This is a genomic window from Pseudalkalibacillus sp. JSM 102089, from assembly GCF_041366475.1.
GTDB lineage: Bacteria > Bacillota > Bacilli > Bacillales > Guptibacillaceae > Guptibacillus > Guptibacillus hwajinpoensis_B.
On the sequence record NZ_JBEWYW010000001.1, the window covers coordinates 460,815 to 518,485 of the forward strand.

Here is a 57,671-nt window from a genome sequence, read left to right on the forward strand (position 1 = left end):
CTAATGAATCGTTCTTTAACTAAATAGCGGGACTGTTATTTCTTGTTTATTTTAAGGAACTAGGAATTTCTCATTCCTTTTCGATCACCGTTAAACAGAAATAGAAAAAAGACTGCGCGCATACACGCCACAATCAGATTTACTCAAGCTTCCACTTCTTCATACGGACATATTTTAATTATTTTTCTTCTAGCAACTCGATAATCTTATCGAGCTTCTCTTCAACATTTTTCGTTCGCTTATGATTAACTTTTGAATTAATAAGCAGCCGTCTTATAAATAATACGAAAGATCCTACAGTGATGCCCAACAATATGATTGTCATCAAATAGATCAACAAGGAAGGTCCATTATCCAAACTACCACTACTCCATTCTTTGATATTCTTAGATGAGATACAATGTGCTTCTACCTTATCTTCCAATTCTAATCTTTATCCTACTTACTTACCCAATATTTAAAGCTAGGCTCTCATCAACTTCTTCAAGAGGAAGAGCTTTCACGCTCATTTAGGTACTTTTGATAAGCTTCTTTTACTTTATCTCTTTCTGGGGTAATCTTAGAAACTCTGTGATGGATGTCATGGAGGAGATACAGTCCACGAAAAAGGCAACCAGCAACGATGCCAAACGCTACAATTCCACCTACTAGTGGCCCAGTCATCATCAAAATGAACCCTAAAAATAGAGGCTAAAAAGATCGATAATAGTAAATACAAAAAAACCCTCCAATAACTTTTTTGGAATCACTTTCATAATCCCATTCATCTACTATTAAACAATACCATATTTTTACCAATAAACTGCGTCCTTCAAGCATTTTCTTATCAAAATCGCATAAAAAAAGCGGTTCATCAATGTGCCCAAACGATTTTTGGACAATTTGATTGAACGGCTTTTTCAATATCTTACATTATCCTTTTTTCACTAAGTAATGAAGCTGTGCAAACTGACCATACTGGCGCACATCGGTTAACTCCAGGTCATGCTTGATCTCACTGTGTTGAAATAATGGAATTCCTTTTCCAATTAACGCTGGTGCAAGCGAGATAATGAATTCATCAATCAAATTCTTCTCAAGAAATTCATGAACCAATACACTGCCACCGATCAGCCATACTGTCTCTCCACCCTGCTCATTTAATCTACTCAATAATGAAGAAGGGTCTTCCGATGTAAATGTAACATCGTCTGTGTTTTCTCGTGATTGAGTCGTATACACATAGGAAGCTTTTCCCTCATACGGGTTAACCCCGTTCTCTTGTTCCATTATCCAGTCATATGTACGTCGCCCCATGATGAGTGTGTCAACATCTTTCATGAACTCCCCATAACCCGCGTCACCTTCTGGATCAACTTTAAAAAGCCAGTCGAGTGAGTCATCTTCTGTTGCAACGTAGCCGTCAACGCTAGTTGCGATGTATACGGATACTTTCCGCTTTGGCATTGAATTCCCTCCTATATACTCGTTGAAGTGATTTGTTGGAAGATCACTATATCAAATAATGAAAAGACGGCGAATCTCTCTTACTATCTCACATTTAACCTCTAATATGTTGCCTTACTTGAATCATTTCTATTACCCAATGATAGGCTGCTCCTTACCACTTACAAGATCATTAATCATAAGTCTGTGCTCACTGAAGAGGTTTTCCGGAAGATCAGCTAGTGAAAAGAATGCTGTCTCCAACGACTCGTCACTTCCTCGTAGCTTACCTTCAAAATCATGACAGCGGAAAAGAATTTGAACCGGTGACACCTGATCGCCATTACCAAACGTTTTTTCTTTATCGGGGCCAGAATAGATCCCGAACAGCGACATGCCTTTCAACACAAGTCCCGCCTCTTCAAATACTTCTCGTCTTGCCGTTTCCTGAACCGATTCATTCAAATCCATAAACCCACCTGGCAGTCCCCATGACTCGCTATCAGTGCAAAGCTGTAACAGCAATCGATTCTCATCATCAAAAACCATCGCCCCCGCTACGACCATAATGACTTTCTCGTGACCTACCATAGAACGTAGGTGCTGTATGTAATCCATAACTAACCTCCATAGTTGTTTATGATTATTCTACTGATCTTTTAACTAAGACGGAAAATAGTTATTCAAGTTTAGAATAAAAATGAGAACTAGAATTCCAAAACATATGAAAGGGATCGTCCAATTTACTTTTATGTATTTCATGAAAAAGCGATCCAATAAGAAAAACGAAACAGCGATAGCCATGGTCCCAAGGCCAAAGAGTGCTCCAGCCCCGATATGAAAGAACGCTGATCCATACACCTCTCGTAATCTAGTTCGATCCGATAGAATCGAGGCTAAGACGTCACTTAACAAAGAAGCCCAAATGCCATAAATGTAGATAGCTAAAAATATTTCAAAGAATAGATGGTTCACACCATGGAAGTATGACATTTCCGGATAAAATAGCATTGACGTAAGAAGGGACACCAACACAATATAAGCAACGCTTACCGCTAACTTTCTTTGATAGATGTTTTGTAGTGCGTGATGTTTTGACATGATTGAATCTCACTTTCATTACACAAGATATCTTTTCTCAATATCTATGATATCCATACAGATGACGATTGTAAATAAATGAGAAGATTTCATGCAGCGCTCAATGAACTGCAAAAAAAGATGCTAATCATCTTATGAAATGATTAGCATCCCTCTTGAAGTAGCCACGCGATTATTTATAAATCACGCTGGCCTTATATGATGGTTATTTGAATGATTTAACGCCTAAATAATGGTCTTGCCAAAAGTCGTAGCTAAGATCAGTGACTTCTACACCGCCGCTACCAGCATGGATGATTTTATTGTCGCCGATATAGATTCCGCTATGTGAAGCTCCTTCTACATCATAAGTCCCTTCAAAAAAGACAACATCTCCGATTGCTGGAGAATCTACTTCTGTCCCGTCATATTTCCACATATCACGTTCCGTTCGTGATATGTCGACTCCAGCTTCGTTAAACACATATTGGATGAAGCCACTGCTGTCAAACCCGTCTGGTGTCGTGCCGCCCCATACATATGGCGTTCCAATTAAGCTTTCCGCAATGGAAACCACTTCGGATTCGGAAACGGATTCAGTAGGAGCGTCATCTGACGTTTCAGTCGCTTCGGATTCACTTGAGGATAGCGCACCCATAACCTCAGGTCCAGCTATACCGTCTACAGTAAGTCCCTCGTCTTCTTGAAATTCTTCAACGGCGTCTTCTGTAATCTGACCATAAATACCATCCAAGTTATATGAATAATAACCGAGAGATTCCAGTTCTGTTTGTAGTGCCGTAACAGCCTCGCCACGATCCCCGCTCAGAACGTTAAGTGATGATGAACTAACTGAATCACTTTGCTTCACGTCATTTGAGTCGACCTTAGCAAATGCCCCTTCACTTAAGACCGGAGAAAAGACCATCGCGGCCACCAAAGTAGATGAAGCAATATATTTTCGTGCGGTTAATCTAGATTTATTCATGTAAATTCCTCCTACCGATTCTAGCTGAAGTTTAGCAACTTGATAGATAAATAAAAATTAAAGATATGTAACTACTAGCAACCTATATGCCGTGTGATTGTCACACTTCTTCGAGCCGATTCACCTAGTCTAACAGAAAAGTTCGATCATGAGGTTTCACTGTGATTAAGCCTGAATGATAACTTTTACAAAAAGCATTTTCAGTGTTACTAGATGTGTCATTATTCAATTAAATGTGAGAACCATCACATTTTTCCCCACAATAATGAAATATAATAAAAGAGTCAAATACCCCTATAGGTAATTAAAAAGGAGACGATCGTATGAGTAAGAAAATTGTAATTGTTGGTGGCGTAGCTGGTGGCTCAACAGCGGCAGCTCGTTTGAGGAGATTAGATGAAACCGCAGAAATTGTTATGTTTGATAAAGGTGAGTATATTTCTTACGCCAACTGTGGGCTCCCTTACTATATAGGTGGAACGATTGAAGACCGCAAGAAACTACTCGTCCAAACACCAGAAGGCATGACAGCAAGATATAACTTTGATATTCGTACATTGAGCGAAGTTACACGAATTGATCGTGCAAAAAAATCCATCTTTGTGCACGATTTAAAATCCGGTCAAACTTACGAGGAAACGTATGATCAACTAATTCTTTCACCAGGAGCACGTCCGATTGTGCCACCGATCCCTGGGCTCAATGAAGCAAAGGCACTCTTTACTCTTCGAAATATTCCTGATACCGATCGGATCAAATCATATGTTGATGAAGAGAAACCATCAAAAGCTGTTGTTATAGGCGGTGGCTTTATCGGTGTTGAAATGGCTGAAAACTTGAGGGACCTCGGCATGAACGTCACACTGATTGAAATGGCAAATCAAATTATGGCACCGCTCGACTATGAAATGGCCGCGATCGTTCACAAGCATCTTAGGAATAAAGGCATTAATTTGATTTTAAATGACGGAGTAAAGGCGTTCGAAAGCAATGGAACGAAAGTGCTCAGCATAAGCGGAAAAGAAATCGCTACGGACCTGATTATTTTGTCAATCGGCGTCCGCCCTGAAAATGAACTCGCTGTCCATGCCGGGTTATCTGTAGGCACACGAGGTGGCATTCAAGTAGACGAATACCTCCAAACGAGCGATTCTTCCATTTATGCGATTGGTGATGCCATTGAAGTAACATGTTACATTAACAAGCAACCAACCATGATTCCTCTAGCATGGCCAGCAAACAGACAGGGACGACTCGTTGCTGATAACATTTACGGCAAAAAAACGCCGTATAAAGGGACACTCGGTACATCCATTGCCAAGGTGTTTGACTATGCTGTTGCTACGACTGGTAATAATGAAAAAACCTTAAAAAGCCTTGGCATTGCTTATGAAGTCGTGCACGTTCATCCAGGTTCACACGCCGGATATTATCCAGACGCCTCCCCTATTGCATTGAAGCTGATTTTCGACAAAGAAACCGGAAAGATCTTCGGTGCTCAAGCAGTTGGTAAGGATGGCGTAGATAAGCGAATCGATGTGATCGCCACCGCGATTAAGGGCGGCTTAACCGTTCTCGACCTCCCTGACTTAGAATTAGCCTACGCTCCTCCCTATTCTTCAGCGAAAGATCCAGTGAATATGGCGGGATATGTAGCAAGTAACATCGTTGAAGGGATGATGGAAACCGTTCAGTGGCATGAGATTGATGCGATCGTGGAAAACGGCGGTACACTTATTGATGTGCGAAGCCATCGAGAATTTAAGAATGGTTTTATAAAAGGAGCTATTAATCTTCCAGTTGACGAATTACGGAGTAAGCTTCATGAACTGCCGCAGGATAAGACGATTTATGTGCACTGTCAGGTTGGGTTACGGGGGTATATTGCAACGCGTATTCTTCGAGAGAATGGGTTTGAGGCGGTTAATCTTGATGGTGGGTATCGGACTTATGAGCTAGTTAGAGGAGAGATTGCATCAAGAATAGTAATTTAGTTCATTTCTTGAGATTAAAACAAGCAAACTTCTATTGCATCTGTCATCAATAGTACTGTTCTTATGATACAGACTACTCATACACTCTTCTAATAAAAATATGATCATTATAAAAAAGCGGCATTTCCTATTCAATTTTGATGGGGTATGCTGCTTTAAATATATTTCAATTACTATTCAGTTCTTATATTCTAGTATGAATTACGAAAACCTTCGCAGCTATTCTGAAAAACTCAAAAATAAAACCCCTCAACACAACCGTGTCGAGGGGTCATTCTTATATCTTAATAAGTCGTCATATACTGCTCACGTTCCCAAGGGTGTACTTGCGTACGGAACATATCCCATTCGATCTCTTTTGCTTCGATGAAGTGCTCGGCTGCGTGCTCGCCTAGTGCTTTCATCATCACTTCGTCTTTCTTAAGAAGTTCAAGCGCATCGTGTAGTGTTGCTGGAAGGTCTGTGATGCCTTCTTCAACGCGTTCTTGCTTATCCATCACGTAGATGTTGCGCTCTGTTGGAGCTGGTGGCGTCATTTTGTTCTTGATGCCGTCAAGTCCAGCTGCAAGTAGTGCTGCCATTGCAAGGTACGGGTTCGCAGATGGATCTACGCTACGTACTTCGATACGGGTGCTGATTCCGCGGGAAGCAGGAACACGGATAAGCGGGCTACGGTTACGAAGAGACCATGCTACGTAGCAAGGAGCTTCGTATCCAGGAACAAGACGCTTGTAAGAGTTGATCGTCGGGTTCGTGATTGCTGTGAACGCTTCAGCGTGCTTCATAGTTCCAGCGATGAATTGACGTGCTGTTTCGCTTAAGCCAAGCTCATCTTTCGGCTCGTAGAATGCATTTACTCCGTCTTTGAAGAGGGACATGTTGGCATGCATACCCGATCCGTTAACACCGAATAGTGGCTTCGGCATGAACGTTGCGTGTAGGCCGTGCTGACGAGCGATCGTTTTAACCGCTAGCTTGAACGTCTGGATGTTGTCACACGTTGTTAGTGCATCAGCATATTTAAAGTCGATTTCGTGCTGTCCAGGAGCTACTTCATGGTGAGATGCTTCGATTTCAAAGCCCATGTCTTCAAGCTCAAGAACGATATCACGACGGCAGTTTTCACCAAGGTCTGTTGGCGCTAGGTCGAAGTATCCGCCTTTGTCGTTTAGTTCAAGCGTTGGTTCACCGTTTTCGTCCATTTTGAATAGGAAGAATTCTGGCTCTGGTCCAATGTTGAAGTCAGAGAAACCAAGCTCTTCCATTTCTTTTAGAACGCGTTTTAGAACTGAACGAGGATCCCCTTCGAATGGCGTACCATCCGGGCTGTAGATGTCACAAATAAGACGAGCTACTCTTCCTTTTTCAGATGACCATGGGAAGACTACCCATGAATCTAGATCCGGGTAAAGATACATATCAGACTCTTCAATACGTACAAAGCCTTCGATTGAAGAACCGTCAAACATCATTTTATTATCAAGAGCTTTCTCAAGCTGATCAACCGGAATTTCAACGTTCTTAATAATTCCTAGTAGGTCAGTAAACTGCAAGCGAATGAACTTAACGTTCTCGTCCTGCGCCATTTTCTTAATATCGTCTGCTGTAAATTTGTTCGACATGTAAAATGAATCCTCCTTAAGAAATAAAAAGATTTTAGTGAATCCGCTAGAATACCTGTACGAGTTTATGTGTGCTTTCCTTATGCTCGACTCGTCAAATGAGTACATTTCGAAGCAATTCAAAAATTCAGAATCGCATTAACATTCGAAATTGCCACTCCCTTCTTCACTTACACTCATCATACACGAACATTCACGTTATCGTGTTAAAGTGCGTGAGGTAATCTCACATGCTTTTTAGAACAAAAAAAGGCAGGGAATAAATCCCTACCTAAATAACCTATGAGACAGTAATCAAACCTTTATTCAATAAATCATCTACGGCACGAAGCACGCTAATTTTCACATGTTCAAAGGTGAGCCCACCTTGAACGTACGCAACGTACGGAGCTCTGAGTGGTCCGTCAGCTGACAATTCAAGACTAGCCCCTTGAATAAACGTACCCGCTGCCATAATCACGTCATCCTCATACCCTGGCATATAAGCGGGTTCCGGACGAACGTGCGCATTCACCGGAGAAGCCGCCTGAATCGCCTGACAAAATGCGATCATTCGCTCTCTATCATCAAACTGAACCGATTGAATGAGGTCCGTTCGCTTGCTGTTCCAGTGTGGCGTTGTATTAAATCCAGCTTCTTCAAGTAGGGCTGAGCTATACACAGCGCCTTTTACCGCTTGCCCAACCGTGTGCGGAGCAAGGAATATCCCCTGGTACATTTCTTGTAGAGAATAAAGCGAAGCGCCAACTTCTCGTCCGATCCCAGGGGACGTTAAGCGATAGCCGCAAAGCTCTATCAAGTCTTCTCTCCCTACAAGGTAACCACCAGTTTTGACGATACCTGCGCCAGGGTTTTTAATTAATGATCCTGCAATGAGATCTGCCCCAATGTGACAAGGCTCCTGCTCTTCCACAAACTCGCCGTAGCAGTTATCAACGAAAACGATGACGTCTTCCTTGATTGATTTTACAAAACCAATCATCTCTTCGATTTCAGAGATCGTAAACGATGGACGGTTCGCATAGCCTTTCGAACGCTGAATGCCAATCATTTTTGTTTGGGCTGTGATCGCATTTCGAACAGCTTCAAAATCCACTGCTTCATCCAATAAAGGAATCGCTTGATAGCCAATGTGAAAGTCCTTCAATGAACCATTACCTACTCCACGAGTACCAACGATTTCTTCTAACGTATCGTACGGTGCACCTGTTATATAGAGAAGCTCATCGTTTGGACGCAGTACGCCAAATAAGGCAGTTGAAATCGCATGCGTACCAGAGACGATTTGCGGGCGAACGAGCCCGGCTTCTCCTCCGAAAACATCGGCATAAAGCTTTTCAAGCGTATCTCTGCCATCATCGTCATAGCCGTAGCCTGTAGATGGAGTAAAATGAAAGTCGCTAATGCGATTTTTGTGAAAGGCCTCGAGAACGCGGTACTGGTTCGCTTCAACGCGCTCATCGATTTCTTTTAATGCTGGCTGGATTTTCTCTTCCGCTTTCTGTGATAGCGATTTTAGTTCTTCTTGATGTGTAAAATTCATAAACATAGTCTTCTACTCCTAATCGTTGTTCCACTCGTTAATGATTCGTTCGTATAAATGGGCTGGGGCATATCCCTTACATCTGTAATGATCTTTCTCTTCATCCCACTCTCGTTCGATTAAAACGGTGTTTCGCTGCAAGTAAGCTAGCTTGTCACCTTGATCGGCGTTAATCGAAATCGAGAAGTATTCCATTTGCTTTAATACTTCGCTTTGCAAACGGTCGTTTAATCGCTTCAAATCAGTTTGCTTTAGGGCTGAGATGAGAATTTGCTCATTGACGCTGCTTTGAACAGACGGATCGGCGCGATCAATTTTATTAAATACGGTGAGCACTGGAATGTGAGATGCTTTCAGATCCTTTAATAGCTTTAACACGATTTCTTCATGACGCTCCCTGTCAGGAAGCGAGGCATCAATGACGTGAAGAATCAAATCCGCTTCTGTTGCTTCTTCAAGCGTTGATTTAAACGAAGCGACAAGCGTTGTCGGAAGATCCTGAATAAATCCTACCGTGTCTGTTAGAAGGACGTTGTAGCCATTCGGAAGCTTCAGCTGCCTCGTCATCGGATCAAGCGTTGCGAAAAGCTTGTCCTCTTCATATGAATCGGCATTTGTTAGGCGATTGAAAATGGTCGATTTCCCTGCGTTCGTATATCCAACTAGCGCCACTTGTAGCGTTTCATTGCGCTTTCGTCGCGCACGGTATTGATCACGGTGTTTAACTGTATTGTCGAGCTGACGCTTCAGATCCGTGATGCGGTTCCGGATGTAACGACGATCTGTCTCAAGCTTCGTTTCACCTGGACCTCTTGTCCCGATACCGCCTCCAAGCCTTGATAAGGACGTTCCCTGTCCTGCAAGGCGCGGCAGCATGTATTGAAGCTGAGCGAGCTCAACCTGAAGCATACCTTCTCGTGATCTCGCTCGCTGTGCGAAAATATCTAAGATGAGCTGTGTTCGATCAATCACACGTGCATCCAACGCTTCTGATAAATTCCGAAGCTGACTTGGTGAGAGCTCACTATTGAAAATAACGATGGTTGCTTCTTTTTCTTCAATTAGGGAAGCTAGCTCCTCGACTTTCCCTTTCCCTATAAAGGTCGCCGAATGAATGCGCTCCCGCTTTTGTGAGAGCGTGCCTTCCACGACACCGCCTGCGGTTTTAGTTAGTGCCGCCAGTTCATCCATCGTATATGCAAACTGTTCATCTGTTTGGTTTGGAAGCTGAATCCCGATTAGAATCGCTGGTTCAGCTGCTTCAATTCTTTCTTTATTCAAATGTACGTTCCCTGCCTTTATCAATCAGTCTGTTCTCATCATACCAGATGCGCATTTAATCTTCTATAGGGATGTCTTCTGGTAAAAGAAGCTCAAGTGCCGATCGATCAATGACGTCTGCTTGTAGCAAACGAACCGCCTGTTTTCGAATCGCTTTTTCAATGATATTTCGAACAAACCGACCGTTGCTAAACGCATTTGTTTCCCGCTCACGCTTTTTGATAAAGCTCTGCTTTAATTTCCACTCTGTCTCTCTTGAGAACCGATACTGTCTTTCTGCCGCCATCTTCTTTGCGATCTCAAGAAGTTGTTCATTTGAATAATCTGGAAAATCAATCACAAGTGGAAAACGAGACGGAAGCCCTGGGTTTAGCGAAAGGAAGTGCTCCATTTCATCTGAATAGCCAGCAAGAATGAGGATAAAATCTTTATGATGATCTTCCATTGCCTTCACAAGCGTATCAATGGCTTCTTTTCCAAAGTCCTTTTCGCCCCCACGGGCAAGCGAATACGCTTCATCAATAAAAAGAATGCCGCCTTTTGCTTTCTTGACAAGCTCTCTCGTTTTTTGAGCGGTATGGCCAATATATTCTCCGACAAGATCCGCTCGCTCGACTTCGATCAGGTGCCCCTTTGAAAGAACGTTCATCTCAAGGAAAAGCGTTCCTAACAGGCGGGCAACCGTTGTTTTCCCAGTCCCCGGGTTTCCTTTGAACATCATGTGAAGGGCCTGCGTATTTTGTTTTAACCCGTTTTCCTCTCTACACTTGTTTACATAGAGCCACGCGTAGACTTCTTTTAATAAATACTTCATTTCCTTTAACCCGATTAACTGTTCCATCTCCTGTTGAATCCGTTCAAGCGGCATATGCTTTTTCGTTGCTTCACTAAGCGCGGCATCCGCCGTCTCCTGAAGAACTTCCGTTTGACGGAGGACGATATTAATTTGACCTTTACGCTGCGTTACGGATTGCTGCACGATGCTCACCTCGCTTTAATCTCACACGATAGTATACGCACTGAGCCCAAATCCGTGACAAACGCCCAAAAGAAAAACACTCTTTTCGAGTGTTTAACTATTCCCGATCCGTTCAACAAAGGATTCAGGAATATTAATTTTCGGTTCGCCCTTCTTCGCGTCATAGGACCTGTAGTGTGTAAGGACTTCACCGCTCTCGACGACATCGATTTCAAGCACGTGGCGATCTGAGCGTTCGAGCATCTTCATGAATATATCGCCTTCACTTAGCGTATATAAAACAAAACGACTTCGTAAATAAGTGATCTCCTTCTTCTGCACTTCCGGAAGATCAGTAAAGACTTCATAAAAGCGCTGCATGGGAGCAACGTGTTTTCCTTTTCCTGCCGCTTTCGTCACACTAACAATCTGCTCTGCTTTATCCATGATTTTCTCGACAATTTTATTCATGTGTTGCCTCCATTATCATTTGATTTCTGGGAGGTTTCGTACTTCACTCATCATTTCAGCGCCACATAACGGACATGCTGGTGTATCAGAGAACGAGTAATCAGCTCGCATCCAGCCAGCACAATCTCCACCCGAACAAGACCAGACGTCTGTATCTACTTCTGGAATAGGCTCTTGCTGCTGTTTTGAAAAAAAGGCCATGTCTAACCGCTCCTTTTCGATTTGGTTATCAATAGTATTTCCAATAATCCCAAAAACATGTAACCCTTTGTAAAACAGAATGTTCAAAGATTTTGTTATAATGGAACAAAATGAGAGGTGATTATCGAATGGAGCTTTTCAACCAGCCACTTCCAGACTTCTTGGAAGAGTATCTTCAGTCACTCGAACGGAAGGGACGCAAGGCGTCTACGCTAAAGCGCTATCGCTATGACCTTGTCGATTTCACCATCTGGTATCGCACCATCCATCGCAAGGTAGATTTCGAAAACTTTCGCAATCTGACGACGGAACAGCTACAGGAATACATTCGCTACCTGCATCTGGAACGCCACTATTCCGAACGAACGTTAAAAAGAATCATGACTGTATTGAATCAAGTATATCGCTATTATATGTCATTAAATCGAACTAAGACCAATCCTATGAAAGAAGTCGTCCTGCCAACAAATGGTGACGCAGGCTATATCGAGACCGACTTTCTTCAGGAGGAAGAATCACAAAAGCTCCTTGATACGATTGTATCTCTCACTGATTTAACGGACAATCAGCTTAGAGCACGTGAATTTCTGATCGACCGAAACTTAATCATCGCACGCCTCTTTCTAAACTATGGCCTCACGCTTCAAGAGCTATGCGCGCTATCGATGAAAGACATCTCTTTTGAGCAAAATGAACTCGGTGTCACTTCCGCTTCAGGAAAAAGAACGGTCCACCTTACTCCGGAGCATAAGAAAATTTTATTCGATTACTATCACACGATTCCAGCGCCTGTGAGACCGAGGCTTCATAGCGATGATCCGCTCTTCGTCTCATTTGACTTTCAGCGACAAACGTACCGCTGGAGTTATGAAGTCGACCGTCCTAAACGGTTAACGGAAATCGCCGTTCAGAAAATGATTCGCCTTGAAGTACAGAGAGCCGGACTTCGAAAAGGCGTATCCGCACAGCATATGCGACGAACGTGCGTCATTAAAGCTATTGAAAATGATCTTTCAGTTGATCAGCTTCGCATGCAGTTTGGGTTAAAGGCAGATCTAACACTGAAGCGGTACTTCGATTATATCGAGAAAAAGCAAATCTCATCTTAACGAAAGGCTCTGTTAGCTCAATTAACAGAGCCTTTAAATATGAAAAAGTCCCCCATCCTGCATCAATCAGAACGAGGGCCTTTGTGTTTACTTGTCAGATTCAAAATTTATTTCAACTGATCGCTGTGGAGCGAAAGTAGAAATCGCATGTTTGTAAATCAATTGTTGCTTGCCATCGGACTCAAGGATAATCGTAAAATTATCAAATCCTTTGATCGTCCCTTTCAGCTGGAATCCGTTAAGCAGGTACACCGTTACAAAAACGTTGTCTTTTCTTAATTGGTTTAGAAATTGATCCTGGATGTTAATTTGCTGCTTCATTGTCAGTCCTCCTCTTTTTCTCTAAAGGCATTCCCTAACTACATTTCTAGCTATCTGCTAACTTTCCTGCAACAACTTTCAAGATTTCTTGAATTTTTTCTTCGCGGTGTTCTGTCATATCGTACCAGTCCATCGCCATTTGGTGACGAAACCACGTTAGTTGACGCTTCGCATACCTTCTTGAATTCTGTTTTAACTCCATGATCGCATCTTCTAACGAAACGCGATCTTCCAAATAACGATAGATTTCTTTGTAACCAATCGCCTGCACAGATTGACAGTTCCGTACACCTTCATCATAGAGACGTTGCGCTTCTTCAAGCAGCCCTGCTTCTACCATCAGATCGACACGTTGATTAATGCGTTCATATAGGACATCCCGATCCATCGTAAGACCCACATTCACAAGATTGTAAGGAGACTGTTCTGGTAACGCATCTTTAGAAGCAGAGACTGGTTCACCCGTCACGTGATAGACTTCTAATGCTCGAACCACTCTTCTCACATTGTTTGGATGAATCGTTTCATAGCTAACAGGATCAACGTCTTTTAAGCGCTCATGAAATGCGATAGGTCCTTCTTTATCAGCCATCTGTTCAAGCTGCTCGCGATACTCAGAGTCTTCTTTAGCTTCGGAAAAAGCATACTGATGAGTAACGGATTTCACGTAAAGGCCTGTACCACCAGCGATAATCGGCACCTTCCCCCGACGATTAATATCCGTCACAAGCTCCGTTGCAAGCTTCTGAAATTCCGCTGCCGAAAAGCTTTCTGTAGGCTGCTTGATATCAATGAGATAATGAGGGATGCCCTCCATTTCATCTTCTGTTACTTTCGCCGTTCCGATATCCATACCGCGGTAAATTTGCATCGAGTCGCCGCTAATGATTTCACCGTCGAGCACTTTCGCAAGCTCAATGCTCGTCTTTGTTTTCCCTACGGCTGTCGGACCGAGAACGGTCACTAGTTTTTCTTTATTCATGATTCTCACGCACTTTCCTGCATACTTTTCTCATTGTGCTCGTTACATTACTCTCTTAAACATCTTCTCCATCTCATACGTGGAGTAATGAATGATAATCGGACGACCGTGTGGACACGTGTACGGATCAATGGACTGCCTAAGCGTTTCAAGAAGCGTGAACACTTCATCATCACGTAAATGACGGTTCGCTTTAATGGATTTCTTACACGACATCATAATCGCCGCTTCCTCACGCAGCTTCTTCACGTCGATCCGACGATTATCAACGACCTCCTGAATCAATTCTTCAATCGTATTTTGTTCAGCTCCTTTGGGGAACCAAACGGGATGAGCGCTGACCATATAGCTATTCGGTCCAAATGATTCTAAGAAAACGCCAACCTTCGCAAGGTCATCAATTCGACTATCAATAATCGCCGACTCGGATGTGTTGTATTCTAGTGTAATCGGAACGAGAAGCTCCTGTACAACCGGATCAATCTCGCCGACTTTCTCACGATAAAATTCATACTTTATACGCTCCTGTGCCGCATGCTGATCAATAATATACAGCCCATTCTCATTCTGAGCAAGGATATACGTTCCGTGCATTTGACCAATCGGATAAAGCGGAGGAATACGTGAATCACTGTTCGTTTCCTTCACGTAGTCCATCGCCATCTCTAGCTCGTCCCGCGTTTCTGGTTCTCTAGAATGTGTTGAAGCGTCACTTGGTCTCGGCTCATAATGCTCTGCTTGAATCTCTTCCTTCACGCTAAAAGGTTGAGGAAATGATTCGGTCTGTTCATCCGAATGCTCCACTTTTCTTTCAGGAGTCCATTCACGTCTAATCGGCACTTCCTCAGGCTCTTTATTACGAACCTCATGTTGAAAATGAAATGCTGGCTGCTCAGTCTCGGGCTCCTTTTGCTTCGGTGGAGTTTGCTCCGGGATGAGTTCAATCTTCTTGAAGATGCCTTTAATCGCATTTTCAATCGCGAGTGCGAGATCCTGTTCCTTACTAATGCGCGCTTCCAATTTAGATGGATGGACGTTCACATCAATAAGCGTAGGATTCATTTTAATATGAAGAACGACAATCGGATAACGACCGATCGGAAGAAGCGTATGGTATCCCTGCTGAATCCCTTTTGTAATCGTAAAGTTCTTGATGTAGCGCCCGTTGATGACAAGCGAGATATACTGCCTTGACGCACGTGTTAACTCTGGCTTCGCTGCATAGCCACTGACAGAAAAATCAATTGTTTCTGCCTGTAGTGGAAGCATTTTGCGTGCTGTATTATACCCATATATCGCTGCGATTACTTGAAGCAGATCACCATTTCCTGTCGTGGACAGAAGCTTCTTCCCGTTATGAAAGAAGCGAAACGCAATATCCGGATGAGCCATTGCCTGACGGTTAATCACGTCAGCCACATTCGCAAGCTCCGTATGAACGGTTTTCATGTGTTTTAAGCGAGCTGGTGTATTGTAGAATAAGCCCGTGATGGTCATTTCCGTTCCTTTTCGACTATCCGTTGCTTTAAATTCCGCTACTTTACCCGCTTCAATTTTGACATACGTTCCAGCCGCTTCTCCTGTTGAGGTTTTTAACTCTAAGTGAGACACCGCTGCAATACTCGGAAGAGCTTCCCCGCGGAAGCCGAGCGTTTCAATCTGAAACAAGTCCCGTTCATTTTTGATTTTACTCGTCGCATGACGGAAGAAAGCGAGCTTGCAATCTTCCTCATCCATTCCACTTCCGTTATCAACGATGCGAATTTTGGAAAGACCGCCCTCTTCAATTTCAATTGTGATTTCACTGCTTTCTGCATCAATTGCATTCTCCACTAGTTCCTTCACAACAGAGGCCGGTCTTTCCACCACTTCACCGGCAGCTATTTTGTTTGAAAGCTGATCATCAAGCTGTACGATCTTTCCCATCTTCCTCACCCTTTCTCTACGACTTTAACTGCTTCTTTAATTCATATAGTGTATTGATCGCGTCCATCGGCGTCATTTCCATAATATCCACAGACTTCAAGCGATCTAGAATCGCTTTCTCACCGGACGATCGTGCTGGCTTCTTCTTTTCCTCTGCTTGATCAAAGAAAGCAAGCTGCGCATCATCTTCTTTGACTTCGACCGTTTCTTTTTTCTCTACAGGGATTTTTGGAGCGCCAGGCTCTGCCTCAAACTCAGCTAATATCGCTTCTGCACGCTGAATGAGCGCATCAGGTAAATTGGCAAGCTGCGCCACGTGAATACCGTAACTTTTATCAGCGGATCCATCATGAACGCGATGAAGGAAAACAACTCTCCCCTTCTCTTCAACCGCTTTAACGTGAACATTTTTTACGCGATCAAGGTCTTCTTCAAGCGTTGTTAGCTCATGATAGTGCGTTGAGAACAGTGTCTTTGCTCTTACTTCACTATGCACATATTCAATAATTGACTGCGCAAGCGCCATGCCGTCATACGTTGACGTTCCGCGACCAATCTCATCAAGTAATATCAAGCTATCTTGCGTAGCACGCGTAATGGCGTAGTTCGCTTCAAGCATTTCCACCATAAACGTACTTTGACCAGCTGCAAGGTCATCTGCTGCACCGATTCGCGTAAAGATTTGATCAAATACAGGGAGCACAGCGGATTCCGCTGGTACGAAGCAACCGATCTGCCCAAGGATCGAAATCAGGGCGAGCTGGCGCATGTACGTACTTTTACCACTCATGTTAGGACCTGTAATTAAGAGGATTTCACGATCGCGATCCATCATCACGTCGTTTGCCACATACTCTCGGCCTTTTAACATTTTCTCAACGACTGGGTGACGTCCACCTTCAACAGCCACTTTACGTTCTTTGGAGAAGACTGGCTTAGTGAAGCGATTTTCTTCACTTACAACTGCGAACGATTGAAGCACGTCGAGCTCACTAATTTTCCTCGCAAGCTGCTGAAGCTCAGGAATGTAAGTCTTCACTTCTTCACGCAAGTTCGCAAACAAGCTATATTCGAGATCAACAATCTTTTCTTCCGCTTCCAAAATGAGCGTTTCCTTCTCTTTTAGTTCAGGGGTAATAAAACGCTCCGCATTAGACAGCGTCTGTTTCCGCTCATAACGACCTTCTGGAAGGTTCGGAAGGTTTGATCTTGTTACTTCGATATAATAACCAAAGACTTTGTTGTAGCCAATTTTAAGAGATTTAATCCCCGTACGCTCTCGCTCCTGCATTTGGAGGGCCGCAATCCAGTCTTTGCCGTTCCGACTCGCATCGCGGTATTTATCAAGATCCGCATGATAGCCGTCTCGAATCATTTGACCTTCTTTCACAGAAAGAGGCGGGTTATCTTCAATCGCCGCCTGTAGAAGCTGAACGAGATCATCACATGGGAGGATTTCCTCCGCAAGCTCATTCGCATATGGGTTATCAAGAGATCCCACTGCCTGCTTGATTTCTGGAATTTTCTCTAGCGATTTTCGCAACTGTACGAGATCACGAGCGTTTAGGTTTCCAAACGCCACTTTCCCTGCAAGTCGCTCAAGGTCATAGACGCCCTGAAGCTGTTCACGAATCGTCTCACGTTCAAAGAACTGCTTCATTAACGTCTCGACAAGCTCCTGTCGCTTCTCAATTTCTCGCTGCTGTAAGAGCGGGCGCTCAACCCACTGCTTTAGTAATCGTCCGCCCATTGCTGTTACTGAACTATCAAGGAACCAGACGAGAGAGCCTGTCCGCTTTTTATCTCGAATCGTCTCCACTAGCTCGAGGTTTCTTTTAGAATTCACATCAAGTTTCATATATTGGGAAACGTGATAGTGACGAAGCGGCTGAAGATGATCCATTGAGCGCTTTTGTGTACGAATCAAATATTGAAGAAGTCGGCCAAACACCTGAAGAAGCTTCGGCTGATCGATATGGTCACTTAACTTCTGCAGCGATTCTGGAATCGTCACATCATCTTCAATCGATACGGTAACGGTCATTCGCTCTTGAATCGCTGTAGAAAGTGCCTCACTATCACTCGCAAGAATGACTTCGCGCGGGGCCAGATTCGAGAGCTCACCGATTACTTCATGATGATCGCCAGCTAAAATTGTTGCCATCGATTCACCTGTCGTTAAATCATTCGCCGCAAGCGCATAAGTCTCATCATCAAATACGGAGATGGCCACAATGTAGTTATTTTCCTTTTCTTTAATTAAATGGTCCGACATCACCGTACCTGGCGTAATAAGCTGAACGACTTCTCTTCGAACGACGCCTTTCGCCTGTTTCGGATCTTCTGTTTGTTCACAAATCGCAATCTTATAACCTTTTGTCACTAGCTGTGATATATAGTTTTCAGCAGCATGATAAGGCACACCACACATCGGAATGCGGTCTTCTCCCCCACCATCTCTGCTCGTTAATGTAATCTCCAATTCCTTCGAAGCGCGCATCGCATCCTCGAAGAACATCTCATAAAAGTCGCCTAAACGAAAAAATAAAAAGGCATCCTGGTACTCTGCCTTAATCCGTAAATATTGTTCCATCATCGGGGTATATCGAGCCATGTTTCTTCTCCACCAATCTTAAATCTATTCAAATAACAGTATAGCATATCAGAAAAGCGGAGTGTGCCTGTTTAAATCCGTAGGACGTTGGAATCCCTGAGAATGAGACGTTTTGTGTCTCAATCGAAGGGGTGAAACGACCGAAGGATTTGGCACACGCAGCTAGACAAGAAAAGCGGAGTGTGCCTGTTTAAATCCGTAGGGCGTTGGAATCCCTGAGAATGAGACATTTTATGTCTCAATCGAAGGGGTGAAACGACCGAAGGATTTGGCACACGCAGCTAGACAAGAAAAGCGGAGTGTGCCTGTTTAAATCCGTAGGACGTTGGAATCCCTGAGAATGAGACGTTTTGTGTTTCAATCGAAGGGGTGAAACGACAAATTGGCGGTTAGACTCTATAAGCTCTTAATGACAAAATAAAAACCAGGAAGAAGGATTGCTTCTCCCTGGACGCACTATTCCTCTAGATCACCAATTAAAAAGTTCGGATCCAAATCTTCAAACTCTTCATCGTCTACATCATAATCCCAATCGTCATCATCGTCTCCGCAGCCATCCGGATTAACGTATACGCAAATTTTCGTTTCGCCAATCACTTCTACAAGAAACTCTCTTTCCACTTGAACAATGACCTTATGACCGCTCGGTGCAATAGTAGCTTCGAGACAGTTAGGCTCCTGTATCGCTTTTGCAACCACTTCTTCAGCAACACAGTCTTTGTCTTTGTAGCGAAGAGGAATTTCTTCATGATATTTGACTGTTTCTGTTACGACTTCTGTTTTCGTATTATGGCTGTAAGAGTACCAGATATTAATGTCATAAGAGCCTTCCACCTGTACAACGTCACCACGCTTCTTCGCAGTGAATTGATTGTTAATAATCCAGCAACCCAGAATACTAGAAGGCTTATGGTTTGGTGTTACTGTGTTTGTATCCTGTGTGAATTTACGCCCTTTTCCGCAAACCGCTTTGGCGAATATCTCTCTGTAATTATATTCCTCTGACATCGATCATACCTCCTCTTCCAATCTTCATTCTCATCCTATGCAAGACAAACGACCAGTGTTCCTCTTTTTTTACTTCAACACGAAATAACATGACCAACACCATAAAATAAATGTTTTCTTATATATAAAGGCTGTTCCACTATCAGTCTATGTCTCGAATGTCCAATGCTTTACAACCTTTTCGTATTTTTCTTAAAAAAGTATGGTATGTGAAAAATATATAAAGAAATAAGTTAAGCCTAGGAGGCGTTTTATCCTCTCAGGCTTAACTTATCTACAATCTCTAATAGACGTTCACTGTCTTCTGATAATACTCCTTCTGATAACCGTGCCCCCGCAATAATCGGAGCCCACTCCATGATTTCCCCTTTTGATAAGCCGCTTTTTATGCAATAGAGCTGTAAATACAGTTCCGCTAATTCGCTTGAAAATTGCGTATACAATAGATACGTTCTGTAAACATCTGCTCGGCTATCCCCAGCGCTAGCATCCACCCAATCAATAATCGTTACTTGATCGTCCATAATCAGATTAAATAGATGAAAATCACCGTGACAAAGCTGCTTCTTAACTGGCATTTCACTCAATTTGAGGAATAACGCTGTTTTTTGAGATTGACTTAATCGATCCGCTGCACCTATTTGGCGTGTTAGCTTTTCGGTCATCGGTTCAAATGAGTCGGCGCTGATCCGATGAATGCTTTGTTGAATGTCAATGGACATCTCCATATAGTGCTGTGCTAGATTCCTATTTTCTAAAAGTAGCTCACCTAACGTGCGACCGCTGATTTTTTCCATCATGATTGCCTGTCTACCATCTATTTTCGTTACCTCAATGACTTTCGGTACCGGAAGTCCTTTTGATAAAGCGTAACGTTGCTTCTCAGCTTCATAGAAAGAGGTTCCTTCTGGAAGGTCTTCACGAAACACTTTCACAATTTTCTCTTGAACGATGTAAATTTTCGCTGTATTTCCAGCAGCGATTGGATGACCAAGCTCCATGTCGCTACTCCTCTCTTTTTGAATTTCTCGAACGAGCAAATCTCATCCGGCACATGGACCACTGAAGTGTGGATTGTTGAATCTCATCAAAGATATCCCACAGGTGATCAACAAACGTTACTTCTACCTGACGACGGAATAGCTCCTGAATGGGGTGATCTATCTCAATCTTATTCAGTGGAACTTGGGTGGTTTCGCTTACATAATAGCCAGCATTCTCGTCTTGGAGCTTAAAATGCATCGCATCGAACTCATACAAATAGAGTTTAGTTCGAGTCATCGTTTCAAACCAGCTATTTTCAAGGACGATCACATGCTGACAACTCCAAGATAGATATGTTTGCTTATCTGCATCTGAAGTATTTGGCCCGACGTGAAAGCAAACGCGCGGACAATTCCGTGGTGTTAAAAAGTTAGGTAAACAAATTTCGTTAACGGCCCAAACGAGTCCTATTGATTGGTCAAGATCTTTACGCGTAGGAATCCTTGGGTGAAATTTTTGAATATCGTCTTCTTCACTTACATGAAAAATACGCACACCATTGCCTCCTCTAGGATTCAGCTATTCAGGCTATAACGCCATTACCCTTTCGCTATTAAAATACATAGAAACTCTTCCGTTTGAATAAATAGCTTATGTAGTCTCTTTGTTCACTTTAACATAATTATCCAATATAATAAGTGACTATTTCAAAAAACAGTTTGCATCCAATAAAAAAAGCCTTCCAATAAACCATTGGAAGGCTTTCGTATTCATATTAAATGATGAACATATGGAAGCTATTACTTACAACCAGGTCCCTGCTGACTTGAGCCAGTAGTTCCTTCAAGTACGTTTCCACCAGTTGATTCGATAATTTCATCTGTTACCGTGTTAGAAATCGTATTTGCTACAAGTTGAAGAAGATCATTCACATCCGACTGCGAGCGCTTGAATTCCTGTACGACAGGAATTTCATCAAGCTGCTGCATGAGTTTGTCAATACGCTCATCCTTCTCCTTCAATGCTTCATGCTTGCTGTAGTGCTGAAGATTAACCGCTTCTTTTTGCTCTAGTTTAATACGAGCAATCAGACTTTGAACCTTTTTATTTTCGTTAATCTTTTCTTCTGCACGTTTGAAGAAATCAACTTCTTCTGTTTCAGATACGAGCTTCGCAAGATCTTTTGCTTTTGCAATTACTTCCATTCTTGATATCATTATGCATTCACCTCAGCCGTTTTTTCGATGTATTCTCCATCAAGTGACCACGTTTTTGCTTTTGTGATTTTCACCTGAACAATTTGACCAACTAACGATTTAGGACCTCTAAAGTTTACTACTTTGTTCTTACTCGTATAGCCAGAAAGAACGTCTGCATTTTTCTTACTTTCCCCTTCAACTAGCACTTCTACGATCTGTCCTTCAAAAACAGCGTTGTTTTTGGCAGCCATTTCATTCACAAGGGCATTCAAGCGCTGAAGGCGTTCTTTCTTCACTTCCATTGGGACGTTATCTTTCATTTTAGCAGCTGGTGTACCATCACGCTGGGAGTAAATGAACGTATACGCACTGTCATACTCTACTTCCTTCACAAGCTCCATCGTTTCTTCGAATTGCTCATCCGTTTCATTAGGGAACCCTACGATGATATCTGTTGTAAAGGTTGCGTTAGGCATAACCTTTTTAATTTTACTAACTAGTTCTAAATACGTTTCACGTGTGTAGCGACGGTTCATTAATTTCAGAACTTCATTGCTTCCACTTTGCACAGGAAGGTGAATATGATCAACTAAGTTACCACCCTGACCGAGCACTTCCACAAGACGATCATCAAAGTCACGTGGATGGCTCGTCGTGAAGCGAACTCTTGGAATATCAATCTTATGAATCTCGTTCATAAGATCACCAAGTCCATACTCAATGTCTTCTAAATCTTTCCCGTAGGCGTTTACATTCTGTCCGAGAAGCGTCACTTCTTTATAGCCTTTAGCAGCTAAATGGCGTACTTCTTGAATAATATCTTCAGGGCGCCGGCTTCTTTCTTTCCCTCGTGTATAAGGAACAATGCAATATGTACAGAATTTATCACAGCCGTACATGATATTAACCCATGCTTTGATTTCACCTTTTCTCGTTCTAGGAAGGTTCTCAATAATGTCGCCTTCTTTAGACCATACTTCCATTACCATTTCTTTACCGAAGACAGCTTGCTCCATCAGTTCTGGAAGACGGTGAATGTTATGTGTTCCAAAGATTAAATCAACAAATTGATGCTTCTGCATAATACGGTTTACGACAGATTCTTCCTGTGACATACACCCGCATACGCCAATGATTAAATCGGGATTTTCCATTTTTAACGGTTTTAGATGACCGAGCTCACCAAATACTTTGTTTTCCGCATTTTCACGAATCGCACACGTATTTAGGAGAACAACATCCGCCTCTGTGACTTCCGTTGTAGCTTCAAATCCCATTTCTTCAAAAATTCCTGCCATTACTTCTGTATCGTGTTCATTCATTTGACATCCGTACGTACGAATCAAAAACTTTTTATCTTTCCCAAGGTTTTTAATATTCTCTGGAATTTCAAAATCATAATGAACGTTTACATTTTCTTTCCCTCTGCGCTTAGCATCTTTTAAGTTAGGTGCCTGGTACGTTGTCTGGAAATATTTCGCGAAATCTTCCGTTGTTTTCTCTGTTTTCTTTACATTGATTTGCGAATCCAGACGCTGTTGTTCGTTCATGTCGTTCGACTCCTTTCTAATTAAAAAGGATGACCCTGCTATGAAAAAGAGCATAACGCTCCTAAACTTAGAAAAAACCTCGCTAATAGAAATCAATTCTATAAAAGCTTCGTTTTATACGTTATCCTTTATTGTCAATTAAGAAATGTGTAACTAATGGACATTCCTTTATTATAAGGGGTTCAGAGTATTTAATCAATAAAACCTGGAAAAAGGAGAAAGCCCAGGATAGATGAACTAACGCAGATGTGGGTACAAAATTATCCTAAAAAAAGAGAGGGATCGCTCCCCCTCCACCTTTCATTTATAAAATTCCAAGCTCTTTTCCAGACTTTTCAAATGCATCCAGTGCTTCTTGAAGATCTTCTTTGGAATGTTGAGCCGTTACGATCGTACGAACGCGGCCTTTTCCTTTAGCAACGGTAGGGAACGCGATGCCCTGTGCAAAAACGCCGTTCTCAAATAGTTTATCAGAGAATTTATGTGTGAGCGCTTCGTCACCTATGATGACAGGTGTTACTGGTGTCTCACTAATGCCTGTGTCAAAACCAAGTTCTTTCAAACCGGCTTTAAAGAATTTCGTGTTATCCCAAAGCTTCTCGATTAACTCCGGCTCTTCCACAAGAACGTCGATTGCTGCTGAGCAAGCAGCTGTTACAGCTGGAGGATGAGAAGTACTAAACAAGAATGGACGACCTTTATGGATCAGGTAATCGCGAAGTGTTTTTGTACTTGCAATGTAACCACCTAGAACGCCAATTGCTTTACTAAGCGTACCAACTTGGATGTGAACGCGTCCGTTTAAGCCGAAGTGGTCAACCGTACCGCGACCGTTCTCACCAAGTACACCACTCGCGTGAGCGTCATCAACCATCACAAGCGCATCATACTTTTCACAAAGCTCGACAATTTCAGTTAGCGGTGCAATGTTTCCGTCCATTGAGAAAACACCATCCGTCACAACAAGACGCGTACGATAATCTTGTGTTTCTTTCAGTGCGTTCTCAAGGTCTTCCATGTCCGTATGCTTGTAAATACGACGTCCCGCTTTTGTTAAGCGAATGCCGTCAATGATCGAAGCGTGGTTTAGTTCATCAGAAATCACGACGTCTTCTTTCGATAGGATCGCTGAAAGGACTGCTTGATTCGTTGCAAAACCTGATTGAAGAACGAGCGCCGCTTCTGTGTGCTTGAACTCAGCAAGCTTTTCTTCAAACTGTTCGTGCATTGAAAGCGTTCCTGCAATCGTTCGAACAGAACCTGTTCCTGCACCGTATTTTTCAACGGCTTCAATCGCTGCTTGTTTCATTTTCGGATGGTCCGTCAGTCCGAGATAGTTGTTTGATGACAGCTGAATGACGTTTTTTCCTTTAATCGTAACGCGTGACCCTTGAGCGGATTCAAGCGGAATTAAATTACGAAACACGCCTTCCTCTTGCATTTGATCAAGCTCTTCTTGGAGATATTCAAAACCTTTCATTGATCGGCCTCCTCATTATTATGTAATGGCTCAATTTGAGCCTTATGGATGTAATACTACCTTACCACATTTACCTTCGATCATTAATTCGAAGCCTTTTTCAAAGTCTTCAAGCGGGAAGTGATGTGTAATCATTGGCTCTACATCTACCTGACCTGACTGCAATAATCCAGAAACCTGGCGCCATGTTTCAAACATTTTTCTTCCCGTAATTCCTTGAACGGTAATCCCTTTGAAAACAATGTCATTTGTCACATCAATTTCAACTGGTCGCACCGGTAAACTTAGAATAGAAACGCGGCCACCGTTTGTCACCATTTTGAAGCCCTGGTTCATTGCAATCGGATGTCCTGACATCTCGCATACAACGTCAACGCCATGGCCATGTGTTAGCTCCTTCACAACTTGAAGAGGATCTTCATTTCGTGAATTAATGACGGTTGTTGCACCCATTTCTTTCGCAAGATCAAGGCGATAGTCATTTAAATCAAGTGCAATGACCTGTGATGCTCCAGCTGCTTTCGCTACACCTACAGCCATTATTCCGATTGGCCCACAGCCAATGATCGCTACGGTCTTTCCTGCTACATCTCCAGCGAGTACAGTATGTACTGCGTTCCCCATTGGCTCTTGAACAGAAGCGACATCGAATGAAAGAGACTCAGGATTTTTCCATATGTTTTGTGATGGAAGAGCCACATATTCCGCAAAACAGCCGTCCGTATCAACACCAATGATTTTCGTATTTTCGCAAATATGAAACTTCCCTGTTAAACATTGTGGACATTGATTGCAGACAATATGAGTTTCAGCTGAAACATGATCTCCAACCTCAAGGTTAGTTACGTTCTTACCTTTTTCTACAACCATCCCAGCAAATTCATGACCAAAAACATATGGAGGGTTTACGCGGCTCTGAGACCATTCATCCCACGTATAAATATGTACATCTGTTCCGCAAATCGATGTTGCTTTTACTTGAATTAATACTTCATTATCATTAATTTGTGGAATATCAACGGTTTGTAGCTGAGCACCCTTTGCACGTTCATGCTTTACAATCGCCTTCATTTTTCCTTCCACAGCGTACACCTCACTTTTCCGAAACATTCTCTAATCACTGTTATCACAACTATACTATCATTTATTATTTATCACGTAAAGGTGAACTGTCCTCCACACGAGGACAGTTATAGTTTTATTTATGGAATGGGATAACGACAAAATCCTCATAAAAAAACCCTTCTACACAGAAGGGTTCATGTTAGTATTACATAAATTCAGCCATTAATTCCGAGAACTTCTCCTTTGGAAGCGTTAGCTCCTGCTTGGATAAGGCATCTGCACTATATCCTCTTACGGACTCTTGATAAGAAGGACGATTAGGGTTGTGATAAATAAGACCTTTTACCAATCCGTCGTGCTCCATTAATGTTTGCATCGCCAACATTCGATTTTTCGGATCATATCCTTCGATATCGCTCAAGCTAATGAGGTTTTGTTTAAACCAGTCATACGTATTAACTTTGTTAAACGTAACGCACGGGCTAAACACGTTAATTAAAGAGAAGCCTTTATGTTGAATTCCTTGCTCAATGATCGCTACAAGGTCCTTTAAATCTGTTGAAAAGCTTTGGGCCACAAAGCCACAGCCGCTTGAGAGCGCAAGTTCCATTATTGATAAAGAAGACTCAATGGAACCTGTAGGCGTACTTTTTGTTTTAAAGCCTTCTGCACTCGTTGGAGAGGTCTGTCCTTTTGTTAGACCATAAATTTGATTGTCCATCACGATATAGGTAATATCAATATTTCGTCGCATCGCATGAATGGTATGCCCCATACCGATTGCGAAGCCGTCCCCATCTCCGCCTGACGCAATAACCGTTAATTCTCGGTTTGCCATCTTCACGCCCTGTGCAATAGGAAGTGACCTGCCATGTATCCCATGAAAGCCATACGCGTTAATATACCCGCTTATACGACCAGAGCAACCAATGCCGGAAATTACAGCAAGATCATCTGGTTCAAGACCTACATTTGCTGCCGCGCGCTGAATGGCCGCTTGAACCGAGAAATCTCCACAGCCAGGACACCAGTTAGGTTTTACCTGATTCCGAAAATCTTTAAATGTGGCCATTCGCTAACATCTCCTTGCATTGTTGGTGGATGTCTCCAGGTAGAAATGGATTTCCATCGTATTTCAATAGACTTTCAATTTTCTCCCCATAACCTACATTCATTTTTACGAGACTTGCAAGCTGACCAGTCGCATTGTGTTCAATGACAATCACTTTCTTCGCAGCCTGTAACATTGGCTGAAGCTCATCTGCAGGGAAAGGATGGACAAGTCGGATTTGCGCGTGGTTTACTTTTAATCCATCTGCTTCAAGTCTTGGCATTACTTCTTCAATACTTCCTCTCGTCGAATTAAAACCAATCAGAAGCACATCTGGCTCTTCATGCTGCTCCACTTTAAAAACAGGCTGTGGAAATGATAAATTGCTGATTTTACGAAGCCTCTTCTCCATTTGATCTTTTCGATTCTGCGGAACCTCAGATGGCTTTCCTGTCTCATCATGTTCTACTCCTGTGACATGAAAAATGCCATTTTTCGTTCCAGGAATCACGCGATTGGATATCCCATCATCAGTAACTTCAAAGCGTTTAAAATATGATTTATCTTCTCGCTCAGCGATTGCGTCATCATTTAACTTCCCTCGACGAATCTTGATTTTATTGTAATCGAGCGGTTCAACACTTTGTTTTCCTAATGACAATTGAAGATCAGATAGTAGAATGACCGGACACTGATATTCCTCAGCCAAATTGAATGCTTCAATCGCATCATAAAATGCTTCTTCCACGGTACTTGGTGCAATCACTATCTTAGGAATCTCTCCATGTGTGCCGTAAATCATCGCCAGTAAATCAGACTGTTCTTGTTTAGTAGGAAGTCCCGTACTCGGTCCCCCTCGCTGCGTATCAACGATCACAAGAGGCGTTTCAGTAATACCAGATAAGCCTATAGCCTCCATCATAAGGGATAAACCAGGTCCTGCAGATGCGGTTAACGTTCGAACGCCTGCGTAATTTGAACCAATCGCCATCGTTGCAGCCGCAATTTCATCTTCCGTCTGCACGACCGTCCCACCAAACTCTGGCAGCTTCTTAATTAAGTACTCCATGATTTCTGATGCTGGCGTAATTGGGTATGCAGCCATTAACCTTGCCCCTCCCGCCAGGGCACCAAGCGCGATCGCATCATTTCCAATCATGAACATACGATGCTTTCCATCCGCTTTCTTTAACGAAAGCGTTTGAACACGATTACCCGCGGATTCATTGTAAGCATCAGCGCCACGCTGAATCGCCTCCATGTTATTGTTCACAACTTTTTCGCCTTTACGGCCAAATATTTCTTCCATGACAGCTTGATACGTCGCAGTATCAATTCCTAGCGCAGCGCTTGTTGCGCCAATTGCCACCATATTCTTCATCAGTGATGTTCCTAGTTCAGTTGCGATTTCAGTAAAGGGAATGATCACGAGCGTCGCCTGACAATTCTCAGGCTTCACTGGCTTGAATTTAGCATCACCGATAATAATTCCTTTACTATGAAGCTCATGAGCATTTACATCAATTGTTTCCTGATCAAACGCAATAAGCATGTCAAGGTCATCTGAGACCGCTCGAACTTCTTTCGTACTAACACGGATCTTATTATTCGTATGCCCGCCTTTGATACGGGACGAGAAATGCCGGTAACCATACAAGTAGTAGCCAAGTCGATTTAATGCAATCGCAAATATTTCTCCTGTACTATCTATTCCTTCACCCTGCTGTCCTCCAACTTTCCACGAAAGTTGTTCGATCATAACGTCCCACCCTTTCTAATCTAGTACCTGAAACCGCTTGCTTATATTACTAGTTCGAAATAGGATGATAATTCCCTGCTCACGAAGCTCACAATTACTAAATTCTTACTTACTCAGGTAGTCTAGCCATAAAGTTTTCACCTAAAAAGCCATTTACTTGGTCATCATTGTAATAGCGATGTAGTTCCTCAATAAGTCGAGGATAGTCGCTGTAGCATGTTAAACCTTTCGGAACTTGATCAATTCCATCAAAATCAGAGCCAAGTCCAATATTCTCCGCGCCACCGAGGCTACAGATGTGTTCAATATGATGGATAATATCCGAAACACTTGCATTCCGATCATTTCGTAGAAACTTAGGCACAAACGTCACGCCGATCAAGGAATTCTGTTCAATTAGCGCCGATAACTGTTGATTATCCAAGTTTCTTGGATGGGTGCAAATGGCTTTGGCATTCGAGTGAGAGGCGATGACGTAGCGTCCTTGCTCTAACACATCCCAAAATGCTCGGACTGAAAGATGCGAAACATCCGTCCAAACCCGATGCTGGTTATGTAAATCGACAACGCTTCTTCCAAAATCAGTTAGTCCTGCGCCCCTTGATTCAAGAATACCGTCTGCTGTTGCATTCCCATAATTCCACGTTAATCCAACTGATCGTACACCAAGTCGAATGAGCGTTTTAAGCCTTGTTGCTTCACTCCCTATTGCATCTACGCCTTCTAGCGTGAGCATCGCTCCTATTTTCCCATCAGGAAGCTGCTCTGCCTCTTTTTTGGAATAAACCGCAACAACATCCTCATATGGCTTGATAACCTTCTCATGGAAAATCTCAACCATTTCAAGAGCACAATCAAATTTAGCGGAAGCTGGCACGCTTTCTGGAACATAGATCGCAAAGAGCTGTAGCTTTGCTCCTGCCCTTTTCATTTGCTCAAGGTTTGTATGGAGTCCTTCCCCATTTTCAAAGGAAAGCGATGGATTTAACCACATTTTACATAATACGTCACAGTGTGCATCTACTATATTCATTAAGATCCCCCTTCATTCTTCTGCGTTTCAAATTAAAGTATAAAAAACCTGTTTGTAAAAACAAACAGGTTTTTCTGACGGAATGATTTAGCGAGGCTCTACAATGAGCTTAATTGCGGTACGCTCTTCACCATCAATTAAAATATCGGTGAAAGCAGGGATACAAATGAGGTCAACGCCACTAGGTGCTACAAACCCTCTTGCGATGGCTACTGCTTTAACAGCCTGATTTAATGCACCTGCTCCAATCGCTTGAATCTCGGCATTACCGCGTTCCCGAAGGACGCCCGCAAGTGCACCAGCTACAGAATTAGGATTGGATTTTGCTGAAACTTTTAATATATCCATTATAGCCCCTCCTTAATTTGATCATCCATTACCACTCTAGACTATATTCCTTGTAAGAAGCTTGTATTCCTGCTGTTTCCGTCATCTTTTCAAAACGTTTTAATCATAGAATGGATGGTCGTCATTGATCGCAATCCGTTGAATCTTTGTTGCCTTACCAGTTTTTGGATCTAGTGTTAAAAAGACCCCACTAAGTTGTTCCCGACCTTTTGTTACTTCAAACCTTACAGGCATTGTCGTAAGGAACTTCTTAATTACCGCTTCACGCTCCATACCAAGAATACCATCGTAAGGACCTGTCATTCCTGCATCTGTCATATAAGCCGTTCCACCTGGTAAGATGCGCTCATCAGCTGTTTGAACATGAGTATGTGTTCCAACGACTGCCGTCACTCTGCCATCAAGATACCAGCCCATCGCCTGTTTTTCACTCGTTGTTTCTGCATGAAAATCAACAAAAATGACCGGTGTTCTCTCTCTCATCTCTTCAATCAGTTCATCCGCTTTACGGAACGGATCATCCATCGCAGGAAGAAATGTTCTTCCCTGCAAGTTAATGACACCTACTTCAACACCATTAATGTTCACAATCGTTGAACCGTTTCCTGGCGTTCCTTCTGGGAAGTTAGCAGGTCTGACGAGTTTAGGAGCACGATCGATAAATTCAAAAATTTCACGGTTGTCCCATGTATGATTACCCATCGTAATGACTTGTGCGCCTGACTCAAGAAAGCCACGGTAGATCTTCTCTGTAATGCCGCGACCACTTGCCGCATTCTCGCCATTCACAATCGTAAAAGTAGGTTTGTATTTTTTCTTTAAGCGAGGTAAATAAGTAGAAATCATATTGCGTCCTGGAGAGCCAACAACGTCTCCAATAAAAAGTATATTCATTATAATGCTCCAATCTCTTAGTTCATTCTTTATCAGTTTATCAAAAGAAAGTATGATTCGTAAGTTTTAGGTGAAATTAAATAAAGCGATGCACGCGGCATCGCTTTATTTTGCATACTCAACTGCCCTTGTTTCACGGATGACCGTGACCTTAATGTGCCCAGGGTAGTCCAGTTCATTTTCAATTTTCTTCGTAATTTCTCGTGCGAGACGATATGATGAAACGTCATCAACAAGATCAGGCTTAACCATGATCCTGATTTCTCGGCCAGCTTGAATCGCGAATGATTTCTCAACGCCTTCAAACGACTCTGAAATTTCCTCAAGTTTCTCAAGACGGCGAATATACGTCTCAAGTGTTTCACGACGCGCTCCCGGACGTGCAGCTGACAATGCATCGGCTGCTGCCACAAGCGTTGAAATTACTGATGTTGCTTCCGTATCACCATGGTGAGATGCGATTGCATTTATAACAACCGGATGCTCTTTATACTTCGTCGCAAGCTCAACGCCAATTTCAACGTGGCTACCTTCGACTTCGTGGTCAATCGCTTTACCAAGGTCATGAAGGAGACCAGCGCGACGTGCTAACTGTACGTCTTCTCCAAGCTCTGCGGCCATAAGACCCGTTAGATAAGCAACTTCCATGGAATGCTTTAAGACATTCTGTCCATAACTTGTACGGAATTTCAAACGGCCCAGGATCTTAATGAGATCCGGGTGGAGTCCGTGAACTCCAATTTCAAATGTGGATTGTTCTCCAACTTCGCGAATGTATTCATCCACTTCCCTGCGTGATTTCTCAACCATTTCTTCAATTCGTGCAGGGTGAATTCTTCCATCCTGTACGAGCTTATCCAGGGCATTACGAGCAATTTCTCTTCGTATCGGATCAAAACCGGACAGAATAACTGCCTCAGGCGTATCATCGATAATCAAGTCAATCCCCGTTAACGTTTCAAGAGTTCGAATGTTTCGGCCTTCACGACCGATGATTCGACCTTTCATCTCATCATTAGGCAGGTTTACAACGGAAACCGTTGTTTCTGCAACATGATCCGCTGCACAGCGCTGAATCGCAAGCGAAAGTACTTCTCTCGCTTTCTTATCAGCTTCTTCTTTCGCATAGTTCTCGCGCTCTTTCACCATCTGCGCCAGCTCATGCTCAAGCTCCTGCTCACTTTCACGGAAGATGATTTGCTTCGCTTCTTCCCTTGTTAAACCGGAAATTCGCTGAAGCTCGTGTTGTTGCTCTTGAAGCAACTCCTCCACTTTGCCTTCCATCTCTTCAATTTGCCGTTGTTTTTTGGTGAGAGAGTCCTCTCTTCTTTCGAGGGAATCCTCTTTTTTGTCAAGAGTCTCACTTTTGCGATCAAGGACCTCTTCTTTTTGTACCAAACGATTCTCTTGTTTTTGTAACTCATTTCTGCGTTCACGAATTTCACGCTCAGCTTCAACACGAAGATTATGATTCTCGTCCTTCGCTTCAAGCATAGCTTCCTTCTTCAAAGCTTCAGCGTCGTTTTTACCTTCTTTGATAATCCGTTGCGCTTCCATTTCTGCACTGGAGATTTTCGCTTCAGCAATCGTTTTGCGAACAAGAAATCCAACAACTGCTCCGACGACTGCAGAGACCAGCATAGTGGAGATGATGATCACTATATCCATCGAACTCACCTCCTCCTGCTATCAACTTGTTGGTTTGCTGTCATGTTAATTCTTAGTACCACTTGCAAAATTTCAATCCAGCACATTTCATCTGTTAAGAATAAAGTATAATTCTACTAGAAAATTATAATTATACAATTAATATTGTATCTTTCAGAGTAAAGGTTGTCAAGAGAGCACATCAGGGCAAAATCCCTTCAAATTACTCATTATTGCTCTTTTTTTCGCCTTGAACTCTTAGTGAAAATGCCTTGATTGAGGGGTCGTTCACTGCCTGATCATGGAAAATCAGCTTTCTATGTCAGTACAACGTTTCGTATCGAAAGACTATGTAAGTAGATAAAAAGCCGGCCATTATGACCGACTTTCTATCAAGCGTCTTATTCTTCTTCAGGTAGAAGCGTGTCTTTACCTGCAGCTGATTCATCTATCTGCTTATCTGCATCTAGATTGTGATGAGCGCGAATACGCCCTTCAATTTCAGCTTCCATTGCTGGGTTTTCTTTCAAGAATTGCTTTGCATTTTCACGGCCCTGCCCAAGACGTTCGCCTTCGAATGAGAACCATGCGCCGCTCTTCTGAACGATTTCAAGGTTTGAACCAATATCAAGGATCTCACCTTGCTTGGAAATCCCTTCTCCGTACATAATGTCAACTTCTGCCTGTTTAAACGGCGGAGCGACCTTGTTCTTTACAACTTTAATACGCGTTTTGTTACCGACCATATCGTTACCCTGCTTCAGCGTTTCAGCACGACGAACTTCTAAACGAACAGATGAATAGAACTTCAGCGCACGTCCGCCTGGAGTTGTTTCTGGGTTCCCGAACATAACCCCAACTTTTTCACGAATCTGGTTAATAAAGACCGCGGTAGTTTTGGATTTATTAATCGCACCTGAAAGCTTACGAAGCGCTTGAGACATTAGACGCGCCTGCAAACCAACGTGCGCATCTCCCATTTCACCTTCGATTTCTGCCTTTGGTACAAGAGCAGCTACGGAGTCAACTACAACCATATCAACTGCACCGCTTCGTACGAGCGCTTCAGCAATTTCTAGGGCTTGTTCTCCTGTATCAGGTTGAGAAAGTAGTAGCTCATCGATGTTAACACCAAGCTTTTCTGCATAAACCGGATCCAGAGCGTGCTCAGCATCAATAAAAGCAGCCTGGCCACCGTTACGCTGTACTTCTGCGATAGCGTGAAGGGCAACTGTTGTTTTACCAGAAGATTCCGGGCCGTATACTTCGATAACACGACCTCTTGGATAACCACCCACACCAAGAGCAATATCAAGAGCCAGTGAACCAGTTGATACTGTAGAGACTCTTTGCTCAGCTTGTTCGCCGAGTTTCATGATTGAACCTTTACCGAATTGTTTTTCTATTTGTCTAAGTGCCATATCTAAGGCAGCTTTACGATCACTCACGAATGAATTCCTCCTCGTTATTAAACTATCACTATCATATCTCTTTTTAGGTGATTTGCCAATAGAAAACCGAACATTTATTCGTCTTTTTTTATTTTCTACCCTATTGACTTTTCGCGTCCCGATTATTATAACTTGATAAAAAAAGAAAGAAGAACGATCAGCCCCTGTAGTGAAGCTGATCGTTCTATTTTATACTCTGCTTTTTTGTGGTTTAGCTGGTTCAAGGTGGATTGATTTACCATCAATACCGCCAGCTCGAAGCGCTTCATAGACGAATGGTGCAACGTCTTCGTGCACTTCAAAGAACGAGAATTTCTCAAAAATATCAATGCGGCCAACAGACTCTGTATCAACGCCAGCCATCACAGAAAGCTCACTTAAAAGTTTCTTTGGATGTAGATCAATATTACGACCTACATTTAAGAAGAAACGAACCATTCCATTCTGACCGCCTGTTTCACCAAAGTTATATTCGGAAGGGGTCGTGTTCTGTTTCTGCTGAATGGCGTTCTCAAGGAAAGCTTGAACAAGATCTTCTGCGTTATATTTAGCTAAAAGAAGCTCCGTTGTTTCACGAGCAGTCGAATCAGACTTTTGCTTCTTCAATTGCTTTTCAACAGATTTTACAATGTTATCAAGATCAACCGTTTCATCCTGAAGCGGCTCAGCAGATAGGTTCAATTTGATTTTTGATTCAATGGATTGAAGGAAACGCATGTCTTTAGGCGTTACGAGCGTTAACGCAATTCCTTTGTTCCCAGCGCGACCTGTACGTCCAATACGGTGAACATAGCGTTCTGGGTCCTCAGGTATATCATAGTTGATCACGTGACTAACGTGAGCAACGTCAATTCCACGAGCTGCGATATCTGTTGCAACAAGGAAATTCACTTGAGATTTTCTAAAGAGATTCATTACCTTCGAACGCTGCTGTTGCGTTAAATCGCCGTGAAGTTCTTCTGCTCGATAGCCACGCTTTTTCAATGACTCTGTTACTTGAGCTGCCCCTTTTTTTGTCTTGGTAAAAATAATGCCGAGGCGAATGTCTTCACTTTCGATGACGCGACAAAGCGTATCGAATTTATCACTTTCAAATGTTCTGTAATAAACCTGCTCTACCGTATCCGCTGTTATATCTCCTTTAGAAACGGAAATCGTAAGTGGATTCTTCAAATATTTGCTGGAGAGCTTACGGATTGGTGCAGGAATTGTAGCTGAGAATAAGAGCGACTGGCGATTAGCCGGCAGCTGCTTGAAAATAAGTTCAATGTCATCAATAAAGCCCATATCAAGCATTTCATCTGCTTCATCTAAAATAGCTGTATGAACGTTATCTGTGCGAAGTGTTTTACGTTTCAAGTGATCGAGCATGCGTCCTGGTGTTCCTACAACTATGTTAACGCCTCTCTTTAATGCACGGATTTGATGATAGATTGGCTCCCCACCGTAAACGGCAAGAACATTTAACCCTTTGTATTTAGAAAGCTTCTGAAGCTCAGTCGCAACCTGCATAGCAAGCTCACGTGTTGGTGTGAGAATGATGGCTTCAGGTCCTCCGATTTTTTTCACTTTTTCAATAACAGGAATACCAAAAGCAGCTGTTTTTCCTGTACCGGTCTGTGCCTGACCGATCATATCTCTACCTTCTAAAATTGGTTCAAGTGCTTTCTCCTGAATCGGGGTCGCTTCTTTGAAACCAAGTTCGAGCACAGCTTTTCTAACTTCATTTGACAATGCAAAGTCTTCAAAATTCATCATACGTACGTTATTCACCTTTCTAACTTCAATAATGTATTCAATCCATGATTCACAGTGCGTTTACGGATGGCGTGACGGTTCCCTGCAAGATTGAGGGCGACCACTTTCTCACCAGATGGTGCTGCAACACCAATAAACACTGTTCCAGGTTCTTTCCCTTCACTAGGATCTGGACCTGCAACACCCGTGAAACTGATGCCGACATCGGTTTTGTATCTCTTTTTTACGCTTCTAGCGAGTTCAATTGCACATTGTTCGCTTACGGCACCGTATGCTTCTAGTGTCTCATTTGATACGCCGATCTCGCGCTTTACTTCGTTAGAGTAACACACAACCCCACCATAGAAAAGTGATGACGCTCCAGGGAGATCCGTTATTTCCTGACTAAACATACCGCCTGTAAGGCTTTCTGCTGTTGATATAGACCAATCACGGTCGCTAAGAAGTGAGAAGACTTCTTTTGCGAGTGTTGTCTCTCCATAGCCATATAAATAGGAGCCTACACGTGCATCGATTAATTTTTCTGTTTCATCAATTAACTTATCCGCTTCTTGTTTAGTGTCGGCTTTAGCTGTTAATCGAAGCGTAACTTCCCATTCCCCAGCTAGCGGGGCAATCGTCGGGTTCGTTTGCTGATCAATCAAATCTTCTAGCTCTGTTTCAAGCCTTGACTCTCCAATACCAAAGAATCGAAGCACGCGGGATACAATCGTATCACCTTGCTTCAACTGACCAAGTAAATAGGGTTCAGCATAGTTCGTGAACATTGGATAGAGCTCTTTAGGTGGTCCTGGAAAAAGCATATATGTGTGGTTGTTAGCCGTAACAGCCATACCCGGGGCCATACCATTGTCGTTACGAAGTACTGTAGCTCCGTCTAACACGAGCGCTTGCTTGCGATTATTCTCTGACATGGGAGCGCCCGTTTTTTTATAGTAATCCTGGATATTTTCCATTGCTTCTTCGTTATAGACTAATTTTTTATTTAAAGTACTAGCAATCGTCTCTTTCGTTAGATCATCTTTAGTAGGTCCAAGGCCACCTGTGAAAATCAACAAATCAGAGCGAGACTCTGCAACTTCAATAACTTGTTTTAATCGTTCACTGTTATCACCGACGGCTGTATGGTAAAAAACATTAATACCAAGATCAGCCAAACGAGTTGAGATGAATTTTGCATTTGTGTTGGCGATTTGTCCAAGTAGTAACTCTGAACCGATTCCAATAATTTCTGCATTCATTTTGTAACCATCCCTTCTATCCGAAGCAAGGTGTTTCCTTGTTTCCATAGCTCATAATTTCTCTACCCCCATTATACATTGGTTTACCTTTAACGTATAAGGAAGCGCCTTGAAAACAATGGGGAAATTACCTATTCGATCGCTTATTCGCTTATTAAAGAGGTTTCAAAAGGGAACAGATTAATCTGTTCCCCTAGGGTGTTAACGTGATTTAAGTAGTACCTGACGATTTTTAGAAAAGTAATCCCATCCAGAATAAACTGTAATAATAAGTGCTGCCCATAGCGAAATCGTTGCAAAAGGAAAGCCAATCGCTTCGAATGGCACATTTTCAATTAACAAAGCAATGATCGCAATTATTTGGATCCATGTTTTTAACTTACCGAGGTTGCTTGCCGCTAGTACTTCTCCTTCTGAAGAAGCAACTAGCCTAAGCCCTGTGACCGCAAATTCACGACTAAGAATAACCACAACAATCCACGCTGGCGCAGCACCGAGCTCAACAAGCGAGACAAAGGCTGACGTAACGAGCAGTTTATCAGCCAGAGGATCAAGAAATTTCCCAAGATTCGTGACAAGGTTATGCTTTCTAGCTATGTAGCCGTCAATCCAATCGGTTACCGAGGCGAAAATAAAGATCGCTGTAGCAACTAAATGGGAATTTAACAAGACAGCTCCCGCTATTTCTGTTTCACCAAGCGGTAAGGGCGCTAGAAGAAAAATTAGAAATACAGGAATTAAAAAAATGCGTGATACTGTAATTTTATTAGGCAAATTCAAGTGTGTTCCTCCTAAATGTCATTTAACCTATCAGATCATGTGATAAGGGGTAGCCACTTTCTTCAACAGTTTTCATTAGCTGTAAGATGCGTACCAATTCCCCTCACTAAATCGTATTCTATTCTAACACTGTTTCTTTCATGCAGAAAGGAAAACTTCACCATTACCAATCGTAAGAAAAGGAGTCATCTAATCAAGATGACTCCTTTAACTTACTCAGCTTTTTTGAAATTGAACGTCACATTTTGAACAACAGGTTCTTTCGGAATCTTAATCTTTTCCCCGTTTACAAACACAGCGACATTTGGCGAACTCCCTAAACGAAGTGTTGCTGAAGCTTCACTTGATAAGTCTTCCGTCACGTCTTTCCCTTTGGCAAGACTTTCGTATACGTACTTCTTATCACTATCGCCAGTTAGAGCGACCCAACTACTGCCTGATGCTTCTAACTTCACTTCAAACTTCTCTGCATTCGTAATCTCATACGTAGAACGATCAGCGCTGCTGTCTACCTTCTTAATTTCCATTTCAGGGGCAGGCTCTTCTTCAGGTTCTTCAGCAGGCTCTTCTTTTTCCTTTTCTTCATCTTCTTTCGGTTCCTCTTCAGGTTTCTCAGAAGATGCATCGTTTCCAGAGTTGCTCACTTCATCTGAATCTGGTGCACTGCCGCTGTTCTCATCGCTAGAAATTTGTTCCTCCGCCTGGTTCGTTGTAGCATTCTGGTTTGTCGTTTGATCACCGCTTTGGACAACATACCAGATCAATGCTGCCACGCCTACTATCAACAAAATGACAAGTATAGACGGAAATACGGAAGACCATTTGGAAGAAGCTGATGAAGATTTGCTTGGCTGAGATGGCCTTCTCATTTTCCTTGGTGGTAAACTCTCCGGCACATCTGCACTTGCTTTAGGGATCTCTGAAGCATACTCCTCAAGAAATTCCTCTCCGTTAAAGCCAACTGCTTCCGCATAGTTTTTAATAAATGCACGCGTATAAAAATTACCTGGAAGCAGTTCGTAATTTCCTTCTTCAATCGCATGAAGATAGCGTTTCTGAATCTTTGTAATGGACTGAATTTCCTCGATTGATAATCCCTTATCGTTTCGAGCCTCTTTCAGACGTTGACCTAGCTCTGTCAATGAAAAACACCTACCAATTAGTTAAAGTCTAAGCTTGAAAATCCAGAAGATTGATTTTCAATTACCTGATATGTAATTTCTTGTTCCGGATCGTCTCGCAATTCAATTATATAATCAAAATCGTTCATCGTATACTCTGTTTCTTGAACAAATATATCAGGATGCTCGACAACCTTTGTTGCTGGTAGCCTCATAATATCACGAAGCACCTGCCAATGCCGTTCAGACGCTCGTCTCGCAGATACAATCCCATCAATTAAAAAAATATGATCACTGTTTAATTCATCGTCAGCGACTTGCGTTCGAACCGTTTGTTTCAACATCGTTGAAGATAAAAACACCCAACGCTTGTTCGCACAAACACTTGAAGCAACGATGGACTCAGTTTTGCCAACACGCGGCATCCCTCTTATTCCAACAAGCTTATGACCATCCTGTTTAAAAATTTCCGCTAGAAAATCAACAAGTAGTCCAAGCTCGTCTCGAATAAAACGAAACGTTTTCTTGTCATCCGCATCACGCTGTATGTACCTACCATGCCGAACAGCTAGACGATCTCGCAATTTCGGTTCTCGCATCTTTGTTACAGTAATATTGTCCATTGTATTTAGAATAGATTCCAAACGCTCAATTTGCTGTATTTCATCAACCAGAAGAAGCAAGCCTCTTCGCATATCATCGACACCATTAATCGTAATAATGTTAATGCCGAGCATTCCTAATAAGGACGCCACGTCTCCAAGAAGACCCGGTCTGTTTTTATGAATTTCATATTCAAGATACCATTCCTTCTTCTCCATATGCCAACTCCTTTAGCCACAAATTTCCTATGTTCCTTTAATCATAAATGATTTTCATAAAGGTTAAAAGAGATGAATCGGGATTTTATTTACTTTTCTTACATCATTTGTTCCATTTCATAGAAAAAGAAGGGTGTATAGACACCCTCCTTCTGTAAAAAAATCATTTATCTTTCGTTTTGAACGAGCTTAACCATCATATTTGCGATCGCATGCTGTTCTTCTTCGCTAGCTACATGCCATAAGTCAGCAAGAAGCTGTTCTTGATCATTTTTAGCTTTTACTCCATCAGCAAGGTATCCGCCGATCTGGTAAGCAACATCTGAGACAACTTCATGAGAAAGTCCTTGCTGTTCGCCCTGATTTAAGCGATCGTGCAAGAACCCTTTCCACGATTCAAAATTATCTAGTACAGACATCTATATCCCTCCTTTATCAAGTCATCATCTATATGTTGTCTCGAAGGAAAGGACATTATGCATCGTTTTCTACAGCCAGGCACCATCAACTGAAATAATTTGTCCGCTTATGTAAGAAGCTTGATCGGAATCTAAAAAAGTAATAAGCGATGCCACTTCCTCAGGCTGTCCAGGTCGCCCCATTGGAATGTCATCGACTAATAATTGTTCGTCCTCTCCTGTCAAACGCGCATTCATTTCAGTTGTAATATAGCCAGGTGCCACAGCATTCACTCGAATTCCGCTCGGCCCTAACTCTTTCGCAAGACCCTTTACAAACGCATTTAGTCCGCCTTTAACTGAGGAATAGACAACTTCACATGATGCGCCTGTTAATCCAAACACAGAAGAAACAACAATAATTGAACCGCTTTTCTTTCGAACCATTTCATTGATAAAGTGCTTTGCAAGCTTAATGGACGAGGTTAATTGCAGCTGAATCATCGCTTCAATTTCTGTATCCGACATATCGGTCAATAAGCCAAAAAAACTGTTGCCAGCGTTTAGAATAAGGGTGTCGACACCCTGTACTTTCTCTGTTAAGTGACGCGCTCCATCCTTACTAGCTAAATCCGCCTGTACTGGAAATAGATTCGCCTCCGGATAAGCTGCCTTTATTTCAAGAATCGAACGTTCATTTTTGTGATAATGAGCGTATACGCGCTCACCTTTTTGAATATATGCAGCAGCAATGGCCTTACCAATCCCGCCGCTCGCCCCGGTTATTAAAACATCTTTCACTAAGTATCTCCCTTTCTTTAAACTCATCTCATCACTAATTTTCAATTTAAAGATCAGTGAAAAAGCACCCAGTTGGGTGCTTTCTAGGATTTTGGAACGACCTGACATACTGTAAATGATTCTTCAGCAAAGTGCCCCTTAACCGCCTCTTCAATGTCTTTCGCTGTAATAGACTCAAGCATTGGAACAACTTCAAATAAATCCATATCATTAAAGCGATAGCGTGTGAACTGATTCGCAATAAACTCTGGAGAATTTAATGCTCGTAAGAAACTACCGATCTTTTTCTTACGAATTCGCTCGAGCTGATCCGTATCAACTGACTCATTCTTAAACGATTGAATCATTGAAAACAAACGATCAGCTAGCTTATCTGGTGAGCTTGTATTGCTTCCTAAGATGGAAAAACCGAATTTCTCTTCTTCTGTAAAATCATACGAAAAGCTCTGATCAATAAGTCCTTCATTATAAAGCTTCTCGTAATTCTCCGAGCTCTGACCGAACATTAAATCAAGCGCAAGATTAATGGAAAGCTCGTGCTTCAGAAGATCCTCCCCCTGACGCCCTGGATTTGGTTCTTTAAATCCAACGAGGCACTTCGCCACTTGTACAGACATCGGAAGAACTTTCTTCTTCTCTGCCACCTTTTGAGGTTCCTCATCAAAAAATCGTTCAATCGGTGGCTGATCTTTGTAAGATTTCGCCGCCTGATTTTTCTCTACAAAGGACATGATTTCATTCGGTTCGACGGCACCAACAACGAATAGCACCATATTTGATGGATGATAGAACGTTTCATAGCACGTATATAAAGATTCCTTCGTGATTTTGGCGATGGATTCGATTGTCCCAGCAATATCAATTTTAACAGGATGATGATGGAACATATTTTCAATCACACCAAAATACGCGCGCCAGTCGGAATTGTCATTATACATTTCAATTTCCTGACCGATAATCCCCTTTTCCTTTTCAACACTTTGGTCACTAAAGTACGGATCTTGAACAAAATTAACAAGTGTTTCAAGGTTTTGCATCACGTTCTGTGTTGTTGAAAACAAGTAGGCCGTGCGTGTAAACGACGTAAAGGCATTTGATGAAGCACCTTGTTTACTAAAATCTTGAAACACATCCCGATCTTCCTTCTCAAACATTTTGTGCTCAAGGAAGTGAGCAATGCCATCGGGAACTTGAACATTCTCCGAACCGTTTAATGGTACGAAATGATTATCAACCGAACCATATTTTGTCGTAAACGTTGCATAAGTTTTGTTAAAACCTTTTTTCGGAAGGACATAAACATCAAGTCCGTTGTCCATCGTTTGGTGGTAAAGAGTCTCTTGTAGTTGGTTAAATGGAATAGTTTTCATGATTAAGCCTCCTCGCCTTTTAAGAAATAAACGGTATCAAGCTTAACCTTATCCGCAACTGCTAAAATGTCCTCTTTGGTTACAGCTTCGACTCCGTCGAGCCACTCCTCAATGGTGCGTAGCTTTTGAGAAACGACACCATGGTAAAGAAGTTCCACCATGCCCTTCGCATCATCGACGGTTTCAAGCAGCTGATTACGAATCATTGTTTTCGTTTGCTTCATTTCTTCTTCATTAAATTCGCCATTTCTCATCGCTGTAAGCTGTTCTTTAATGATATCAACCGTTTTCTTATAGTTTTTAAATTCAATTCCTGACATCACGATAATTAAACCTTTGTGGCTTTCATAACGTGAAGCTGCATAATAAGCGAGACTTTCCTTCTCGCGCACGTTTCGGAACAGCTTAGAATGCGAGAAACCTCCAAACATGCCGTTAAACACTTGAAGAGCAAAATATTCATCGTCAGCATACCCAACGCCTGAACGAAAGCCCATGTGAAGTTTTCCTTGCTTAATTTCCTGTGTTTCTAAAATTTCTTTCTCTTCTACATCAAGTGACGCTTTTTGTGTCGCCTCAGAGCCACGATCAGTCCGTTCTTTAAAAGGAAATAGTTCCTTAACGACCTCTTCAGCATGAACTCCCTCTAAATTGCCAACTAAATAAAGATCAATCTCATCTTCAGCACAAACTTTTTGGTAGAAATCATAAAGGGATTTAGCTGTTACACGATCGACTTCTTCTTTCTCCCCATATACATGAAGTCCAAACGCTTCGTTTGGAAACATTTCTTGCGTAAGTCTCATATTAGCAAAACGCATCTTATCATCATAAATAGACTGAATGCGCTGTTTCATCGTACGCTTCTCTTTATCCACAATAGAAGAATCAAAACTAGTTCCATCCGTTTTTGGATTCATGATTACTTCTGAAAGGAGAGAAAGAGCTTTTTTGAACAAAGGTTCATCTTCCGAAAGGAACTTCTCATTCGCAAAATCCATCCGGAACGTCATAATATGAAAATCGCCCTTCTTAGCAAGATCCACACCAAGCGTTGCACCATAAAGCTTCTCAAGCTCAGTCCTCACTGCTTTAGACGAAGGATAATTCTCCGTCCCGCTTTGCAACACATGAGGCAAAAGAGCCCTCTCCGTTACCGTTTCTTCAGTCAAACGCGCCTTAAATTGAACCACTACTGTTGTTGTTTTATATTTATCCGTTTGTATCCTATGTAGCGTCAAACCGCCGCACGAGGTTTTCTCATGAGGGATAATAGCCATTGACCTCACTCCTTTTTAAAATCCATTAACTACCATCAGAGGAAACTGAAACTTACCCCCTTTATACCATAGTATGTGTAATAGTGTAAGCAATTAGTACTTTTTAAAAGAAAAGCGGAAGTGAGCGGTTAGACACGCCAGGCACTGGAGCCCTATAAATTGAACACGGTCTTTGTGTTCGAGTTATAGGGCGAAGTGACCAAGTGTCTGCTCACTGCAGCTGGACACGAAAAGCGAAGACGAGCGTTTAGAAACGGAGATATTGGAGCTCTTGAACTAGAACACGCTTTTTGTGTTCTGGTGAAAGAGCGAAATATCGCAGTTTCTGCGAGTCGTAGCTGGACACGAAAAGCGGAAGCCTCCGTTTAGACCCGGCAGGCACTGGAGCCTTTCAAAATGAACACGGTCTTTGTGTTCAGGTTGAAAGGTGAAGTGACCGAGGGTCTGGAGGCTGCAGCTGGACACGAAAAGCGAAGCGGGCCCAATTAAATCCGCAGGATGTTGGAGCCCATGAGATTGAGACGCTCTTTGTCTCATTCGATTGGGTGAAACAGCCGGAGGATTTGGCCTGCGCAGCTAGACACGAAAAGCGAAGACGAGCGGTTAGAAACGGAAATATTGGAGCTCTTGAACTAGAACACGCTTTTTGTGTTCTGGTGTAAGAGCGAAATATCGCAGTTTCTGCGAGTCGTAGCTAGACACGAAAAGCGAAGACGAACGTTTAAAAACAAAGATTAATATTCCAGAACCACCTCCCCAAAAAAACCTACCCATACGAAAAAGCTCTCCGTTTTCACGAAGAGCTTTCCCTGACCGTTATCGCTTTCCTTTCTCATACGGTTCGCCAATCGCTTTTGGCGCATCCGCTCGTCCAACTAGACCTGCAAGGGCAAGAATAGTTAAAACATAAGGAGAGATTAGAAGATAAACTTCTGGAATTTCTTTCAAACCAGGAATCTGCTGCCCAGTAATACTGAGCGACTGAGCAAGACCGAAGAAAAGGGCTGCTCCCATTGCGCCAAGCGGATGCCACTTCCCAAAGATCATAGCAGCAAGTGCCATAAAACCTTGTCCAGAAATGGTTGCGTGGCTAAAGTTACCGGCAATCGATGTCGCATAAACTGCACCACCAAGACCAGCAAACCCACCACTTAGCATAACCGCTACATAGCGCATTTTTGTCACGTTGATTCCCATCGTATCAGCGGCCATCGGGTGCTCCCCAACAGAGCGAAGACGAAGCCCAAACGGCGTTTTATAGAGAACCCACCATACGACGAATGCTAGCACGATCGCAATGTATGACGTATAATACGCACTTGAGAAAAACAATGGTCCAATAAACGGAATGTCACTTAAGAAGGGCACATCCGTTTTATAAATACGTTCCTGAATAATTGGCGTTTGACCAGCGTCAAAGATTTTCTTCACAAGGAAGATTGCAAGACCAGCAGCTAGGAAGTTAAGGGCAACGCCACTTACAACCTGATCAGCTTTAAGCGAAATACTTGCAACAGCATGAAGCAAGGAGAACAGCATTCCAACGATAATCGCTACAACAAGTGAAAACCAAGGTGAAGCTGCCCCCATTCCCCACTGTTCGCCTAGAATTGTAAATAACGCACCCGTGAAAGCCCCCATTAGCATTAAGCCTTCTAGTCCAATGTTAACAACACCTGACCGTTCACTGAATACTCCACCAAGAGCAGTGAAAATCAGGGGAGCTGCTGAAAAAATAGCGGCAGGAATAATGAGCTGAAGAATCTGCATGAAATCCATTAAATTTTCCCCCTTTTGCTCACCCTGTTGCTGATCCAGTGAATCAAGTAACTGGATGCGACAAAGAAAATAATCATCGCAATCACGATTTCTACTAACTGTGTTGGTACTTGTGCCACAGATTGCATGTTGAGAGCTCCAATTTTCAGTCCGCCAAATAACGCAGAAGCAAGAACAACACCTAGTGCACCATTTGCACCAAGAAGCGCAACTGCGATTCCGTCAAATCCAACTCCTGTAAAGTCAGCCATAACGGTCATATAGCCGTATGTGCCAAGCCCTTCCATTGCCCCAGCTGCTCCTGCAAAAGCCCCGGAGATAACCATAGAAAGGACAATGTTGCGTTGAACATTAATTCCTGCATATTCTGAAGCATATTTATTAAAACCAACAGAGCGAAGTTCGTACCCTGTCGTCGTTTTCCAAAGAAGGAACCACATAATAATTGCTCCGATAATCGCCACTACAAAACCATAATGAAGACGTGAAAAATCCGTAATCGATTCTAGAAACGGAGATTGCAACGAAGCCGATGCATTAATTTGATCCGTTCGCTCGCCAGGAGCAAGTAAATACGTACGAATAATCGCGTTCACAACATGAAGGGCTACATAGTTCATCATGATCGTCGTAATAACTTCATGTACATGATATTTAGCTTTCAAGAAACCAGGTACAAATGCCCAGAGAGCTCCGGCAAGACCTGCCGCTAAAATAGCGAGTGGAATGTGAACAATAGGACTTAGTCCTTCAAACTGTAAACCAATATAAACCGATGCAAGCCACCCAACTAATAGTTGGCCTTCTACTCCGATATTAAACAGCCCTGTACGGAAAGCAAACGCAACCGCTAGACCAGACAAAATAAGCGGCGTCATTTGCCGAACGGTTTCACCCATTACATACGTATTGGAGAATATCCCGTTAAACAATGCGGCGTAAGCAACAATCGGGTTGTATCCACTAACAAGCATAATAATACCGCCAACGAGTAATCCTAGTGCTACTGAAAGCAACGGCACTGTAATGCCAGACCACTTCCCTTTTAATAACTTCATGAAGTCTCACCAGCCTTTTTGCTCTTTGCACCAGCCATCAAAAGTCCAAGCTCTTGCTCAGTAGTTTCTTCTGGCTTGACGATCGCCACTATTTTCCCTTCATAAATAACCGCAATACGGTCACTCACATTCATAATTTCTTCAAGTTCGAAGGAAATAAGAAGAACTGCTTTACCATTGTCACGTTCTTCTACTAATTTAGAGTGAATAAATTCAATCGCACCTACATCAAGTCCACGTGTAGGCTGTGCCGCAATCAATAGATTGGGACTTCGATCGATTTCACGTGCGATAATGGCCTTCTGCTGGTTCCCACCAGAAAGCGCACGAGCAGGCGTCATCTCACTTGGGGTTCGCACATCATACTCTTTAATCAATGATTTGGCCTTATCCATAATGGTTGAAAAATTTAAAATGCCATTTCTAGAGAAGGGTCTTTTATAATAGGTCTGAAGAACCATATTTTCGCCAATCGAAAAATCTAACACAAGCCCATGCTTATGCCTATCCTGTGGAATATGAGCAATACCGCTTTCCGTTACACGACGCGGTTTCCAATTTGTTATGTTTTTTCCGCTAAGCTTGATACTTCCAGATTTTGATTTACGTAATCCTGTGATCGACTCAATTAATTCTGATTGTCCATTACCATCTACTCCTGCAATTCCGACAATTTCCCCTGCACGGACAGTTAAGTTCATACCGTTTACAACTGGTACTTTACGTGCATCTTCCACTACAAGGTTACTGATCTCAAGTGTTGCATTAGAAGGCTCTGAAGGCTTTTTCTGAATTGAAAAGTTTACTTCACGTCCGACCATCATAGAAGCTAATTCATCCTGATTCGTATTCGCAACATCAACAGTACCGATCCCGACACCTCGACGAATAACAGTACAACGATCACTTACTTCCATAATTTCTTTCAGTTTGTGTGTAATCAGAATGATTGATTTCCCTTCAGAAATCAGCTTTTTCATAATTGTGATAAGTTCTTTAATCTCCTGAGGAGTTAACACTGCAGTAGGCTCGTCAAAAATTAAGATGTCTGCTCCACGGTATAGCGTTTTTAGAATTTCCACACGCTGCTGCATACCTACGGATATTTCTTCAATCTTCGCATTTGGATCGACTGCAAGGCCATATTGCTTTGAAATAGCTTCTACATCTTTAGCAGCCTGCTTAAGGTTAACCTGACCTTTAGCAGTTGGCTCATTCCCAAGAATAATGTTCTCCGTTACGGTGAATTTTTCAACAAGCATAAAGTGCTGGTGAACCATTCCAATTCCGAGTTCATTCGCTACATTTGGATCTGTAATATTAACTTTCTTACCGCGAACGTGTATTTCGCCTTTTTCAGGCTGATAAAGCCCAAATAAAACATTCATCAAGGTTGATTTCCCTGCACCATTTTCACCAAGAAGGGCATGGATTTCCCCTTTTTTTAGCTGCAACGTTATATTGTCATTTGCCACAATCCCAGGAAATTCTTTACGGATATTTCTCATTTCAATGACGTATTCCATGTAGATGCCACTCCCTTATCCAAAGCATGAAACAAAGGCTAGTCTATGAAAATACTAGCCTTCGTCCCATATTTGGCTATAATGTAGGTGAGATTTCTAGAAATCCATCACGCTCAGAAAACGTAATGGACGATCTCTTATAGAGAGCTTTCGAATTCTTTGTACTCATCGTCAGTACTTGGAACTTCCAATTCGCCGCTCTGAATTTTCTCTTTATACTCTTCTACTTTTTGTAGTGCTTCTTCAGATACATTTTCTTGTGATTCAGCAATACCTACGCCATCTTCTTCAAGACCAAACTCTGTAACTTTTCCTCCTGGGAAGTCGCCATCCATTGTTTGCTTAGAAACTTCAATAACTGCTGTATCCACACGCTTCACCATAGAAGTTAGCGTTACGTTCTCAGGCATTCCTTCTTCATGCTGATCACGGTCAACACCGATAACCCAAACTTTTTCACCGTTTTTCGCACGGTTCTTCGCTTCAGTGAATACGCCATTTCCTGTTCCGCCAGCTGCGTGATAAATGATATCCGCGCCTTTATCATAAAGAGTACCTGCAATAGCCTGTCCTACTTCTGCTGCATTGAAATCATCCGCATATTGTGTGAAGATTTCAGCATCAGGATTAACGGATTTTACTCCTGCTTTAAAGCCGCTCTCAAACTTCTTGATTAATTCAGAATCAACTCCACCGATAAAACCAACTTTATCAGTTTCAGATTGCATTCCAGCGATAACTCCTACTAAGAATGAACCCTGGTGCTCTTTGAAAGTAATACTTGCTACGTTCTCCATCGGCTCGCCATCTTCCGTTACAGCTACACTATCAACAAGAGCAAGCTGAGAATCTGGCTTTTGTGTTGCAATTGTTTGAATATCTTGTTGCATAAGGAATCCGATTCCGAAGATCAAATTATAATCTTCACGAATTAAGCCTGAGAGGTTTGGTTGGTAGTCACTTGCTGCAGTTGACTGAACATATTTAAAACCTTTGTCTTTCTCAAGTCCATTATCTTTTCCAAACTGCTGAAGACCTTCCCAAGCAGATTGGTTAAATGATTTATCATCCACACCGCCTGTATCAGTTACCATCGCAACTTTAAAGTCGCTGCTTTCGCCTTCACTGCTTCCGCCGCCAGAACTTTCATTGTTCGTATCTCCCGTTCCACAAGCTGACAAAAGCGTACCTGCAGCTAATACAGCTGACAACATAAATCCGTACTTCTTCTTCATCTTAATCCCCCTAATGTTTTTTAAACGCCGCCCGCTCTCTCTTCTCTCTATCGAGCTATGCTTTGTTTGGTCGCGTTTTCATTGCCCATTAAAAAATAATATGGATGAGAAACGGCTCTGAAACACGCATGAAATATTTTTGAAAAAATAGTCATATTTCGACAATAACTATACCATTTTCAAGGAGATAAAGGAATAGTTTTTTGAAAAAAAGCCCGATTACCAATATTTAAAATGATAGAATTTCTAACACAACCGACCATTTCTTTTCATTTTCCTCATCCCTATTTAACGTCGTCGGATAAAAATACGTAAAAAAAGAAGCACAACCCTTAACTGGATTGTGCTTCTTCCCCTTTACTAACGAGAACTTCACGAGGTTTACTGCCCTCATAAGGTCCTACGACACCTCGAGCTTCCATAGCATCTATTAATCTTGCTGCTCGGGTGTAACCTATTCGAAATCGTCGTTGTAGCATCGATACCGAAGCTGTTTGCATCTCGGTTATCAATTGAACAGCGTCATCATATAAATCATCATCTACTTCAGGCTGAGCTTCCTCAGGCTTATCTGTTGGTATCATTTCTTCCTGATACTGGGCTTTTTGCTGGGCAATGACAAAGTCAACGAGTTCTTCTACTTCCTCATCCGATAAGAAGGCACCTTGAACTCGCTTTGGTTTATTCGCCCCTACAGGAAGGAATAGCATATCCCCTTTACCTAACAATTTCTCTGCTCCACCCATATCAAGAATTGTTCTTGAGTCTGTCATGGACGAAACGCTAAAGGCAATACGTGATGGAATATTGGCTTTAATCACCCCAGTGATAACGTCAACTGACGGGCGCTGTGTCGCAATGATCAAATGTATTCCCGCTGCTCGGGCCATCTGTGCGAGCCTTGTAATCGCATCCTCTACATCGCTTGACGCTACCATCATTAAATCAGCTAGCTCATCCACAATAACAACAATATACGGTAGTGAAGGCTGCTTCGCCTCTGACGTTTCATTATGACGCTTTATATGATTGTTATACCCTTCGATATTCCGCGTACCAGTATGAGAGAATAGCTCATAACGACGCTCCATTTCACTCACAACCTTTTTCAAAGCCTGTGAAGCTTTCTTCGGATCCGTTACGACTGGTGCTAGAAGATGTGGTATGCCATTGTATACGTTAAGTTCAACCATCTTAGGATCAATCATCATCATTTTAACTTCATGAGGCTTGGCCTTCATCATAATGCTTGCAATAATACCGTTGATACACACACTTTTTCCGCTTCCTGTTGCTCCTGCAACAAGTAGATGGGGCATCTTAGATAAATCGGAAACAACTGCTTCACCAGAAATATCTCTTCCGAAACCAATAGATACTTTCGATTCATGCGATTGGTATTCTTTTGATTCCAATACTTCCCTCAATGTAACCATCGCGACTTCAGAATTCGGTACTTCGATCCCTATCGCAGATTTACCTGGGATCGGCGCTTCAATACGTAGGTCCCGTGCAGCAAGAGCTAGTGCCAGGTCATCTGTTAAGTTTACAATTTTACTTACTTTCACACCTGTATCAGGATATACCTCATATTTCGTTACCGCTGGACCAAGATGAACCTTCATTACTTTGGCTTTTACACCAAAGCTCTCAAACGTCTTTTCTAATTTACGAGCGTTTGCGGAAATTTGCTGACGTTCATTATCCTGCGACACCTTCTTAGGAGGCTGCAGTAAAGATAAAGATGGAAGACGATAATCTTTGTTTTCTAGCTCGCCAACTGTTAGCGACTGAATTGGGGTTCCATCTGCTGCTTCCTTAACAGGTTCACCACCTTTACTTTCTTCTGTCTCCTTCTCCACAGGCGTTTCTGACTGTGTTGGATAAGCACTTTCAGTAAAGGTTCGAATCTCTGGCTCAAATGGCGCCTCTTCTTCTGATTCATCCTTACTTGTTTGGGAGACGTCATACGTTTCCTCAGGCTCCATTGATGCTTCTTGTTCTCTTAATGCAGCCCGCTGTTCTCTCTTTTCTCTTCTTGAATTTTTACTTTCTGATAGAAGTGATTTCGCTTCATCATATGTGTTTAATACAAAACCTTTAACCCAGGCAAGGGCTTTACCTAGTACATCACTAAACGATTTACCCGTAATCAATACAAAAGATAGTAAAATCAATAGAAAGGCCATTAGCTGCGTTCCTGTTGCATCAAAAAGTCTGTAGCAAAAGGCGAAGAGAAGCGCACCGATCATGCCCCCGCCAAGCGGGCTAGTTTCTGATGGATCGCTAACGTCCATTCGGAAGAGTTCATATGTATTAGCAATAACCGATGGACTATCCCATTGGCCCTGACGAGAAAGTGTTTCAAATAAGCCGACGTGACTCAATAACAGAAATGAAATGCCAAGTAAATAAAATCCTGCTAATCTTCTTGTCCAAAAGGCTGGGAGCTTCCTCTTTACAATTAAATAACCTGCGAATATCACAAGGCCTGCGATAATTAATCCATACCATTCACCTGCAAAAAAGCGAAACATATGGTAAATCGCTCGTCCAACTACTCCCATTTTCAAAACACCTAAAACGGTAAAAGCCAGAACTGTTAAACCGATAAATTCAACTTTGACTTGGGATTGCCAGGCGGCCTGTTTCTTTGTTGTCTTTTTTCTTTTTCGTTTTGCCATTATCTCACCTCTATACAAGCCATAGCTGGTGAAAAAAGCAGCCATTTCTGGCTGCTTTTTGTTCACCAATCTATTCCTAGTATACCACATCTTCCCGTGGTCCTATAGGCTCTATTTCAGTGGAGAAGTGGATAGCGTTAACATTTGACCAGGCTGTGTTGCATCATTGAGATAGTCCATAGGATCTGTGCTAAGTACCTGCACAACTCTACACTCTGTCAGAGACGTTCGCTCGACTAGAAGCTGGACTCCGTTCCATTCTATGATTTTCTGCTGCTCATAAACACTCTGATCAGGAGGGAATACTGCTTCATTTGGTAGGATGGTATAAAGAATCATTGGACAAGATCTCCTTCCTGCTCTCCCTTATATTCTTCCATTAATTCATTTAGCTTCTTCATTGCTGGACCAACAGCCCCAACTTCATCGATCAAACCATAGCTCACAGCATCTTCACCCACTACGTTTGTTCCGATATCTCTCGTTAAATTTCCCCTTGAAAACATAAGCTCTTTGAATTTATCTTCTGTAATATTCGAGTGCCTTGTCACAAAGCTAACAACTCGCTCCTGCATTTTATCGAGATATTCAAACGTTTGCGGCACGCCGATAACAAGACCTGTTAGTCGAACAGGATGAATCGTCATTGTTGCCGTTTCTGCGACAAACGAATAATTTGCAGCAACCGCTATTGGCACTCCAATTGAATGTCCACCACCAAGGACAATCGAAACAGAAGGTTTCGAAAGGGAAGCAATCATTTCAGAAATAGCAAGTCCTGCTTCTACGTCTCCCCCTACTGTATTAAGAAGGATCAGCACACCTTCAATCTTAGGGTTTTGTTCGATTGCCACAATTTGTGGGATAAGATGCTCGTACTTTGTTGTTTTATTTTGTGGTGGTAGCTGCACATGTCCTTCAATTTGTCCGATAATTGTTAAACAATGAATATTAGATTGATCCATCGTTGGCACATTCGTTTGGCCAAGCTGCTGAATTTTATCAACTAGCGAAGATTTTGATTGGTCGTCTTTTTTAGGTTCAGGATCCTGACCTGGGTTTTCATTGCGATATTCACTGTTCATACTGGTACCCCTTCCTTACTCTGGTACTAGTAGTATGAACGAGAGGCGATTTTACCATTCATGAGATAATATGAAAAAAACGAACTTAAAAGTGCTTACACTTTTAGAAAATATCCATGCAAATAAAAAACGGATGCATAAGCATCCGTTCTAACGTTATTTATTAAGCGCAGCGGCTAGTGATGAGCGCTCCTCTGCTGTTAGAGGAATCATCGGTAGACGTACACTTCCCACATCCATACCCTTTAGCTGAAGAGCTGTTTTAACTGGAGATGGGCTTGGTGCTTTAAAGAGTTCATTCATAATTGGCAGGATTTTTTGATGAATCGCTGCCGCTTCTTTTACTTCCCCAGATTGATAAGCAGAGATCATCTGTTGCATTTCATTTCCAAGAACGTGTGACGCAACAGAAATGACGCCATCCCCGCCGATAGAAAGAATCGGTAAAGTTAAGCCGTCATCTCCACTATAAACAGAGAAAGACTCTTCTGTGCGCGTAATAATATCTGTAATTTGGTCAAGATCTCCACTTGCTTCTTTAACAGAAACAATGTTGTTGATCTTAGAAAGCTCAACAATTGTGTCAGCTGTCATATTCACGACAGAACGACCAGGAATGTTATATATCATTACTGGAAGCTTTGTTGACTCTGCGATCGCTTTGAAATGCTCATAAAGACCTTTTTGACCAGGCTTGCTGTAATAAGGGGCTACGATCATAATCGCATCCACGCCGGCAGCTTCTGCCTTTTTTGTTAACTCGATCGATGCGTGTGTGTTATTACTGCCTGTTCCTGCAATAATTGGCACGCGCCCATCAGCGATTTTAACAGAATGCTTAAAGAGCGCCACTTTTTCTTCTGAAGAAAGCGTTGGCGATTCGCCAGTTGTTCCCGCTACAACAAGACCTTCTGTTCCATTATTAATTAAATAGTTGATCAATTGCTCTGTCTTCGCAAAATCCACGTACCCTTTGCGATCGAAAGGGGTGACCATTGCGGTTAGTACTTTGCCAAAATTCATTTCTTTCACTCCTTGCCTATCACTTAAAGCTGATCCATCATCTGTTCCACTTCTTGCCCCGGCTCGAGATGAAGATGGAATGTTTCGTGCAGCGCATTAACAGCGGCTGAAAGATCAGTCTGTCTCACAAGAACCCAAATCGTTGTATGAGAATCAGCTGATTGTAAAATATCAATGTTTTCTCGCGCAAGTGATTCCACAATCTTTGCTGTTACGCCAGGAACACCACTCATACCAGCTCCAACCGCAGATACTTTCGCACAATTCTCGATGACTTCAGGCTCGTAGCCCATTTCATTTAGCGTTGCAACGGCTCTGTCGGTCATTTCCTCCATAACCGTATAAACAACACCTGTTAAGCTAATGTTGATGAAATCAACGCTAATCCCCTCACGCGCCATAGCTTTAAAAACGCGTGACTGAAGATCATATTGTCCTTCTTTCGCATACACTTTAATTTGGGTTACGCCGTTTACATGAGCTATACCCGTAATTAAACGATCTATCACCTGTTCACCAGTCGTTTTTCCTGTAGCAGACGTGACGAGCGTACCAGTCGAAGAAGAATAAGTTGACCGAATTCGGAGCGGTATCTTCGCCTGCATGGCAATTTCAACGGCACGAGGGTGAATAACCTTCGCCCCTTGATAAGCCATATTACAAACTTCGTTATATGTCACGATGGAGAGAGGACGTGCGTTCTCAACAATTCTTGGATCAGCTGTCATAATACCTTCTACATCAGTAAAGATATCTACCCATTCAGCTGAAAGGGCAGCACCAAGTGCAGCTGCTGACGTATCGCTTCCACCTCGACCAAGAGTCGTTACATCGCCGTCTTTTGTGACGCCCTGGAAGCCTGTCACAACGACAACATCCATCATTTTCAGCTCTTCTAGTAGTCGCTCCGACTTCATTTCAAGAATTCTTGCTTTGCTATGCTCAGCCGTTGTCATGAAACCTGCCTGACCTCCGGTGTAAGCTGTGGCTCTCAACCCTTCGCTTAAGAGGAGATTTGAGAATATGACAGAAGAAATACTCTCACCACAAGATACAAGAAGATCATATTCTCTTGAAGTGACCTTCCGTTCTCGATCGCCAATGAGGCCAAGGAGAGTGTCAGTCGCGTATGGATCACCTTTACGACCCATTGCTGAAACGACGACGACAACTTTATATCCATCGCTCACTGCATCTTTAATATGGTTTACAGCTCTCAGTCTGCCGTCTTCACTTTTCAATGAAGTACCGCCAAACTTCTGCACGATGACTTTCATTTAGAACACCTTCTTATGTCTATTTCAATATATTTAGGGCTGCAAGGCTTTCAGCAATTTGAACAGAATTCCACGCTGCCCCCTTCAGTAGATTATCAGAGACAATCCACATATGGAAGCCATTTTTTTGATTTAGATCTTTTCGAATACGACCGACAAAAACGTCCGATTTCCCAACAGCATCAACAGGCATCGGATAAACCTGGTTTGCAGGGTCATCTTTAAGCGTTACACCAGGTGCGTTACTCAATAGTTCTTTCATATCTTCTACTGTTACATCATCATGACCAATTTCAACATAGACTGATTCAGCATGACCTGTTTCAATTGGTAGTCGCACACAAGTAGCTGCAACATGAAGCTCTGCATCATGCATGATTTTCTTCGTTTCATTTATCATTTTCATTTCTTCATAAGTAAATCCGTTGTCTTCAAATACATCGATTTGTGGGATGGCATTGAAAGCGATCGGATAGTGCTGTTTATCACCTTTAACAGGCAAAATTTGTGGCTCGTAGTCCTCACCATTTAGCACCGCTTTAGACTGCTCTTTCATTTCAGTAACCGCATTTGCGCCTGCACCTGAAACAGCTTGATAAGTAGAAACAATAATTTTAGTAAGGCCATATGTTTGTTTCAGCGGCTCAAGAGCTGCGACCATTTGAATGGTTGAGCAGTTTGGGTTTGCAATAATCCCTTTATGATCATTCAAATCCCCTTCATTCACTTCTGGTACAACAAGAGGTACTTCTGGATCCATACGGAATGCACTTGTGTTATCTACAACAATCGCTCCGTGTTTAACTGCTTCTGGAGCAAGGGCTTTTGATACACTGCCACCAGCGCTAAATAACGCAAGCTGAACTCCTTCAAATGCTTCAGGAGTGGCTTCTTTTACCGTTACTTCCTGACCCTTAAACATTACTTTTTTACCAGCAGAACGTGATGATGAAAGGAGCGTTAAGGTCGATATCGGAAAATCTCGTTCCTCTAGTGTTTTGATCATTTGTTGTCCGACTGCGCCTGTTGCTCCAACTACTGCTACATGATATTTTTTCCCGCTCATGACTTATTCTCCTCCCATATTCCATTCAAAATCCATCACAACAGAAGGAGAAACCGAGGTTTCTCCCCATTCCTGGTGATTTTATTCTCTATTCTATCATAAACCTATCTTAAAGAAAGATAAATCAATTGGCTAATCCAAATACCTTTCGATCAAAACCGGCTGAAGCTGTCTGCCAAGAAGTGCTTTTTCAACTGTTTCCCTTAAAGATGGCATCCGTGCAACGAGTGAATTTGGTTTTTTAACTGGATCATCCTGACCAAATGGAATGAAATAAATATTCTTCGTCGACATTAATCTTAAGATATTTGTACCATTTAATCCTAGCCCATCGTTAGTAGAAATGCCTAACACAACTGGTTTTTCATTACGTAAAGTTGCTTTTGCCCCCATCAATACAGGAGACTCAGTCATCGCATTCGCAAATTTACTAATAGAATTCCCTGTTATTGGAGCGATAACCATACAATCAAGTGGCGTTTTGGGACCAAATGGCTCAGCCTTTACAATCGAATTAACTGCTTCATTACCTGTTATATCCTCAATACGAGCGATCCAATTTTCTCCATCGCCAAACCGAGTATTCGTATTCATGACTGTATGGGAAACAAATGGCGTCACCTTTGCACCTAGTTGAACAAGTTCTTCTATTTGTGGAACGACCGCATCATACGTACAGTGAGAACCAGTTAACCCAAAACCAATGTGCATACCTTTCAAACTCATGGAGTGTTCTCCTTTCCATTCTGAGACCTCTCAATTAACAGCTGTGTTAGAACATTAGCGATGATTTTTCCGGCCGTTTTTGGAGCCACAATACCAGGCAGGCCTGGCGCAAGAAGAGCTTTAATTCCTCTTTTTTCTGCGTATCGAAAATCAGTACCTCCTGGCTTAGAAGCAAGGTCAATCACGAGCGTGTGAGACGGCATTTTGGCAATAACTTGTGATGTGACGATTTGTGCTGGGATTGTATTAATACATACATCCAAATGGGATACCTGGTTCACGAGATCAGATAAATGAAACGGTTTTAATCCCATCTCCGAAATTCTCGCGATATGCTCTGGTTTTCTAGCCCCAACACTAACATTTGCCCCTAATGCATTAAATGTTCTGGCAACTGACATCCCCACTCGACCGAGACCTAGAACCGCAATATTTGATTGATGAATGGTAATATCCGTATGCTGAATAACCATCATAACAGTACCTTCAACAGTCGGAATAGAATTATAAATGGCCACATCATCTCGTTCGAATAAGCGAACTAACGTTCTAGATGCTTCAGCCACCATCTCATTTAGACAGCTGTTACTGATTCCGCTATATACCGTACAATGGGCTGGCGTTTGTTTAAGTTGATCTGCTGTTAACACTACTTTTT

53 protein-coding genes (1 of these 53 only partly in view) are annotated in these 57,671 nt (G+C 42.4%); 2 read left to right on the plus strand and 51 right to left on the minus strand.

Annotated elements, in window-relative coordinates:
* Positions 1–178: 178 nt before the first annotated feature.
* The 6 genes from ABVF21_RS02300 to ABVF21_RS02325 form a co-directional block, all read right to left on the minus strand.
* Positions 179–424 (minus strand): DUF4083 domain-containing protein, encoded by a 246-nt coding sequence (locus ABVF21_RS02300; protein WP_303531360.1) that lies wholly within the window; start codon positions 422–424, stop codon positions 179–181.
* 59 nt (positions 425–483) lie between these two features.
* On the minus strand, positions 484–666 hold the full coding sequence (locus ABVF21_RS02305) for a hypothetical protein (RefSeq protein WP_371017418.1): 183 nt from the start codon (positions 664–666) through the stop codon (positions 484–486).
* A gap of 246 nt (positions 667–912) precedes the next feature.
* Positions 913–1,446, minus strand: a complete 534-nt coding sequence (locus tag ABVF21_RS02310; protein ID WP_194221482.1) for a dihydrofolate reductase family protein — start codon at positions 1,444–1,446, stop codon at positions 913–915.
* Positions 1,447–1,578: 132 nt separating this feature from the next.
* Complete coding sequence (locus ABVF21_RS02315) at positions 1,579–2,043, minus strand: NUDIX hydrolase (protein ID WP_371017419.1); 465 nt, start codon at positions 2,041–2,043, stop codon at positions 1,579–1,581.
* Between the two features lie 45 nt (positions 2,044–2,088).
* Entirely contained in the window at positions 2,089–2,526 is a 438-nt protein-coding gene (locus tag ABVF21_RS02320) for a hypothetical protein (protein WP_371017420.1), read from the minus strand.
* 205 nt (positions 2,527–2,731) lie between these two features.
* Positions 2,732–3,493 (minus strand): C40 family peptidase, encoded by a 762-nt coding sequence (locus tag ABVF21_RS02325; RefSeq protein WP_371017421.1) that lies wholly within the window; start codon positions 3,491–3,493, stop codon positions 2,732–2,734.
* Between the two features lie 323 nt (positions 3,494–3,816).
* On the opposite strand from ABVF21_RS02325, the gene ABVF21_RS02330 reads away from it, so the two are divergent.
* Positions 3,817–5,487 carry a CoA-disulfide reductase gene (locus ABVF21_RS02330; RefSeq protein WP_371017422.1) on the plus strand — a complete coding sequence of 557 codons (1,671 nt, stop codon included), beginning with the start codon at positions 3,817–3,819 and terminating at the stop codon, positions 5,485–5,487.
* Positions 5,488–5,771: 284 nt separating this feature from the next.
* Here ABVF21_RS02330 and glnA read toward each other — a convergent pair whose 3' ends face one another.
* From glnA to ABVF21_RS02360, 6 genes are all read right to left on the minus strand, one after another.
* Positions 5,772–7,109, minus strand: a complete 1,338-nt coding sequence (glnA, locus tag ABVF21_RS02335) for a type I glutamate--ammonia ligase (RefSeq protein WP_194221477.1) — start codon at positions 7,107–7,109, stop codon at positions 5,772–5,774.
* A 280-nt stretch (positions 7,110–7,389) separates the two neighbouring features.
* Entirely contained in the window at positions 7,390–8,658 is a 1,269-nt protein-coding gene (locus tag ABVF21_RS02340; protein ID WP_371017423.1) for an aminotransferase class I/II-fold pyridoxal phosphate-dependent enzyme, read from the minus strand.
* Between the two features lie 12 nt (positions 8,659–8,670).
* Positions 8,671–9,933, minus strand: a complete 1,263-nt coding sequence (gene hflX / locus ABVF21_RS02345; protein ID WP_371017424.1) for a GTPase HflX — start codon at positions 9,931–9,933, stop codon at positions 8,671–8,673.
* Positions 9,934–9,988: 55 nt separating this feature from the next.
* Positions 9,989–10,915, minus strand: a complete 927-nt coding sequence (gene spoVK, locus ABVF21_RS02350) for a stage V sporulation protein K (protein WP_242057429.1) — start codon at positions 10,913–10,915, stop codon at positions 9,989–9,991.
* 90 nt (positions 10,916–11,005) lie between these two features.
* A complete protein-coding gene (locus tag ABVF21_RS02355; protein WP_371017425.1) occupies positions 11,006–11,362 on the minus strand; it encodes a hypothetical protein in 357 nt (118 codons plus the stop codon).
* 15 nt (positions 11,363–11,377) lie between these two features.
* Entirely contained in the window at positions 11,378–11,563 is a 186-nt protein-coding gene (locus tag ABVF21_RS02360; RefSeq protein ID WP_048309742.1) for a cold-shock protein, read from the minus strand.
* Between the two features lie 128 nt (positions 11,564–11,691).
* Between ABVF21_RS02360 and ABVF21_RS02365 the strand changes: the two genes are divergently transcribed.
* Positions 11,692–12,672: a tyrosine-type recombinase/integrase gene (locus tag ABVF21_RS02365; RefSeq protein WP_303531345.1), complete on the plus strand. Its 981-nt coding sequence runs from the start codon at positions 11,692–11,694 to the stop codon at positions 12,670–12,672.
* Positions 12,673–12,759: 87 nt separating this feature from the next.
* Here the strand turns inward: ABVF21_RS02365 and hfq are convergent, their stop codons facing one another.
* From hfq to dpaA, 39 genes are all read right to left on the minus strand, one after another.
* Positions 12,760–12,993 (minus strand): RNA chaperone Hfq, encoded by a 234-nt coding sequence (gene hfq, locus ABVF21_RS02370; protein ID WP_048309744.1) that lies wholly within the window; start codon positions 12,991–12,993, stop codon positions 12,760–12,762.
* 46 nt (positions 12,994–13,039) lie between these two features.
* Positions 13,040–13,975 (minus strand): tRNA (adenosine(37)-N6)-dimethylallyltransferase MiaA, encoded by a 936-nt coding sequence (gene miaA, locus ABVF21_RS02375; RefSeq protein ID WP_371017426.1) that lies wholly within the window; start codon positions 13,973–13,975, stop codon positions 13,040–13,042.
* A 42-nt stretch (positions 13,976–14,017) separates the two neighbouring features.
* Positions 14,018–15,901 (minus strand): DNA mismatch repair endonuclease MutL, encoded by a 1,884-nt coding sequence (gene mutL, locus ABVF21_RS02380; protein ID WP_283152213.1) that lies wholly within the window; start codon positions 15,899–15,901, stop codon positions 14,018–14,020.
* Positions 15,902–15,917: 16 nt separating this feature from the next.
* Positions 15,918–18,515, minus strand: coding sequence for a DNA mismatch repair protein MutS (gene mutS / locus ABVF21_RS02385; protein ID WP_303531342.1), 2,598 nt, complete (start codon positions 18,513–18,515; stop codon positions 15,918–15,920).
* A gap of 456 nt (positions 18,516–18,971) precedes the next feature.
* Positions 18,972–19,523, minus strand: coding sequence for an outer spore coat protein CotE (locus ABVF21_RS02390; protein WP_194221469.1), 552 nt, complete (start codon positions 19,521–19,523; stop codon positions 18,972–18,974).
* Positions 19,524–19,774: 251 nt separating this feature from the next.
* Positions 19,775–20,524 (minus strand): phosphotransferase family protein, encoded by a 750-nt coding sequence (locus tag ABVF21_RS02395; protein ID WP_303531341.1) that lies wholly within the window; start codon positions 20,522–20,524, stop codon positions 19,775–19,777.
* A gap of 4 nt (positions 20,525–20,528) precedes the next feature.
* Positions 20,529–21,062 carry a DUF6886 family protein gene (locus ABVF21_RS02400; RefSeq protein WP_371017427.1) on the minus strand — a complete coding sequence of 178 codons (534 nt, stop codon included), beginning with the start codon at positions 21,060–21,062 and terminating at the stop codon, positions 20,529–20,531.
* A 245-nt stretch (positions 21,063–21,307) separates the two neighbouring features.
* On the minus strand, positions 21,308–21,724 hold the full coding sequence (locus ABVF21_RS02405) for a RicAFT regulatory complex protein RicA family protein (RefSeq protein ID WP_194221466.1): 417 nt from the start codon (positions 21,722–21,724) through the stop codon (positions 21,308–21,310).
* Positions 21,724–23,256, minus strand: a complete 1,533-nt coding sequence (gene miaB / locus ABVF21_RS02410; RefSeq protein ID WP_283152218.1) for a tRNA (N6-isopentenyl adenosine(37)-C2)-methylthiotransferase MiaB — start codon at positions 23,254–23,256, stop codon at positions 21,724–21,726. Before miaB ends, ABVF21_RS02405 begins: the two co-directional genes overlap by 1 nt.
* A 304-nt stretch (positions 23,257–23,560) precedes the next feature.
* On the minus strand, positions 23,561–24,736 hold the full coding sequence (locus tag ABVF21_RS02415; protein ID WP_194221464.1) for a glycine C-acetyltransferase: 1,176 nt from the start codon (positions 24,734–24,736) through the stop codon (positions 23,561–23,563).
* A gap of 42 nt (positions 24,737–24,778) precedes the next feature.
* Complete coding sequence (gene tdh, locus ABVF21_RS02420; RefSeq protein ID WP_371017428.1) at positions 24,779–25,819, minus strand: L-threonine 3-dehydrogenase; 1,041 nt, start codon at positions 25,817–25,819, stop codon at positions 24,779–24,781.
* A 187-nt stretch (positions 25,820–26,006) separates the two neighbouring features.
* A complete protein-coding gene (locus ABVF21_RS02425) occupies positions 26,007–26,873 on the minus strand; it encodes a 2-oxoacid:ferredoxin oxidoreductase subunit beta (protein ID WP_303531336.1) in 867 nt (288 codons plus the stop codon).
* Positions 26,860–28,611 (minus strand): 2-oxoacid:acceptor oxidoreductase subunit alpha, encoded by a 1,752-nt coding sequence (locus ABVF21_RS02430; RefSeq protein WP_371017429.1) that lies wholly within the window; start codon positions 28,609–28,611, stop codon positions 26,860–26,862. The genes ABVF21_RS02425 and ABVF21_RS02430 overlap by 14 nt, the downstream gene beginning before the upstream one ends.
* 109 nt (positions 28,612–28,720) lie before the next feature.
* Positions 28,721–29,644: a dipeptidase gene (locus tag ABVF21_RS02435; protein ID WP_371017430.1), complete on the minus strand. Its 924-nt coding sequence runs from the start codon at positions 29,642–29,644 to the stop codon at positions 28,721–28,723.
* Between the two features lie 87 nt (positions 29,645–29,731).
* Positions 29,732–29,992, minus strand: a complete 261-nt coding sequence (gene spoVS / locus ABVF21_RS02440; protein WP_044391806.1) for a stage V sporulation protein SpoVS — start codon at positions 29,990–29,992, stop codon at positions 29,732–29,734.
* 99 nt (positions 29,993–30,091) lie between these two features.
* Positions 30,092–30,886: a TIGR00282 family metallophosphoesterase gene (locus tag ABVF21_RS02445; protein ID WP_226612874.1), complete on the minus strand. Its 795-nt coding sequence runs from the start codon at positions 30,884–30,886 to the stop codon at positions 30,092–30,094.
* Positions 30,887–30,991: 105 nt separating this feature from the next.
* On the minus strand, positions 30,992–32,554 hold the full coding sequence (rny, locus tag ABVF21_RS02450) for a ribonuclease Y (RefSeq protein ID WP_194221458.1): 1,563 nt from the start codon (positions 32,552–32,554) through the stop codon (positions 30,992–30,994).
* A 380-nt stretch (positions 32,555–32,934) separates the two neighbouring features.
* On the minus strand, positions 32,935–33,981 hold the full coding sequence (gene recA, locus ABVF21_RS02455; protein WP_283152221.1) for a recombinase RecA: 1,047 nt from the start codon (positions 33,979–33,981) through the stop codon (positions 32,935–32,937).
* A 192-nt stretch (positions 33,982–34,173) separates the two neighbouring features.
* The gene (locus ABVF21_RS02460) at positions 34,174–35,742 is read right to left on the minus strand and encodes a DEAD/DEAH box helicase (protein WP_371017431.1); all 1,569 of its coding nucleotides are present in this window, start codon (positions 35,740–35,742) and stop codon (positions 34,174–34,176) included.
* A gap of 11 nt (positions 35,743–35,753) precedes the next feature.
* Positions 35,754–36,983, minus strand: coding sequence for a competence/damage-inducible protein A (locus ABVF21_RS02465; RefSeq protein WP_303531324.1), 1,230 nt, complete (start codon positions 36,981–36,983; stop codon positions 35,754–35,756).
* A 201-nt stretch (positions 36,984–37,184) separates the two neighbouring features.
* Positions 37,185–37,763: a CDP-diacylglycerol--glycerol-3-phosphate 3-phosphatidyltransferase gene (pgsA, locus tag ABVF21_RS02470; protein ID WP_194221455.1), complete on the minus strand. Its 579-nt coding sequence runs from the start codon at positions 37,761–37,763 to the stop codon at positions 37,185–37,187.
* 212 nt (positions 37,764–37,975) lie between these two features.
* On the minus strand, positions 37,976–38,905 hold the full coding sequence (locus ABVF21_RS02475) for a helix-turn-helix domain-containing protein (protein ID WP_371017432.1): 930 nt from the start codon (positions 38,903–38,905) through the stop codon (positions 37,976–37,978).
* A 17-nt stretch (positions 38,906–38,922) separates the two neighbouring features.
* Positions 38,923–39,705: a YmfK family protein gene (locus ABVF21_RS02480; RefSeq protein ID WP_194221453.1), complete on the minus strand. Its 783-nt coding sequence runs from the start codon at positions 39,703–39,705 to the stop codon at positions 38,923–38,925.
* A 167-nt stretch (positions 39,706–39,872) separates the two neighbouring features.
* A complete protein-coding gene (locus ABVF21_RS02485) occupies positions 39,873–40,124 on the minus strand; it encodes a DUF3243 domain-containing protein (RefSeq protein WP_194221452.1) in 252 nt (83 codons plus the stop codon).
* Between the two features lie 69 nt (positions 40,125–40,193).
* Positions 40,194–40,904, minus strand: coding sequence for an elongation factor P 5-aminopentanone reductase (gene ymfI / locus ABVF21_RS02490; protein ID WP_303531321.1), 711 nt, complete (start codon positions 40,902–40,904; stop codon positions 40,194–40,196).
* Positions 40,905–40,987: 83 nt separating this feature from the next.
* Entirely contained in the window at positions 40,988–42,274 is a 1,287-nt protein-coding gene (gene yfmH / locus ABVF21_RS02495; RefSeq protein ID WP_371017433.1) for an EF-P 5-aminopentanol modification-associated protein YfmH, read from the minus strand.
* A 2-nt stretch (positions 42,275–42,276) separates the two neighbouring features.
* Positions 42,277–43,554, minus strand: a complete 1,278-nt coding sequence (yfmF, locus tag ABVF21_RS02500; RefSeq protein WP_303531319.1) for an EF-P 5-aminopentanol modification-associated protein YfmF — start codon at positions 43,552–43,554, stop codon at positions 42,277–42,279.
* 816 nt (positions 43,555–44,370) lie between these two features.
* Positions 44,371–45,333 carry an ABC transporter permease gene (locus tag ABVF21_RS02505; protein ID WP_194221448.1) on the minus strand — a complete coding sequence of 321 codons (963 nt, stop codon included), beginning with the start codon at positions 45,331–45,333 and terminating at the stop codon, positions 44,371–44,373.
* Complete coding sequence (locus ABVF21_RS02510; protein WP_194221447.1) at positions 45,333–46,391, minus strand: ABC transporter permease; 1,059 nt, start codon at positions 46,389–46,391, stop codon at positions 45,333–45,335. The genes ABVF21_RS02505 and ABVF21_RS02510 overlap by 1 nt, the downstream gene beginning before the upstream one ends.
* On the minus strand, positions 46,388–47,917 hold the full coding sequence (locus ABVF21_RS02515) for an ABC transporter ATP-binding protein (protein ID WP_303531312.1): 1,530 nt from the start codon (positions 47,915–47,917) through the stop codon (positions 46,388–46,390). The genes ABVF21_RS02510 and ABVF21_RS02515 overlap by 4 nt, the downstream gene beginning before the upstream one ends.
* A 137-nt stretch (positions 47,918–48,054) precedes the next feature.
* Positions 48,055–49,152, minus strand: coding sequence for a BMP family lipoprotein (locus tag ABVF21_RS02520; RefSeq protein WP_194221445.1), 1,098 nt, complete (start codon positions 49,150–49,152; stop codon positions 48,055–48,057).
* A gap of 332 nt (positions 49,153–49,484) precedes the next feature.
* Positions 49,485–51,836 (minus strand): FtsK/SpoIIIE family DNA translocase, encoded by a 2,352-nt coding sequence (locus ABVF21_RS02525; protein ID WP_371017434.1) that lies wholly within the window; start codon positions 51,834–51,836, stop codon positions 49,485–49,487.
* Between the two features lie 111 nt (positions 51,837–51,947).
* Positions 51,948–52,175, minus strand: coding sequence for a YlzJ-like family protein (locus tag ABVF21_RS02530; RefSeq protein ID WP_194221444.1), 228 nt, complete (start codon positions 52,173–52,175; stop codon positions 51,948–51,950).
* Entirely contained in the window at positions 52,172–52,921 is a 750-nt protein-coding gene (locus ABVF21_RS02535; protein ID WP_194221443.1) for a ClpP family protease, read from the minus strand. The genes ABVF21_RS02530 and ABVF21_RS02535 overlap by 4 nt, the downstream gene beginning before the upstream one ends.
* Positions 52,922–53,077: 156 nt before the next feature.
* Positions 53,078–53,944, minus strand: coding sequence for a 4-hydroxy-tetrahydrodipicolinate synthase (gene dapA / locus ABVF21_RS02540; protein WP_303531306.1), 867 nt, complete (start codon positions 53,942–53,944; stop codon positions 53,078–53,080).
* 23 nt (positions 53,945–53,967) lie between these two features.
* On the minus strand, positions 53,968–55,221 hold the full coding sequence (gene dapG, locus ABVF21_RS02545) for an aspartate kinase (RefSeq protein WP_303531305.1): 1,254 nt from the start codon (positions 55,219–55,221) through the stop codon (positions 53,968–53,970).
* A 19-nt stretch (positions 55,222–55,240) separates the two neighbouring features.
* The gene (gene asd, locus ABVF21_RS02550) at positions 55,241–56,287 is read right to left on the minus strand and encodes an aspartate-semialdehyde dehydrogenase (protein WP_226612853.1); all 1,047 of its coding nucleotides are present in this window, start codon (positions 56,285–56,287) and stop codon (positions 55,241–55,243) included.
* Between the two features lie 132 nt (positions 56,288–56,419).
* Positions 56,420–57,013 (minus strand): dipicolinate synthase subunit B, encoded by a 594-nt coding sequence (locus tag ABVF21_RS02555; RefSeq protein ID WP_303531303.1) that lies wholly within the window; start codon positions 57,011–57,013, stop codon positions 56,420–56,422.
* Positions 57,010–57,671 carry the 3' portion of a dipicolinic acid synthetase subunit A gene (gene dpaA / locus ABVF21_RS02560; protein ID WP_303531302.1) on the minus strand. 241 nt of this gene lie beyond the right edge of the window, so the window shows 662 of its 903 coding nt (coding positions 242–903); its start codon lies beyond the right edge, outside the window; the stop codon is at positions 57,010–57,012. Before dpaA ends, ABVF21_RS02555 begins: the two co-directional genes overlap by 4 nt.

What these genes read in the sequence shown, in the direction of transcription:
- miaA (WP_371017426.1), bottom strand. Translation starts at nt 13,975, where the DNA reads ATGAATAAAGAAAAACTAGTGACCGTTCTCGGTCCGACAGCCGTAGGG.
- ABVF21_RS02330 (WP_371017422.1), top strand. Translation starts at nt 3,817, where the DNA reads ATGAGTAAGAAAATTGTAATTGTTGGTGGCGTAGCTGGTGGCTCAACA.
- mutS (WP_303531342.1), bottom strand. Translation starts at nt 18,515, where the DNA reads ATGGCTCGATATACCCCGATGATGGAACAATATTTACGGATTAAGGCA.
- ABVF21_RS02465 (WP_303531324.1), bottom strand. Translation starts at nt 36,983, where the DNA reads ATGAATGCAGAAATTATTGGAATCGGTTCAGAGTTACTACTTGGACAA.
- ABVF21_RS02510 (WP_194221447.1), bottom strand. Translation starts at nt 46,391, where the DNA reads ATGAAGTTATTAAAAGGGAAGTGGTCTGGCATTACAGTGCCGTTGCTT.
- ABVF21_RS02480 (WP_194221453.1), bottom strand. Translation starts at nt 39,705, where the DNA reads ATGGAGAAGAAGGAATGGTATCTTGAATATGAAATTCATAAAAACAGA.
- rny (WP_194221458.1), bottom strand. Translation starts at nt 32,554, where the DNA reads ATGGATATAGTGATCATCATCTCCACTATGCTGGTCTCTGCAGTCGTC.
- hfq (WP_048309744.1), bottom strand. Translation starts at nt 12,993, where the DNA reads ATGAAGCAGCAAATTAACATCCAGGATCAATTTCTAAACCAATTAAGA.
- ABVF21_RS02460 (WP_371017431.1), bottom strand. Translation starts at nt 35,742, where the DNA reads ATGATGAATTTTGAAGACTTTGCATTGTCAAATGAAGTTAGAAAAGCT.
- ABVF21_RS02425 (WP_303531336.1), bottom strand. Translation starts at nt 26,873, where the DNA reads ATGGCCACATTTAAAGATTTTCGGAATCAGGTAAAACCTAACTGGTGT.
- ABVF21_RS02435 (WP_371017430.1), bottom strand. Translation starts at nt 29,644, where the DNA reads ATGAATATAGTAGATGCACACTGTGACGTATTATGTAAAATGTGGTTA.
- dapG (WP_303531305.1), bottom strand. Translation starts at nt 55,221, where the DNA reads ATGAAAGTCATCGTGCAGAAGTTTGGCGGTACTTCATTGAAAAGTGAA.
- ABVF21_RS02525 (WP_371017434.1), bottom strand. Translation starts at nt 51,836, where the DNA reads ATGGCAAAACGAAAAAGAAAAAAGACAACAAAGAAACAGGCCGCCTGG.
- ABVF21_RS02485 (WP_194221452.1), bottom strand. Translation starts at nt 40,124, where the DNA reads ATGTCTGTACTAGATAATTTTGAATCGTGGAAAGGGTTCTTGCACGAT.
- ABVF21_RS02310 (WP_194221482.1), bottom strand. Translation starts at nt 1,446, where the DNA reads ATGCCAAAGCGGAAAGTATCCGTATACATCGCAACTAGCGTTGACGGC.
- ABVF21_RS02405 (WP_194221466.1), bottom strand. Translation starts at nt 21,724, where the DNA reads ATGATATCAAGAATGGAAGTAATTGCAAAAGCAAAAGATCTTGCGAAG.
- dapA (WP_303531306.1), bottom strand. Translation starts at nt 53,944, where the DNA reads ATGAATTTTGGCAAAGTACTAACCGCAATGGTCACCCCTTTCGATCGC.
- ABVF21_RS02315 (WP_371017419.1), bottom strand. Translation starts at nt 2,043, where the DNA reads ATGGATTACATACAGCACCTACGTTCTATGGTAGGTCACGAGAAAGTC.
- ABVF21_RS02390 (WP_194221469.1), bottom strand. Translation starts at nt 19,523, where the DNA reads ATGTCAGAGGAATATAATTACAGAGAGATATTCGCCAAAGCGGTTTGC.
- ABVF21_RS02305 (WP_371017418.1), bottom strand. Translation starts at nt 666, where the DNA reads ATGATGACTGGGCCACTAGTAGGTGGAATTGTAGCGTTTGGCATCGTT.
- ABVF21_RS02355 (WP_371017425.1), bottom strand. Translation starts at nt 11,362, where the DNA reads ATGAATAAAATTGTCGAGAAAATCATGGATAAAGCAGAGCAGATTGTT.
- ABVF21_RS02320 (WP_371017420.1), bottom strand. Translation starts at nt 2,526, where the DNA reads ATGTCAAAACATCACGCACTACAAAACATCTATCAAAGAAAGTTAGCG.
- ABVF21_RS02520 (WP_194221445.1), bottom strand. Translation starts at nt 49,152, where the DNA reads ATGAAGAAGAAGTACGGATTTATGTTGTCAGCTGTATTAGCTGCAGGT.
- ABVF21_RS02340 (WP_371017423.1), bottom strand. Translation starts at nt 8,658, where the DNA reads ATGTTTATGAATTTTACACATCAAGAAGAACTAAAATCGCTATCACAG.
- spoVS (WP_044391806.1), bottom strand. Translation starts at nt 29,992, where the DNA reads ATGGATATATTAAAAGTTTCAGCAAAATCCAATCCTAATTCTGTAGCT.
- miaB (WP_283152218.1), bottom strand. Translation starts at nt 23,256, where the DNA reads ATGAACGAACAACAGCGTCTGGATTCGCAAATCAATGTAAAGAAAACA.
- ABVF21_RS02360 (WP_048309742.1), bottom strand. Translation starts at nt 11,563, where the DNA reads ATGGCCTTTTTTTCAAAACAGCAGCAAGAGCCTATTCCAGAAGTAGAT.
- mutL (WP_283152213.1), bottom strand. Translation starts at nt 15,901, where the DNA reads ATGGGAAAGATCGTACAGCTTGATGATCAGCTTTCAAACAAAATAGCT.
- ABVF21_RS02445 (WP_226612874.1), bottom strand. Translation starts at nt 30,886, where the DNA reads ATGAATATACTTTTTATTGGAGACGTTGTTGGCTCTCCAGGACGCAAT.
- ABVF21_RS02530 (WP_194221444.1), bottom strand. Translation starts at nt 52,175, where the DNA reads ATGATTCTTTATACCATCCTACCAAATGAAGCAGTATTCCCTCCTGAT.
- glnA (WP_194221477.1), bottom strand. Translation starts at nt 7,109, where the DNA reads ATGTCGAACAAATTTACAGCAGACGATATTAAGAAAATGGCGCAGGAC.
- asd (WP_226612853.1), bottom strand. Translation starts at nt 56,287, where the DNA reads ATGAGCGGGAAAAAATATCATGTAGCAGTAGTTGGAGCAACAGGCGCA.
- yfmH (WP_371017433.1), bottom strand. Translation starts at nt 42,274, where the DNA reads ATGAAAACTATTCCATTTAACCAACTACAAGAGACTCTTTACCACCAA.
- ABVF21_RS02415 (WP_194221464.1), bottom strand. Translation starts at nt 24,736, where the DNA reads ATGAAAGGTTTTGAATATCTCCAAGAAGAGCTTGATCAAATGCAAGAG.
- ABVF21_RS02430 (WP_371017429.1), bottom strand. Translation starts at nt 28,611, where the DNA reads ATGATCGAACAACTTTCGTGGAAAGTTGGAGGACAGCAGGGTGAAGGA.
- ABVF21_RS02555 (WP_303531303.1), bottom strand. Translation starts at nt 57,013, where the DNA reads ATGAGTTTGAAAGGTATGCACATTGGTTTTGGGTTAACTGGTTCTCAC.
- ABVF21_RS02515 (WP_303531312.1), bottom strand. Translation starts at nt 47,917, where the DNA reads ATGGAATACGTCATTGAAATGAGAAATATCCGTAAAGAATTTCCTGGG.
- ABVF21_RS02505 (WP_194221448.1), bottom strand. Translation starts at nt 45,333, where the DNA reads ATGGATTTCATGCAGATTCTTCAGCTCATTATTCCTGCCGCTATTTTT.
- ABVF21_RS02395 (WP_303531341.1), bottom strand. Translation starts at nt 20,524, where the DNA reads ATGGAGCTTGGTCATCCAATCGCTGCTGGAAATACAGCGAAAATTTAC.
- ABVF21_RS02365 (WP_303531345.1), top strand. Translation starts at nt 11,692, where the DNA reads ATGGAGCTTTTCAACCAGCCACTTCCAGACTTCTTGGAAGAGTATCTT.
- ABVF21_RS02325 (WP_371017421.1), bottom strand. Translation starts at nt 3,493, where the DNA reads ATGAATAAATCTAGATTAACCGCACGAAAATATATTGCTTCATCTACT.
- yfmF (WP_303531319.1), bottom strand. Translation starts at nt 43,554, where the DNA reads ATGGCTATTATCCCTCATGAGAAAACCTCGTGCGGCGGTTTGACGCTA.
- ABVF21_RS02535 (WP_194221443.1), bottom strand. Translation starts at nt 52,921, where the DNA reads ATGAACAGTGAATATCGCAATGAAAACCCAGGTCAGGATCCTGAACCT.